The sequence below is a fragment of the Stenotrophomonas sp. STEN031 genome (genome assembly GCF_056759975.1).
Genome location: NZ_JBRREA010000002.1, coordinates 1 through 56950, shown reverse-complemented (window position 1 = coordinate 56950; position 56950 = coordinate 1). Strand labels below are relative to the sequence as shown.

53 protein-coding genes (1 of these 53 cut by a window edge) are annotated in these 56950 nt (G+C 63.5%); 8 read left to right on the top strand and 45 right to left on the bottom strand.

What is annotated here, in order from left to right; all coding sequences use genetic code 11:
* The 3 genes from ACVOLQ_RS01220 to ACVOLQ_RS01210 form a co-directional block, all read left to right on the top strand.
* Nucleotides 1–631, top strand: the 3' end of a protein-coding gene (locus tag ACVOLQ_RS01220) for a cryptochrome/photolyase family protein (protein ID WP_481526779.1). The gene continues 779 nt to the left of window position 1, outside the view; 631 of the gene's 1410 nt are visible here — the last part of the coding sequence; its start codon lies beyond the left edge, outside the window; it ends in the stop codon at nt 629–631.
* A gap of 137 nt (nt 632–768) precedes the next feature.
* Nucleotides 769–1467, top strand: coding sequence for a YiaD family glycine zipper/OmpA-like lipoprotein (locus ACVOLQ_RS01215; protein ID WP_313172166.1), 699 nt, complete (start codon nt 769–771; stop codon nt 1465–1467).
* A gap of 164 nt (nt 1468–1631) precedes the next feature.
* Nucleotides 1632–1838, top strand: coding sequence for a hypothetical protein (locus tag ACVOLQ_RS01210; RefSeq protein ID WP_481526778.1), 207 nt, complete (start codon nt 1632–1634; stop codon nt 1836–1838).
* A gap of 191 nt (nt 1839–2029) precedes the next feature.
* Here ACVOLQ_RS01210 and ACVOLQ_RS01205 read toward each other — a convergent pair whose 3' ends face one another.
* Entirely contained in the window at nt 2030–2974 is a 945-nt protein-coding gene (locus ACVOLQ_RS01205; RefSeq protein ID WP_481526777.1) for a GGDEF domain-containing protein, read from the bottom strand.
* Nucleotides 2975–3133: 159 nt separating this feature from the next.
* Between ACVOLQ_RS01205 and lexA the strand changes: the two genes are divergently transcribed.
* Genes lexA through ACVOLQ_RS01185 form a run of 4 tightly spaced genes read left to right on the top strand, consistent with a single transcriptional unit; the run spans nt 3134 to nt 8876 of the window.
* Complete coding sequence (gene lexA, locus ACVOLQ_RS01200) at nt 3134–3745, top strand: transcriptional repressor LexA (RefSeq protein ID WP_481526776.1); 612 nt, start codon at nt 3134–3136, stop codon at nt 3743–3745.
* Nucleotides 3745–4365 (top strand): translesion DNA synthesis-associated protein ImuA, encoded by a 621-nt coding sequence (gene imuA, locus ACVOLQ_RS01195; protein ID WP_313172158.1) that lies wholly within the window; start codon nt 3745–3747, stop codon nt 4363–4365. Before lexA ends, imuA begins: the two co-directional genes overlap by 1 nt.
* 3 nt (nt 4366–4368) lie before the next feature.
* A complete protein-coding gene (locus ACVOLQ_RS01190) occupies nt 4369–5790 on the top strand; it encodes a Y-family DNA polymerase (protein WP_313172156.1) in 1422 nt (473 codons plus the stop codon).
* Complete coding sequence (locus tag ACVOLQ_RS01185; protein WP_481526775.1) at nt 5787–8876, top strand: error-prone DNA polymerase; 3090 nt, start codon at nt 5787–5789, stop codon at nt 8874–8876. The genes ACVOLQ_RS01190 and ACVOLQ_RS01185 overlap by 4 nt, the downstream gene beginning before the upstream one ends.
* A 49-nt stretch (nt 8877–8925) precedes the next feature.
* On the opposite strand, the gene fliP is transcribed toward ACVOLQ_RS01185, so the two are convergent.
* From fliP to fliE, 13 genes are all read right to left on the bottom strand, one after another.
* On the bottom strand, nt 8926–9660 hold the full coding sequence (gene fliP / locus ACVOLQ_RS01180; RefSeq protein ID WP_481526838.1) for a flagellar type III secretion system pore protein FliP: 735 nt from the start codon (nt 9658–9660) through the stop codon (nt 8926–8928).
* Between the two features lie 62 nt (nt 9661–9722).
* The gene (gene fliO, locus ACVOLQ_RS01175) at nt 9723–10130 is read right to left on the bottom strand and encodes a flagellar biosynthetic protein FliO (protein WP_313172150.1); all 408 of its coding nucleotides are present in this window, start codon (nt 10128–10130) and stop codon (nt 9723–9725) included.
* Entirely contained in the window at nt 10127–10474 is a 348-nt protein-coding gene (gene fliN / locus ACVOLQ_RS01170; RefSeq protein ID WP_313172148.1) for a flagellar motor switch protein FliN, read from the bottom strand. Before fliN ends, fliO begins: the two co-directional genes overlap by 4 nt.
* Nucleotides 10467–11483: a flagellar motor switch protein FliM gene (gene fliM, locus ACVOLQ_RS01165; protein ID WP_313172146.1), complete on the bottom strand. Its 1017-nt coding sequence runs from the start codon at nt 11481–11483 to the stop codon at nt 10467–10469. Before fliM ends, fliN begins: the two co-directional genes overlap by 8 nt.
* A 9-nt stretch (nt 11484–11492) precedes the next feature.
* Nucleotides 11493–12008 (bottom strand): flagellar basal body-associated FliL family protein, encoded by a 516-nt coding sequence (locus tag ACVOLQ_RS01160; RefSeq protein WP_313172144.1) that lies wholly within the window; start codon nt 12006–12008, stop codon nt 11493–11495.
* A gap of 171 nt (nt 12009–12179) precedes the next feature.
* Complete coding sequence (locus tag ACVOLQ_RS01155; protein WP_481526837.1) at nt 12180–12650, bottom strand: REP-associated tyrosine transposase; 471 nt, start codon at nt 12648–12650, stop codon at nt 12180–12182.
* 200 nt (nt 12651–12850) lie between these two features.
* A complete protein-coding gene (locus ACVOLQ_RS01150; protein ID WP_481526774.1) occupies nt 12851–13939 on the bottom strand; it encodes a flagellar hook-length control protein FliK in 1089 nt (362 codons plus the stop codon).
* The gene (gene fliJ / locus ACVOLQ_RS01145; protein ID WP_481526773.1) at nt 13936–14388 is read right to left on the bottom strand and encodes a flagellar export protein FliJ; all 453 of its coding nucleotides are present in this window, start codon (nt 14386–14388) and stop codon (nt 13936–13938) included. The genes ACVOLQ_RS01150 and fliJ overlap by 4 nt, the downstream gene beginning before the upstream one ends.
* Nucleotides 14385–15770 (bottom strand): flagellar protein export ATPase FliI, encoded by a 1386-nt coding sequence (fliI, locus tag ACVOLQ_RS01140; RefSeq protein ID WP_313172138.1) that lies wholly within the window; start codon nt 15768–15770, stop codon nt 14385–14387. The genes fliJ and fliI overlap by 4 nt, the downstream gene beginning before the upstream one ends.
* Nucleotides 15767–16405: a FliH/SctL family protein gene (locus ACVOLQ_RS01135; RefSeq protein WP_481526772.1), complete on the bottom strand. Its 639-nt coding sequence runs from the start codon at nt 16403–16405 to the stop codon at nt 15767–15769. The genes fliI and ACVOLQ_RS01135 overlap by 4 nt, the downstream gene beginning before the upstream one ends.
* Nucleotides 16405–17391 (bottom strand): flagellar motor switch protein FliG, encoded by a 987-nt coding sequence (gene fliG / locus ACVOLQ_RS01130; protein WP_062171551.1) that lies wholly within the window; start codon nt 17389–17391, stop codon nt 16405–16407. The genes ACVOLQ_RS01135 and fliG overlap by 1 nt, the downstream gene beginning before the upstream one ends.
* A gap of 10 nt (nt 17392–17401) precedes the next feature.
* Nucleotides 17402–19045: a flagellar basal-body MS-ring/collar protein FliF gene (gene fliF / locus ACVOLQ_RS01125; RefSeq protein WP_481526771.1), complete on the bottom strand. Its 1644-nt coding sequence runs from the start codon at nt 19043–19045 to the stop codon at nt 17402–17404.
* 12 nt (nt 19046–19057) lie between these two features.
* Entirely contained in the window at nt 19058–19414 is a 357-nt protein-coding gene (gene fliE, locus ACVOLQ_RS01120) for a flagellar hook-basal body complex protein FliE (protein ID WP_313172133.1), read from the bottom strand.
* Here fliE and ACVOLQ_RS01115 point away from each other — a divergent pair.
* Nucleotides 19401–19577, top strand: coding sequence for a hypothetical protein (locus tag ACVOLQ_RS01115; RefSeq protein ID WP_481526770.1), 177 nt, complete (start codon nt 19401–19403; stop codon nt 19575–19577). The two genes, fliE and ACVOLQ_RS01115, sit on opposite strands and share 14 nt — an antisense overlap.
* 65 nt (nt 19578–19642) lie before the next feature.
* On the opposite strand, the gene ACVOLQ_RS01110 is transcribed toward ACVOLQ_RS01115, so the two are convergent.
* From ACVOLQ_RS01110 to flgB, 31 genes are all read right to left on the bottom strand, one after another.
* Nucleotides 19643–24514, bottom strand: a complete 4872-nt coding sequence (locus tag ACVOLQ_RS01110; RefSeq protein WP_481526769.1) for a glycosyltransferase — start codon at nt 24512–24514, stop codon at nt 19643–19645.
* Nucleotides 24507–25955 carry a glycosyltransferase family A protein gene (locus tag ACVOLQ_RS01105; protein WP_481526768.1) on the bottom strand — a complete coding sequence of 483 codons (1449 nt, stop codon included), beginning with the start codon at nt 25953–25955 and terminating at the stop codon, nt 24507–24509. Before ACVOLQ_RS01105 ends, ACVOLQ_RS01110 begins: the two co-directional genes overlap by 8 nt.
* Nucleotides 25952–27043 carry an NAD-dependent epimerase/dehydratase family protein gene (locus ACVOLQ_RS01100; RefSeq protein ID WP_481526767.1) on the bottom strand — a complete coding sequence of 364 codons (1092 nt, stop codon included), beginning with the start codon at nt 27041–27043 and terminating at the stop codon, nt 25952–25954. Before ACVOLQ_RS01100 ends, ACVOLQ_RS01105 begins: the two co-directional genes overlap by 4 nt.
* Nucleotides 27044–27114: 71 nt before the next feature.
* The gene (locus ACVOLQ_RS01095; protein ID WP_481526766.1) at nt 27115–28209 is read right to left on the bottom strand and encodes an N-acetylneuraminate synthase family protein; all 1095 of its coding nucleotides are present in this window, start codon (nt 28207–28209) and stop codon (nt 27115–27117) included.
* A gap of 37 nt (nt 28210–28246) precedes the next feature.
* The gene (locus ACVOLQ_RS01090) at nt 28247–29350 is read right to left on the bottom strand and encodes an FkbM family methyltransferase (protein WP_313172122.1); all 1104 of its coding nucleotides are present in this window, start codon (nt 29348–29350) and stop codon (nt 28247–28249) included.
* Nucleotides 29347–31167, bottom strand: coding sequence for a thiamine pyrophosphate-binding protein (locus ACVOLQ_RS01085; RefSeq protein ID WP_481526765.1), 1821 nt, complete (start codon nt 31165–31167; stop codon nt 29347–29349). The genes ACVOLQ_RS01090 and ACVOLQ_RS01085 overlap by 4 nt, the downstream gene beginning before the upstream one ends.
* Nucleotides 31164–32327, bottom strand: a complete 1164-nt coding sequence (locus tag ACVOLQ_RS01080; protein WP_481526764.1) for an acyltransferase — start codon at nt 32325–32327, stop codon at nt 31164–31166. Before ACVOLQ_RS01080 ends, ACVOLQ_RS01085 begins: the two co-directional genes overlap by 4 nt.
* A complete protein-coding gene (rfbH, locus tag ACVOLQ_RS01075; RefSeq protein ID WP_481526763.1) occupies nt 32324–33670 on the bottom strand; it encodes a lipopolysaccharide biosynthesis protein RfbH in 1347 nt (448 codons plus the stop codon). The genes ACVOLQ_RS01080 and rfbH overlap by 4 nt, the downstream gene beginning before the upstream one ends.
* Nucleotides 33667–34731, bottom strand: a complete 1065-nt coding sequence (gene rfbG, locus ACVOLQ_RS01070; RefSeq protein WP_481526762.1) for a CDP-glucose 4,6-dehydratase — start codon at nt 34729–34731, stop codon at nt 33667–33669. Before rfbG ends, rfbH begins: the two co-directional genes overlap by 4 nt.
* Nucleotides 34722–35492, bottom strand: a complete 771-nt coding sequence (gene rfbF / locus ACVOLQ_RS01065; RefSeq protein WP_313492820.1) for a glucose-1-phosphate cytidylyltransferase — start codon at nt 35490–35492, stop codon at nt 34722–34724. Before rfbF ends, rfbG begins: the two co-directional genes overlap by 10 nt.
* Before the next feature lie 166 nt (nt 35493–35658).
* Entirely contained in the window at nt 35659–37149 is a 1491-nt protein-coding gene (locus ACVOLQ_RS01060) for a sigma-54 dependent transcriptional regulator (RefSeq protein WP_481526761.1), read from the bottom strand.
* The gene (locus tag ACVOLQ_RS01055) at nt 37142–37522 is read right to left on the bottom strand and encodes a response regulator (protein WP_313172108.1); all 381 of its coding nucleotides are present in this window, start codon (nt 37520–37522) and stop codon (nt 37142–37144) included. Before ACVOLQ_RS01055 ends, ACVOLQ_RS01060 begins: the two co-directional genes overlap by 8 nt.
* Before the next feature lie 14 nt (nt 37523–37536).
* On the bottom strand, nt 37537–38946 hold the full coding sequence (rpoN, locus tag ACVOLQ_RS01050) for an RNA polymerase factor sigma-54 (RefSeq protein WP_313172107.1): 1410 nt from the start codon (nt 38944–38946) through the stop codon (nt 37537–37539).
* Between the two features lie 262 nt (nt 38947–39208).
* Nucleotides 39209–39841 (bottom strand): response regulator, encoded by a 633-nt coding sequence (locus ACVOLQ_RS01045; protein ID WP_313492855.1) that lies wholly within the window; start codon nt 39839–39841, stop codon nt 39209–39211.
* Nucleotides 39842–39919: 78 nt separating this feature from the next.
* On the bottom strand, nt 39920–40489 hold the full coding sequence (locus ACVOLQ_RS01040; RefSeq protein ID WP_313172105.1) for a PilZ domain-containing protein: 570 nt from the start codon (nt 40487–40489) through the stop codon (nt 39920–39922).
* Complete coding sequence (locus tag ACVOLQ_RS01035; protein ID WP_313172103.1) at nt 40486–40797, bottom strand: hypothetical protein; 312 nt, start codon at nt 40795–40797, stop codon at nt 40486–40488. The genes ACVOLQ_RS01040 and ACVOLQ_RS01035 overlap by 4 nt, the downstream gene beginning before the upstream one ends.
* Nucleotides 40797–41219, bottom strand: coding sequence for a flagellar export chaperone FliS (gene fliS / locus ACVOLQ_RS01030; protein ID WP_313172101.1), 423 nt, complete (start codon nt 41217–41219; stop codon nt 40797–40799). The genes ACVOLQ_RS01035 and fliS overlap by 1 nt, the downstream gene beginning before the upstream one ends.
* 79 nt (nt 41220–41298) lie before the next feature.
* The gene (fliD, locus tag ACVOLQ_RS01025) at nt 41299–42657 is read right to left on the bottom strand and encodes a flagellar filament capping protein FliD (RefSeq protein WP_481526760.1); all 1359 of its coding nucleotides are present in this window, start codon (nt 42655–42657) and stop codon (nt 41299–41301) included.
* Between the two features lie 229 nt (nt 42658–42886).
* Complete coding sequence (locus tag ACVOLQ_RS01020) at nt 42887–44104, bottom strand: flagellin (protein ID WP_481526759.1); 1218 nt, start codon at nt 44102–44104, stop codon at nt 42887–42889.
* A gap of 351 nt (nt 44105–44455) precedes the next feature.
* A complete protein-coding gene (locus ACVOLQ_RS01015; protein ID WP_481526758.1) occupies nt 44456–45682 on the bottom strand; it encodes a flagellin in 1227 nt (408 codons plus the stop codon).
* Nucleotides 45683–45749: 67 nt separating this feature from the next.
* On the bottom strand, nt 45750–46952 hold the full coding sequence (gene flgL, locus ACVOLQ_RS01010) for a flagellar hook-associated protein FlgL (protein ID WP_313492827.1): 1203 nt from the start codon (nt 46950–46952) through the stop codon (nt 45750–45752).
* Nucleotides 46952–48829 (bottom strand): flagellar hook-associated protein FlgK, encoded by a 1878-nt coding sequence (gene flgK / locus ACVOLQ_RS01005; RefSeq protein WP_313172091.1) that lies wholly within the window; start codon nt 48827–48829, stop codon nt 46952–46954. The genes flgL and flgK overlap by 1 nt, the downstream gene beginning before the upstream one ends.
* An 11-nt stretch (nt 48830–48840) precedes the next feature.
* Nucleotides 48841–50016, bottom strand: a complete 1176-nt coding sequence (gene flgJ / locus ACVOLQ_RS01000) for a flagellar assembly peptidoglycan hydrolase FlgJ (protein ID WP_313172089.1) — start codon at nt 50014–50016, stop codon at nt 48841–48843.
* 1 nt (nt 50017) lies between these two features.
* The gene (locus ACVOLQ_RS00995) at nt 50018–51133 is read right to left on the bottom strand and encodes a flagellar basal body P-ring protein FlgI (RefSeq protein ID WP_481526757.1); all 1116 of its coding nucleotides are present in this window, start codon (nt 51131–51133) and stop codon (nt 50018–50020) included.
* An 8-nt stretch (nt 51134–51141) separates the two neighbouring features.
* Entirely contained in the window at nt 51142–51831 is a 690-nt protein-coding gene (gene flgH, locus ACVOLQ_RS00990; protein WP_313172087.1) for a flagellar basal body L-ring protein FlgH, read from the bottom strand.
* A gap of 22 nt (nt 51832–51853) precedes the next feature.
* Complete coding sequence (flgG, locus tag ACVOLQ_RS00985) at nt 51854–52639, bottom strand: flagellar basal-body rod protein FlgG (RefSeq protein WP_481526756.1); 786 nt, start codon at nt 52637–52639, stop codon at nt 51854–51856.
* 283 nt (nt 52640–52922) lie between these two features.
* The gene (locus tag ACVOLQ_RS00980; protein ID WP_313172085.1) at nt 52923–53672 is read right to left on the bottom strand and encodes a flagellar basal body rod protein FlgF; all 750 of its coding nucleotides are present in this window, start codon (nt 53670–53672) and stop codon (nt 52923–52925) included.
* A 194-nt stretch (nt 53673–53866) separates the two neighbouring features.
* Nucleotides 53867–55087, bottom strand: a complete 1221-nt coding sequence (gene flgE / locus ACVOLQ_RS00975) for a flagellar hook protein FlgE (protein WP_313172083.1) — start codon at nt 55085–55087, stop codon at nt 53867–53869.
* A gap of 31 nt (nt 55088–55118) precedes the next feature.
* A complete protein-coding gene (locus ACVOLQ_RS00970; RefSeq protein WP_313172082.1) occupies nt 55119–55793 on the bottom strand; it encodes a flagellar hook capping FlgD N-terminal domain-containing protein in 675 nt (224 codons plus the stop codon).
* A gap of 26 nt (nt 55794–55819) precedes the next feature.
* Nucleotides 55820–56227: a flagellar basal body rod protein FlgC gene (gene flgC, locus ACVOLQ_RS00965; protein ID WP_481526755.1), complete on the bottom strand. Its 408-nt coding sequence runs from the start codon at nt 56225–56227 to the stop codon at nt 55820–55822.
* An 11-nt stretch (nt 56228–56238) separates the two neighbouring features.
* A complete protein-coding gene (flgB, locus tag ACVOLQ_RS00960; protein ID WP_313172079.1) occupies nt 56239–56643 on the bottom strand; it encodes a flagellar basal body rod protein FlgB in 405 nt (134 codons plus the stop codon).
* Nucleotides 56644–56950: the final 307 nt, after the last annotated feature.

Sequence of the window (56950 nt, the reverse complement as noted above, 5' to 3'; positions counted from 1 at the left end):
CGCCGGCCGCGATGGGGACATCGATGGCTACATCCGGCAGCTGGGGTGGCGTGAGTTTTCCTGGCATCTGCTGCATCACTTCCCGCAGACCAGCGACGTCAACCTCAATCCGCGCTTCGAGCGCTTCGCCTGGGCGCCGGCGCAGCCGGAAATGCTGGCAGCCTGGCAGCAGGGGCGTACCGGGATTCCCATCATCGATGCCGGCATGCGCGAACTGTGGGCGACCGGTTACATGCACAACCGGGTACGGATGCTGGTGGGCAGCTACCTGTGCAAGCACATGCGCATGCATTGGAAGGAGGGCGCACGCTGGTTCTGGGACACCTTGGTCGATGCCGACCTGGCCAACAACAGCATGGGGTGGCAGTGGATCGGCGGAACGGGGGCGGATGCAGCACCGTATTTCCGTATCTTCAATCCGGTGACGCAGGCGCAGAAATTCGATCCGCAGGCACGCTATATCAGCCGTTGGCTGCCCGAGCTGGCCGCGCTGCCACTCAAGGCACGGTTCGCGCCGTGGCAGTTCCCGCAACTGCTGGCCGAACACGCGCCGGGCTATCCGACGCAGCCGTTGGTGGATCTGGCGCAGGGCCGCGACGCGGCGTTGGCGGCCTACCAGCGCTGTCGCTGACACGGGCTTAACGCTGAAGACAGTTAGATGAATGGATACCCTTGAGCAAGGTATGGGCTCACGCAGGTAATGCTTCGCGGTGTTTATGCTTGCCCGGCAAATCCACGCTGGCCAGTCCGGCCTATCAGGAGACTCAGATGACCACCCTTACTGTTGTTCGCAATCTTTCCATTGGCTTGGTGGCGGCAGCCGTCCTCTCGGCCTGCGCTACCGGTGGCTCGTATGTGCAGCAGGACCAGTACGGTAATCAGACCCAGCAGCAGAACAAGACCGGCAAGGGCGCGCTGATCGGTACGGCCATTGGCGTGGCGGCAGGTCTGCTCAGCGGTGGTGATGCCACCGAGCGTCGCCAGCGTGCAATGGTCGGTGCCGGCATCGGCGCGCTTGGCGGTGCAGCGATCGGCAACTACCAGGACCGTCAGGAGCGCGCACTGCGTGAGCGTACTGCCAATACCGGTATCGACGTGCAGCGCGAGGGCGACAACATCACCTTGAACCTGCCGGACGGCATTACCTTCGATTTCAACAAGACCACGCTGAAGCCGCAGTTCTATGGTGCGCTCAACGGTGTTGCCAGCACCTTGAGCGAGTACAACCAGACCATGATCGAGGTGGTCGGCCACACCGACAGCATCGGTACCGATGCGGTGAACAACCGTATTTCCAAGGAGCGCGCCGATGCAGTGGCCGCTTATCTTGCCGCACAGGGTGTGCAGCGTGAGCGTATTGAAACCCTTGGTGCAGGCAAGGCTTACCCGATTGCCGACAACAGCACCGACGCTGGCCGCGCGCAGAATCGCCGCGTCGAGATCCGGGTGATCCCGCTGCGTTCGTGATCGCAGCAATCACTTGATGATGTAAACGAAGGGCCGCGCAAGCGGCCCTTTTTTACTCCCTCCCTTGCGCCGCAGGCGTAGGGGAGGGCGGGGGAAGGGTAGTTTTGGCTGTTGTTTTGGCTGTTGCTATTGCTCCGGCTGTTGCCTAGGCTTTGGCTGTCGCTTTGACTTTCATTTTGGCTGTTGCGGCTGTTGCGGCTGTTGCGGCTGTTGCGGCTGTTGCGGTTGCTGCGGTTGCTGCGACTGCTGTGGCTGTTGTTGCTTTGGCTTTGCTGTGGCTTTGGCTTTGCTGTGGCTTTGCGCTTGCTCTGGCTGCTGCTTTTATTCCCTTCTCCCGCTTGCGGGAGAAGGTGGTGCGCAGCACCGGATGAGGGGTCTTTTGCTTTTGCTTTTGCTGTGGCTTTGGCTCGCGGAAAGTCCAGTGCGCGCACTGCGGAAGCAAGGGCAAAAGCAAAGCGAAAGCTACCCCTCCCCAACCCTCCCCTACGCCTGCGGCGCAAGGGAGGGGGCTGAGCCAAAGCCAAAGCTCAAGCTAAAGCCAAAGCTAAAGCCAAAGCCAAAGCTACTCCGCCACTACCACGCTGTTGCGTCCCTTGCCCTTGGCCTCATACAGCGCGGCATCGGCGCGTGCGAACCAGTCTTGCCAACGCTGCTCGCCGGCATACATCGCTGCCCCTACCGAAATGGTGATGCGGCCGCCTGGTCCGCGCAGCGATTCATGGACCGCCTTGCGCAGGCGTTCGGTAAAACGGGCCAGCGCTTCGCGACTCCCGGTATCGGCAAGAACCACGAATTCCTCGCCACCAAAGCGAAATACCTGATCGTTCTCACGAAGTTCAAAGCGCAGGATTGCCGCCAGGTCGGACAGGGCGGTATCACCGGCACCGTGCCCATAGTGATCATTGACCTCTTTGAAATTGTCGATGTCGATCACCACCAGGCCCTGCCGGAAGCGCTCATTGCGTACGCCGTTGATATGCGCCTGCAATGACTTTTCCAACGCCCGCCGGTTTGGCACGCCGGTCAAAGCATCCAGTGATACCAGCATCTCCAGGCGGATACGGTCGCCCTGCAGGCGGCGGGAGAAGTGGTAGCCAAAGCCGAACACCAGCACAATCACGGTCAATGCCTGCAACCGGGCAGGTTGGCCCAGCAGCACGTCCGGCATCAGCAGCAGGCCCGCGACCAGCATCAGATTGAGCGGGGTTGCAATCTGGTTGCGGACGATGAAGAAATTGGACATCAGCGTCAGGTAGGTCCAAGGCAGCGCATCGCTGCCCAGTTGCCAGGCGGACAGCAGGCTGCCGCCGACCGTGGCCAGGCACAGCAGCACACCACCGATTTCCAGCCGTGGCCTGCGCTGATGGATCCAAATGCTTGCCAGCAAGGCCAGTGCCGACAGCAGGCCGCTCGCCGCCGCAGCAGGACGATGCCCGTCAAACCACAGCCAAACCCCGAAAAAGAGCAGTGCCAGGGTCGTCACCGGGGCGATGGTGCGCAGCGGCACACTGCGCAATGCCTGCGGTAAGGAGGGGGGCGGTTTCGCGGGGACGTTGCGGTCCATATGGCGCGAAAGATAGCAGCGGCAATGTGTTTTCCGCATTCACCTGAATAGCGGTGCTTAGCCGCTGGCGGGCTTTGTGCAGATGGAGTACAAATGTACTCCATGAACCCCCTGAGCCCCCGCCGCGCTGCCATCCTTCGCTATATCCGTGACCAGGTGAATGGGCGCGGGCAGGCGCCTTCATTGGCGGAAATTGCTGCTGCCTGCGGGCTGGCGTCACGCGGCGCGGCGCGTAAACACGTGTTGGCCTTGAGCGAGGCGGGCCTGATCGAGGTGGCTGCCGGGCAGGCGCGCGGCATCCGCCCGGTGGGGCAGCTGGGGCGGGCGTCGGAAGTGTTGCAGGTGCCCATCCTTGGACGGGTCGCCGCTGGCGCGCCGATCGGTGCCGATGCCGAACTGGTCGATACCCTGGTGCTGGATGAACGCCTGTTCTCGCTCAGCCCGGATTACCTGCTGCGGGTGCAGGGCGATTCGATGATCGACGACGGTATTCTCGATGGCGATCTGGTCGGGGTCAGGCGCAGCAGCGATGCGCGCAACGGACAGACGGTGGTGGCGCGACTGGACGGTGAGCTGACCATCAAGCGGCTCTCACGCAGCGGCACCCAACTGCGGCTGCTGCCGCGTAACCCGGCCTATGCACCGATTGAAGTGCGGCACGATCAGGACTTCGCCATCGAAGGCGTGTTCTGTGGTCTGGTCCGGCGTGGCTGATGGGCGCGGTTGTTGCCCTTGACAGCCTGCTGCACGAGCGCCGGGTCTGGCGTGGTCGGCCTGCGCCGCTGCCGGCCAGCCGCCAGCCGACGGGTTATGCGCAACTGGATGATGTGCTGCCTACTGGTGGCTGGCCGGAGTCCGCGTTGAGCGAGATTCTGTTGCCGGCCGAAGGCGTGGGTGAATTGCAGCTGCTATGGCCCTCGCTGGCCCGCTTGACCCAGGCCGGCGAGCGCGTGGTGCTGGTGGCACCGCCGCATATCCCGTATGCACCGGCCTGGCAGGCAGCGGGTATCGACCTGCGTCAGTTGCAGGTGGTGCAGGCCAATGATCCGCGTGATGCGCTGTGGGCGACTGAGCAATGCCTGCGTTCGGGTAGCTGCGGTGCCGTGTTGTGCTGGCCGCAGATGGCCGAAGACAAGGCGTTGCGACGCCTGCAGGTGGCGGCCGAATCAGGGCAGACGTTGGGTTTTGCCAGCCGGCCGTTGCAGGCGGCCAGGAATCCTTCGCCAGCGGCCTTGCGTATCGCCATCGATGCGCAGCCAGCGCAGCTGCGGGTGTTGAAGTGTCGCGGCGGCATGGTGCCGCCACGTCCGTTGCCCTTCGCCCGGGAGCGGTAAGCCATGCGTTGGGCCTGCATTCTATTGCCGCATCTGGCCATGGACGGTGTGCTGCGTGGCTGCGCCGAGCCGGAGGCTGCGCGTGTACTGATCAGCGGGCCCAGCCAGCGGCGGGTGTTGCATGCGGTCAATCCGGCGGCGGCTGCGCTGGGCCTGAAGCCAGGGCAGTCACTGGTGACGGCACAGGCACTGGCAACCGGATTTGAGATACACCCGTATGAGCCGGATGCACAGTCGGAATGGCATCGTTTCCTCGCGGCCTGGGCGTATCAATTCAGTTCGCAGGTAAGCCTGCAATATGCGCAATCGCTGATCATCGAAATCGAGCACAGCCTGGCGCTGTTCGGGCCGTGGCCGAAATTCGAGGCGCGCCTGCGGCAGGAGTTGGACGCCTTGGGCTTCCGTCACCGCATCGCATTGGCGCCCAATCCGGTAGCTGCACGCGCATTGGCCAATGCGCGCGATGGCCTGAGCGTGGATGAGGCCGGGCTGGCGGCACTGCTCGGGCAATTGCCGGTGGCGCGGGCTGGCTTTGGTGGCAGTGCCTCGGCGGCGTTCGCGCGCATGGGCATCCGCACTGTCAAGCAATTGCAGGGCTTGCCACGGGCCAGCATCAACCGTCGCTTTGCGCCGGATGTACTGCGGCAGCTGGATGCCTTGCTCGGCGAGCGGGCCTTTGTATTGCAGCCATATCAGCCGCCGGATGTGTTCGAACTGCGCATCGAGCTGGGCTATGAAGTGGAATCCTCGCAGGCCCTGCTGTTCCCGTTGCGACGCCTGACTTCGGACCTTGCCGCGTTTCTTGCCGGCCGTGACGGCAGCGTGCAGCGTTTTGCGCTGTTGCTGGAGCACGAGGACCGGCCGACCACCACACTGGAGATCGGCCTGCTCGCGGCCGAGCGTGATGCCAGCCTGTTGTTCGAGATCGCACGTAGCCGTTTGGAGCAGGCAAAGATACCGGCACCGGTGCGTCAGTTTGGCCTTCGTGCCGATCAGTTGCCGGCGTTTGTGCCGGAACACCGCGAGCTGTTCGATACCCGTCCGCAGCAGAGCATGCCGTGGGAACAGCTGCGCGAACGCCTGCGCGCGCGTCTGGGCGATCAATCCGTGCACGGGCTACGCGTGCATGCCGACCATCGCCCCGAATATGCCTGGCGTGGCGAGGCGGCTCCAGCTGCAGGTTCAACAAGCAACAGCCTGCCGTCACCCGTACGTCCCGGTTGGTTGCTGCGCACGCCACAGCCTTGGCCGGGGGCAAGCCCGGAATTGCTGTCGGCGCCAGAACGGATCGAGAGTGGCTGGTGGGACGGCGATGATGTGCGTCGTGATTACTACCGGGTCAGCACCCGTTTTGGCCAGCAGGCATGGGCCTGGCGTGAGGTGGGCAGCGAGGGCGGCTTCATGCTGCAGGGCTGGTTCGCATGAATGGCGCTTATGCCGAACTGCATTGCCTGTCTGCCTTCAGCTTCCAACGCGGTGCATCGACCGCGGATGAATTGTTCGCGCGGGCCAAGGCGCATGGCTACCAGGCCTTGGCCATCACCGACGAATGCACGCTGGCCGGCATCGTGCGCGCCTGGCGCGCGTCCAGGGAAACCGGCTTGCAGCTGATTGTCGGCAGCGAAATTCAACTGGAAAACGGCGCCAAGCTGGTGTTGCTGGTGGAAGACGCCGCAGGTTACCAAGCGCTGTGCTGGCTGATAACACAGGCAAGGCGGCGGGCGGAGAAGGGCGAATACCGGCTGTTGGCCGAGGACCTGGCGTCGATTGATCGCAGCGGCCTGCTGGCCTTGTGGCTGCCTGCGGCACAACCGGAATCTGCCGAGGGCATGCAGTTGCGCGAATGGTTTCCGCAGCGCTGCTGGATTGCAGTGGAACTGCACCACGGTGCCGATGATGAGGCGCGTCTGCAGCAGTTGCAGGCATTGGGTGCGCAGCTGCAGCTGCCCTTGGTGGCCGCCGGCGATGTGCATATGCATGCGCGTGGACGCCGGGCTTTGCAGGATGTGATGACGGCTATCCGCCACCGCGTCACCGTTGCCGAGGCCGGGCAGCGGCTGTTCGCCAATGGCGAGCGGCATCTGCGTCCGCTGCAGGCGTTGCAGGCGATCTATCCCGCCGAGTTGTTGCAGCAGACGCTGTGCATCGCCGAACGCTGCGCCGGGTTTGATCTGAAAGAAGCCGTCGACTATCTGTATCCCAGCGAGGTGGTACCCGCCGGTTACACCGCGCAGCGCTGGCTGGCGGAGCTGGTGACGCGTGGTGCGGGCAAGCGTTGGCCGGACGGTACTCCGCCGCAGGCACAGGCCCTGATCGAGAAAGAACTGGGCCTGATCGCCAAGAAGAAGTACGCCTCGTACTTCCTCACCGTGCATGATCTGGTGGCCTATGCACGCAGCATCGGCATCCTCTGCCAGGGCCGCGGCTCGGCGGCCAATTCGGTAGTGTGCTTCGTGTTGGGCATCACCGAACTTGATCCTTCGCACAGCCATCTGCTGTTCGAACGCTTCATCTCGGATGACCGCGATGAGCCACCCGATATCGACGTGGATTTCGAGCACGAACGACGCGAGGAAGTCATCCAGTACGTGTTCTCACGCTATGGCCGTGAACGCGCTGCCTTGGCTGCCGTGGCGACACAGTACGGTGGGCGCGGCGCCCTGCGTGATGTGGCGCGGGTACTCGGCATGCCCGGCGACGTGATCACCCAGCTGACCTCCTGCGTCGGCCATTGGTCGGACAGCATTCCCGATGCCGAACGCCTGCGCGAACACGGCTTCGACCCGGACAGCCCGTTGTTGCGACGCATCCTGATACTGGCCAACGAGCTGATCGATTTCCCGCATTACCTTTCACAGCATCCAGGCGGTTTCGTCATTTCCGAGCGTGCCCTACACAGCATGGTGCCGGTGGAAAACGCCGCGATGGAGGCGCGTACCGTCATCCAGTGGGACAAGGATGACCTGGAAGCGCTGGGACTGATGAAGGTCGATGTATTGGCCTTGGGCATGCTCACCGCGGTGCGCCGTTGCTTCGATCTGATTCAACGCTATCGTGGTCTGCATTTCACCCTGGCGACGATTCCGCAGGAGTGCGGTGACACCTACGAGATGATCAGTCGCGCCGATACCATCGGTGTGTTCCAGATCGAATCCCGAGCGCAGATGGCGATGCTGCGCAGGTTGCAACCTCGCACCTTCTACGATCTGGTGATCGAGGTCGCCATCGTACGTCCCGGGCCGATCCAGGGCGACATGGTGCATCCATACCTGCGTCGGCGTAGGAAGGAGGAGCTGATCAGCTATCCCTCCAGAGCATTGGAAGCGGTGCTTGAACGCACCTTGGGCGTGCCGCTTTTCCAGGAACAGGTAATGCAGATCGCGATGGTGGCGGCGGGCTACAACGCCAGCGAAGCCGATGGTCTGCGTCGTTCGATGGCAGCTTGGAAACGCCACGGTGGGCTGGAGCCGCATCGGCTTAAACTCACCGAAGGGATGCTGGAGCGCGGCTATCCGCTGGCGTTCGCCGAGCGCATCTTCGAGCAGATCAAGGGCTTCGGCAGCTATGGTTTTCCAGAAAGCCATGCGGCCAGCTTCGCGTTGATCGCCTATGCCAGCAGTTGGCTGAAATGCCACCATCCAGCCGAGTTCACCTGCGCACTGCTCAACAGCCAGCCGATGGGTTTCTACAGCCCGGACCAGCTGCTGCAGGACGTGCGCCGGCATGGCGTGGCAACGCGGCCGCTGGATGTGCGTTACAGCGGCTGGGAGTGCTCGCTGGAATGGGAACGCGACAGTGAGCGATTGGCGATCCGCCTGGGCTTTTGCCTGGTGCGCGGTTTCAATGCGGAAGACGCATTGCGGATCGAACAGGCGAGGGCGCAGGCGGTGTTTACCGATATCGCCGATCTGTGCCGGCGGGCCGACCTGGATGCGCGTGCACGGGCCTTGCTGGCCGATGCCGGCGCCTTGCGTGGCATGGTCGGTAACCGCCATCGGGCGCGCTGGGCGATTGCCGGTGTCGAGGCCCAGCGACCGCTGTTTGATGATCAGCCGGCGACCGCCGAGGCTGACGTCGCCTTGCCGATGCCCAGTGTCGGCGAGGATCTGAACGCGGATTACGCTCTGCTGGGAACCACGCTGGAGCTGCATCCGCTGGCCCGTCTGCGACGACAGCTGAGCGCGCGCCGTTGCCGCAGTTCCAGGGAGCTGGAAAGCATGCGCAGTACCGGCAATGTGCTGGTGGCCGGGTTGGTGCGCGGCCGGCAGCGGCCGGCAACTGCCAGCGGCGTCACCTTCATCACGTTGGAAGATGAGTTCGGCCAGATCAATGTGGTGGTCTGGCGGCAGCTGGCCGAGCGGCAGCGGCAGGTGTTCCTGGAATCACGGCTGCTGCAGGTCAGTGGACGGCTGGAAGCCGAAAACGGCGTGCGTCATCTGATCGCACGCCGTCTGGATGATCTGTCGCCGCTATTGGGCAGCCTGGACGTTCGCAGCCGTGATTTCCATTGAGCCAGCGCGGAAAACAGCGCTGGCAACATGCTCGGCATCCAGTGCCGGATCACACCGCGTTGAAGCTGGCTGCCAAGGTGCCAACCACCAGTACCCAGCCGTCCACCAGAACGAACAGCAAGATCTTGAATGGGGCCGAGACCAGCATCGGTGACAGCATCATCATGCCCATCGACATCAGTACGCTGGATACCACCAGATCGATGATGACGAACGGGATGAAGATCAGGAAGCCGATTTCGAAGGCGGTCTTCAGCTCGCTGGTGACGAAGGAAGCGACGAGTACCGGGAACGGGATCGCATCCGGGCTGGCGTAGGGGCCGTGTCCGGCGAGGCCGGCGAAGGTCATCAGATCGGTCTCGCGGACCTGCGCCAGCATGAAGGCGCGCAGTGGTGCGGTGGTCAGCTGCCAGGCGGTCTGGAAGTCGATCTGACCATCAAGATACGGTGCCATGCCGGTCGACCACGACTTGTCCCAGACCGGCATCATGATCATCGCGGTCAGGAACAAAGCCAGGCCCAACAGGATCTGGTTGGACGGCGTCTGCCCGGTGCCCAGCGCCTGCCGCAGCAGGCCGAGCACGATGATGATGCGGGTGAAGGCGGTAAGCACCAGCAGCATCGACGGCAGCAAGGTGATTGCCGTCATCAGCAGCAAGGTCTGCAGCGGCAGGCTGACCGGTGCGCCACCGATCTTGCCGACGTTGACGTCCGGCAGCGCCGGCACCTGCGGGCCAGGTGCAGCCCAGGCGAACAGCGGCAGTGCCAGCATCGCCAGCACCATCAGCAGCTGCCAGAAGTGGCGGGAATTGAAACCACGTGAACTGAAACCTTGGCCCGACATGTTCAGGAGTCCTTGCGCAGCTTCTGTGCCAGCAGCTGGGCGAAATTCGGTAGTTGTTTGAGATTGGGCAGGCTGGGAGCAGGCGCCTGCGGCAGCGGTTCGGGAAGCTGGTGCAAGGTGCTGATGCCGCCGGCGGTGATGCCGAGCAGCAGCTGCTGGCCGTTGACATCCACCACCACCACGCGCTCCTTGGCACCGACATTGATGCTGGCGACCACTTTCAGGCCCTCGGCTGGGCGAAACCCGCCGCCAGGCATGCGCTTGAGCAGCCAGCCCAGGCCGATGATCAGGCCCAGCACCAGCAGCAGGGTAAAGAACGCGCCGAACAGACCGGGCGCGCTGGCCGCGTGCTGGCCGACCGGCGTCGCCGCCTTGGCGGCCGGTGCGGCATAGGCGAGCAATGCGATCAACGCAGTCTCCGGATGCGCTCGCTGGGGCTGACCACGTCGGTCAGGCGCACGCCGAAGCGGTCATTGATGACGACGACTTCACCGTGCGCGATCAGCGTGCCATTGACGAATACGTCCAGCGATTCGCCGGCACCGCGCTCCAGTTCCACCACCGAGCCCTGGTTGAGCTGCAGCAGGTTGCGGATCGGCAGGCGCGCGCGACCGACTTCCAGCGACAAGGTCACCGGTACGTCGAGGATGACGTCCAGGTCCAGATCGGTGTTGATGCTGTTGTCGGCCTGCAGATTGCTGAACTGGGCCGGCGTTGCGCCGTTTTCAGTTTCGGGGGAGTGGTTGTCATTCATCGGTGTTTTCCTGAATCACGGGGACGCTGGGGCGCTTTCCCGGAGGATGGGTAGCAGTGATCTTGATGGCGTTGCGTTCGTTGGACACACCAAACTCGCCGGTGAAAACCGGGATGCCTTCAACGCACAGCGGCACCTGCTTGGGCATTTCGATCGGCAGCACGTCGCCGATCTTCAGCTTGGTCAGTTCGCGCAGGCTCATGCGGCGCTTGGCCAGCACGCTGGACAGCTCCACCTCGGCGGTATCCAGCTGCTCGCGCAGCATGATGGCCCAGCTTTCGTCGCGGTCGTTGCGGTCGCTCTGGATGCCGGCATCCAGCAGTTCGCGGATCGGTTCCAGCATCGAGTACGGCAAGGTGATGTGGATGTCGCCACCGCCACTGTCCAGTTCAACGTGGAAGCGGCTGACCACCACGTACTCGCGTGGGCTGACGATGTTGGCGAAGTGCGGGTTGATCTCGGAGTTGATGTAATCGAAATCGACGTTCATCACCGGGCCCCAGGCCTCGCGCAGATCAGTGAAGGTCTGCTTGAGCATCAGCTGGATCACGCGCATTTCGGTCGCGGTGAATTCGCGGCCCTCGATGCGGGTCGGATAGCGTCCGTCACCGCCGAAGAAGTTGTCGACAATGGCGAAAACCAGGGTCGGCTCGAACACGATCAGGCCGGTGCCACGCAAGGGCTTGAAGCGGATCAGGTTGAGGTTGGTCGGCACATACAGTGAATGCAGGTAGTCGCCGAACTTGACCAGTTCGATCCCGCGCACCGACAGCTCGGCCGAGCGCCGGATCAGGTTGAACAGGCCGATGCGCCACAAACGTGCAAAGCGCTCGTTGACCATTTCCAGGGTCGGCATGCGCCCACGGATGATGCGGTCCTGACTGGCGAAGTCGTACGAACGCGCTTCGCCCGGCGCCGCCTCCGGCTCTGCGGTATTGACCGAGCCGGAATCGACGCCATGCAGCAGGGCGTCGATCTCGTCTTGGGACAGCAGGTCGTTGATGCTCATCGTGGCGCCTTACTGGGTCACAAAGCTGGTGAACAACAATTCGTCGGCACTGTTCTGGCCGGTTTCGGCCTTCATCAGCTTCTGTACTTCGGCCAGCGCCGAGGCCTGCAGCTTTTCCTTGCCGGCGCGGTCGGCGATCTGGGTTGGCTCGACCTGCGAGAACAGCATCAGCAATTTGGCGCGGATCGCCGGTGCATGCGTCTGCAGGGCAGCCAGTGCCAGCGGGTCGCGGGTCATCAACTGCACTTCAACCTGCAGGTAGCGCGGGCCGTCGATCGGGCCGCTGAGGTTGACCACGAAGGCCGGGTCCAGGGCGAAGTACTGGGCCGGTGCCGGGGTCTTGGGTTTGGCCTCCTTGCTGGCTTCGGCCTGGGCCTTGCCCTGGGTGAAGTACCAGACGCCGCCGCCGGCTGCGGCAGCAGCAAACACGGCGATCAGGGCGGGCACCAACAACGAGCGCTTCGGTTTGCTTGCCGCTTCCTTGGTGGGTTCAGCTTTGCGGTTTTTATCTGCGGCAACGGCCACGTGGAGCTCCTCAGGATTGCTGCCCAGTCAGATGCAAGGGCTGTGCCGGAGGAGGGGGTGACGGTCTATTGACGCGTGGTTGGGTTCTTGTAGGAGCGGTGTAAACCGCGAAGCTGACCATCCGACAGATCGCCAGCTTCGCGGTTTACACCGCTCCCACAAAAGCTGGGCTTAGAGCCATATAGCATTCCAGTACGGGTAGAAGCGCGGAGAGCTCACAAGCCCGGCCCTGACCGGATTCATGATGATGTAGCGGGCTGTCGCCTTCAGGTCCCGATCCTTGCGAATGGCCCGGTCATGAAAACCCGGTGACCAAACGGGGCGGCTGATTGATTCTGGCAAGCCGCGTGCCGTATTGGATTTTATGCGCCGCACCAATGAGCTGAGAGTGGTACAGGCACCCAGCTGTACCAGGCCATGCCAATGGTCTGGCATCAGTATCCAAGTCAATAATCGTGCGTCACGCCAGAGCAGAGGGTGGTACAAGGCTTGAGCTATGCGCGAGGCCAGTTGGAAGTCCAGAAAAAGCGGCTGGCGAGCTAGCGTTGTGAAGGTGACCAGATATGCGTGGCCGGGTAGGGATATCCGGCCTGTGCGGAGGGTTTTGGATCCTGGCTTTGGGTTGATTGCTGGAAGCGCCATCAACGCAGGATGGCGCTGCGGCTTCCCAAGTGCTGTCAGCACAGTGATCGTTTGTAGATGGGCGGATGGATCATCAGCTTCGCGGTTTACACCGCTCCCACAAAAGTAGTCAGCCTTGTGGGAGCGGCGTCAGCCGCGAAGCAGCGAGCGTTTCAGATCATCAGCTCCGTCGTTTACACCACTCCCACAACGGAGTGACCTCAGGCATACGCATCCAGCAGGCCGCGCATACGCAGGTTGTGGCCGGTGGTGACTGGCACGTCGGTGCCTTCCCGTTGGTTGCCGGTTGCCAAGCCGCTGCCACTCTCGGCCTTGTCGCCCTGCTGTTGTGGCGTGGATTGCTGGCCTACATCGGCGTGGCTCAGTTGCAGGCCCTGTTCGCCCAGCATTTCGCGCAGGCGCGGCAGGCTGCTTTCCAGGGCGTGACGAACATCGGCATGGGCACTACTGAAGCTGGCATGGACACGGTCACCGTCCAGTTGCAGCTTCACGTCGATCTGACCCATGTTCTCCGGATTGATACGGATATGGGCGTGGCCGATCTTCTGCTCCGCCAACCAACCGACGCGGGCGCCGATGGCTTCGTCAAAGTCACCAGAATTCAGGTCGGGGGTAGGTGTGGGCGCGCTGATGCTGCTGGCCGGGGCGCTTGCACGGACCTCCTGTAGTGCCTGATTGCCGTGCAGCAGGGACGCGAACGCGGTCGGCGCCGGCGCATCGACGTCGAGATTGAGGGTGCTGGCATCGTCGTTGGTGGGCAAACTGGCCAAGGGCAAGCTCAACTCTGCGGCAGCATCGTCGGCGTTGAGGGTTGCCGGATTAGCGCCGTCAGCGGCGGGAGCAGCTGCCAGGGCAGGAGACAGCGACAAGGGTGGATTGGCCGAAGGCTGTGCTGACCCCTGCTGATTGGCCGCCGCGGCCAAGGCTGCCGATGCCTGCACTGGGGGCTCCGCAGCTTGGGTAACGATTGCCGACAGCCCAAATGGTGGCCACGGTGCATCCTCTGCCGCTGGCTGCTGATCCGGCTTGTCGCCGGTGCTGGCAGCGCTGTCGGTAGCGGGGCGCTGTGGCGCGGTCGCCTCGCTGGCGCCGTCCTCACCTTTCGGTTCATTGGCAGGCTTGGGGGCAGTGCTGGCTGGCTTGCTGGCGGCGGATTTCTGCGTCGCTGGCTTGCTGTTGAGCATTGCGTCAAAGCCGCTCTCCGCGGTCTTGTCGGTAGAACTGCCACGTGCATTGCTGCCGACATCGATGCTGCTGGCAGGGGGAGGTGCCGAAGAGAGGACGTTCACTGGCTTTCTCCTTCGCCTTCGGTCCGCTTCAGGCGCGCACGGCGGGCACCGATGTCGTCCATCTCGCGCTGGTCGCGGCGGTCGGCGACCTGCTTCTCCTGGGCGCGGTAGCTGGCAGCCAGCTGTTCCAACACGGCCTTGTCGCGACTGGCCAACAACAAGCGCGCGCGCTCGGCATCGACACGTTCCTGGTTGCTGTCCACGGTCTTGCTCTGCGCTTCGACCGCGTTGTCGAGGCGGTCGAGGAAGGCGCGGCGGTTGAGCAGCTGCGCGGCACTGGTGGTGGCCAGCTGCGCGTTGGCGTATTCCTCGGCGTACTGGCGCAACTCGGACAGCCGCGATTGGTGCACGTCCAAGGCCTGCTGGCGTTCGGCCAGGGCTTTGGCGACTTCATCTTCGCGGTCCTGCGCGCGGCGCAGCAGCGGATCCAGGCGGCGGCTAGGGCTCATGCGGGCGTCTCACTATCTACCAGTTGGTGCAATGCGTTCAGGCTGTGGCCCAGGTCGGCGGCGTTGTGCACGTCCTGGCCAAGGAATTCCATGATCTCCGGCCACCGATCCAGTGCTTCGTCGGTGAGCGGATCGTTGCCGCGTTGATAGGCGCCGATGGCGATCAGGTCGCGGTTGGCCGTATAGGCCGATACCAGTTGCTTGAGCTTGCGGATGCGCGCGCGCCAGACGTCGTCGGCGATGTCCTGGACCACGCGGCTGACCGAGGATTCGACATCGATGGCCGGGTACAGGCCGCTGTCGGCGACACGGCGTGACAGCAGGATGTGGCCGTCCAGAATCGCCCGGGCGGCGTCGGCAATCGGGTCCTGCGGATCGTCGCCTTCGGTCAGTACGGTATAGAACGCGGTGATCGAGCCGCGGCCTTTGGCACCATTGCCGGCACGTTCGACCAGGGCAGGCAGCTTGGCGAATACCGACGGTGGGTAGCCGCGGGTCGTGGGCGGTTCGCCGACCGACAGGCCGATCTCGCGCTGGGCCTGGGCGAAGCGGGTCAGCGAATCCATCAGCAGCAGCACGTTCAGCCCCTGGTCGCGGAACCATTCGGCGATGGCGGTGGCACGATAGGCACCATGCAGGCGTGCCAGCGGCGGTCGGTCGGCCGGGCTGGCGACGACCACGGCGCGGCGCAGGCCTTCCTCGCCCAGGGTGGATTCGACGAAATCGCGTACTTCGCGGCCACGTTCACCGATCAGGCCGACCACGATCACATCGGCGGCGGTGAAGCGGGTCATCATGCCGAGCAGTGTCGACTTGCCGACACCGGAGCCGGCAAACAGGCCCACACGCTGGCCGCGGCCAATCGGCAGCAGCGCGTTGATCGCGCGCACGCCGACGTCCAGTGGCTGGGTGATCGGCTCACGTGCCAGCGGGTTGATCGCGACACCAGCCATGCTGACATTGCCCTCGGCGCGGATTGGGCCCTTGCCGTCGAGCGGGATGCCATCGGAGTCGATGACCCGGCCCAGCAGGCCTTCGCCGACCTCAACGCCACCACGGCGGTAGGAGGGCACGACGCGCGCATTGGGCAGCAGGCCATGCAATTCGGCGCTGGGCATCAGATAGGTACGGTCGCCCGAGAAGCCGACCACCTCGGCATCCACCCAGCCGCCATCGATGATCTCGACCTTGCAGCTGGCGCCCATTGGTGCCTCGCACCCGACGGCTTCCAGGGTGAGGCCAACGGCACGACGCAGGATCCCTTCACGGACCAGACCGTGGCCGCCGCTTGCGTCCAGCGCGATGCCGTCCAGACGTGCCGCCAAGCGCAGGTTGCGTGCGGCTGCCCAGTCGGCGGGGGCGGGCGAAGGCGAGGTATTCATTGTGCAGCACCTGCGCGACGCAGCACGGTGGCCAATGCCGCGCGCAGGCGGGCATCCAGGGTGCCATCGACGCGTACCGCTTCGGCGTGCACGCGCAGGTCGCCACGGCTGAGGCTGTGGTCGGGCACCAGGCGCTGGCCGGGAGGCAGGCTCAGCAGGTTGCTGATCGCCGCGATGTCGTCCGGATGCAGCCGAACCTCGACATCGCGGTTGGTGCCGCTGACCGTATCCAATGCTTCGTCGATCAGATCCTTCAGCAGGGAAGGATCAGCCTCGTAGGCGCGGCTGATCAGGGCGCCGGCAATGCGTACCGACAGTTCCCCGAGCGCGCCGACCACTTCATTCTCCAAGCGCACCAGCGGCCGGCTGAAATTGTCGAGGATGCCTTCGATCTGTGCGGTCAGGCGCCGTACTTCGGCCTGGCCCTGTGCGTATCCGTCGGCGTGGCCTTGCTGGAAGCCTTCTTCCTGTGCGGCGTCACGGATCGTCTGGAGCTCCTCGAGGGTAGGCAGCTGCAACGGCGGCGGCGCCGGCTCGGCAACGATGGTTTCCAGGGCATCCAGATCGATGTCATCCGCCGACGGTGGAACCATCGGGGCGTTGAGATCCGGGGCGTGCCAGCGCACGGCGTTCATCACAGCATGGCCTCCGCGGCGCCGCCGAGGGTGATGGTGCCTTCATCGCCCATGCGCTTGACGATGGCGAGGATTTCGCGCTGCGCGCCTTCCACATCGGACAAGCGCACCGGGCCGCGTGCTTCCATGTCTTCGAGCAGGATCTCGGCGGCGCGCTGGGACATGTTGCGGGTGATCTTGTCGCGCACCTTGATGTCGGCACCACGCAGGGCAAGGCCCAGGCGTTCACCGCTGACCTCGCGTAGCACCAGCTGCATCTCGCGGTCGTCCAGATCCACCAGGTCGTCGAACACGAACATCAGGTCCTGGATCCGGCTGCCCAGCGGCGAATCGATGCGGGCGATCTCGGTGAGGATGGCCTGGTCCTGGCCGCCGTCCATGAAGTTGAGGATGTTGGCAGCGCACTGCACGCCGCCAATGTTCGACGACTTCAGGTTCTGGTTGCCGGCGAACTGGCGTTCCATGATCTCGTTGAGTTCGTTCAAGGCATTCGGCGGGATACCGTCGAGGGTGGCGATACGCAGCAGCACGTCGACGCGGGTGCGCTCGGGCAGCAGCTTCAGCGCTTCGGCGGCCTGGTCGGTTTCCAGGTGGGCCATGACGATGGCGATGATCTGCGGATGCTCGTTGCGTACCAGATCAGCGACCGCGCGCGGGTCCATCCACTTCAATGCATCCAGGCCGGTCGTGTTGCGACCGAGCAGGATGCGATCGATCAGGTTGCTGGCTTTCTCATTGCCCAGCGCCTGCACCAGCATGTTGCGGATGTAGTCGTCCGAGCCAACGCTCAGCGAGGTCTTGTTGCCCAGCTCGGCGCCGAAATCATCCATCACCTGCTGCACCTGCTCGCGGGTGACGTCGCTGAGCGTGGCCATGGCGATGCCGATCTTCTGCACTTCCTTCGGTTCCATGTGACGCAGTACTTCGGCCGCATCGGTCTCGCCGAGCGACAGCAGCAGTACGGCGGCACGTTGCACGCCGGTCATCGGCATTGCATCAGTCATTTGACACCCATCCCTTCACTACCTGGGCAACCCGCTTGGAGTCGGTCTTCACTGCTTCACGGGCCATGCGCAGGCGTTCCTCGTATGCATCCACTGGCAGGGCCAGCGCCGGCGTGCCATCCAGGTGCAGACGGTCGGCGGCGAGCGCCGGCATTTCGGTGCCATCGTCCAGTACCTGCACGTCGGCGCTCAGCGGATCTTCCGCGCCGGGCAGGGCCTTGGGCGTGCCGGTGATCTGGCGCAGGGCCGGGCGCAGTACGCCGAACAGCAAGGCCAGCACCACGATGGCGCCAAGGACCAGACGCAGTGCATCACGCACCTGTGGGTTCTCCCACCATTTCGGGGCTTCGACCGGTATGGATTCACGCACGAACGGTGCATTCATCACCGACACGGTGTCGCCGCGCTCGGCGTTGAAGCCCACGGCCTGCTTGACCAGTGCTTCGACGCGGGTCAATTCGGCGGCGCTCAGTGGCTGATCGCTGAGCTTGCCGTTGCTGCCGGCACGCGGCACGTGGTCAACCAGCACCGCGACCGAGACCCGATTGACCCGGCCCGGCGGCTGACGGGTGTGCTGCAGGGTGCGGTCCAGTTCGTAGTTGCGGGTTGCGTTCTTGGAGGTTTCGGTTGGCGTCGCTGCGGTTGCCGGTGGAGCGGCGGCCGGCCCGGGCGGGGTGTTGCTGGTGGCACCGGGGATGCCCTGCGGGCCCGCGCTGGTGGTGGTGTTCTCGCTGATCTGCTCGCTGCGGACCTTCTGCGGCTCGGCGTTGTACAGCTCGCGCGCCTCCTCGGTGACCGAGAAATCCATGTCGACGCTGACTTCCGGGTTGACGCGGCCAGCGCCGGTCATCGGCTCCAGCAGTTCCCGGATGCGCTGGTTGTACGAACCCTCCAGACGCCGCACCTGGTCGAACTGGGCAGCGTTGAGTGCGGCTTCGCTGTTCGGGTCGGCGATGGTAAGCATGCGACCGCTCTGGTCGACCACGGTCACGCGCTCCGGCGCCAGATCCGGGATGCTGGAGGCCACCATATGCACGATGGCGTCTACCTGGTTGCGTTCCAGCTGCTGGCCGCCTCGCAATTCCAGCACCACCGAGGCACTGGCGACGTCGCGTTGGCGGGTGAATGCGCTGGGTTTGGGGATGGCCAGGTGCACGCGCGCATCGCGGACCGGACGCAGGCTGCTGATGGTGCGTACCAGCTCGGTTTCCAATGCGTGCTGGTAGCGTGCGTTCTCGACGAACTGGCTGACGCCGAAGCCGGGATCGCGTTCCATCATCTCAAAGCCGAGGCGGCCGCTTTCGGTCAGGCCGGAGCCGGCCAGCTTCAGGCGTGCATCGTGCACGTTCTTCTCCGGCACGCTGATCGCGCCGGTGGCGGCGTCCAGCTCGAACGGAATCTGCGCCGAACGCAACAGATCGGTGGCCTCGGCTGTCGCCTTCTGGTCCAACCCGGTGTACAGCGGCATCATCTGCGGCTTCTGCGCCCAGAAGAACACGAACAAACCGGCTGCGACGGCAACCGTGATCATCGCCATCAGGCCCAGGCGGCGGGTGATCTGCAGGCTCTGCAGACGATCGAACCAGGCCCCAGCCCGTTCCGGATTCAGTGATTCTCTGGACAGCGCGAGTGCCATGCGTGCGGATCCTTACAGCGGCATGTTCATCACGTCCTGGTAAGCCTGGACGAGACGGTTACGGACTTCCACGGTGGCGCGGAACGCCAGCGAGGACTGTTGGGAGGCGACCATGACCTTGGCCAGATCGGCATTGGCATCGCCGCGCTCGAAGGCAGCGGCGAGCTGCCCGGACTTCTGCTGGGCCTCGTTGACGCCCTGGATGGCGCCCTGCAAGGTCTGACTGAACGAAGGAGCTGCAACGGCATTGCCTTCGGCCAACCCCTGGATCGCGTTGCTGCGCGGCAGGTCACCCTGGGGAGCGGCTTGCCCCACCTGGTTCTGCAGCGTGCGGATCTGGGAGAGAACAGAGGTGATGGAGTGGGACATCGTGCGGGTTTCCGGGCAACGTGTGGGAGAGCTGATGGGACAGCTGCAAGTTGCGTGCCGGAACCGTGAAGGCTTTGATGTTCGTGAATACGTCGTGCTGCACGTGTTGGGTGTCGGAAATCTGACGCTGCCGACGGGTTTTCAGGACGGGTGGGGGTTCTGAGCCCCAATTGGAACCGGCCGCCGGACAACCGGCGGCCGTCGAACAGGTTGGAGATGCGTTCCGGATCAAGGCAGCCAGGCTGCACGCCAATCATCCAGACCAGCGCCTTCCAGCATCCAGTTGCGGTGGACGATGGTCTTCAATGCATCACCGGCGTTGCGGCGGGCCGCGGCGTCGGCGAGGTGGTCGCGGATGGCGCCGACCCATTCGCGATGGCGGTTACGTACGCGGCTGACGGGCAGGGCAGGGTCCCGGTAGGGACCAACATCGCTGCAGATCACCGGCACCGCGCAGGCGCCATATTCCAACAGGCGCAGATTGCTCTTGCAGGCGTTGAAAGGATTGTCTTCCAGCGGTGCGATTGCCAGATCAAGCTGCAGTGACGCCAGGGCGCGTGGATAGAGCGCGATATCCACCCCTGGATGAAACTCGGCGACATAGGGACGCAGGCGATCCGGGCACATGCCGAAGAACACCCAATCCACCTCCTGCGCCAATTCACTGACGACATCAGCAATCATCTCCAGATCGCCGGTATGACCCAATCCGCCAGCCCAGCCCACGCGTGGTCGTGCACCGTTTTCGCGACGAACGATGGGCAGCTGCTTCCACCAACCCACCGGCAGCCGGTTGGGGGTGATGCGGATATCCGGATGCATGCCGGCAAACGCCTCGGCCATCGCCGGCGTAGACACCACGAAACGGTCCACCAGCCCAAGCGCCTTGCGCAGGCTGCGCAGCACATCGCGCGGCATGTGCTCGCGATGTGCACTTTTGGCAGGCAGGTTGGGCAGGTAGTCGTCCAGCTCGTAGATCTTCAATGCGGACGAATAGCGGCCCATGCGTTGGATACCGTGCAGGTCCTCATCGCTGACGCGCCGCTGCAGGATCACCACATCCGGATCGATGCGTGCCTGTTCGACTGGATCGAGCAGGGTTGAGTACAGGGCACCTTCAATGCGCCCTTCGGACTTGAGGGCCTCGAATGGCTGGATGACGCGGTAGTGGCCGCTGCCCCAGGGATCTGCCGGTTGCGCCAGGACGCGGGGGATTGGCCGCCAGGGCAAGGGTTTCCACGAGAAGTCGGATTCGCCAAGCCGGAAACCACCAACCACGTCCAATCGCAGGCTGGGGTTGTACGCGGGATCGTTTGCGATCTGCGGCAACCAGCGTTCCAGCAAAGCGTCGTTCGCGGTCTCGGTCAACGGAACCGGTTCGTTCGAATGCAGCAACAGTGCATACGGTGTCCATACGGTGAGATAGCCCTGCATGCGCGCTCGCAGGCACAGATCGACGTCTGCGCCTTCGTCGATGAATGCTGCGTGGTCGAAACCGCCCAGTTCGTTGAACAGCGCCTTGCTGATCAACAGGCAGCTGTCGGCAACCGCGGTGTACTGCTGGGCCACCTGCAGCCGGCCCATATAGCCGGGTGCGTCCATTGCTTCGCCGGCGAAGGCACGCCCGCCGCTGGCGCGAAGACCGGGCACCAGTCCCGCATGCGTGACCTTGCCTTCGCCGGAGACGGTCTTTGCCCCGACCACGCCAACCTCCGTGCGCAGTCCGTGATTCAGTAGTTCCTCCAGCCACTGCGGTTGTAGCGCCGCGACCTCGGGGCGCAGGAACAGGAGGAACTCTGCACTGGCCTGCGCTGCGGCAAGGTTGCAGGCAGCGGTGTGTGGCAATGGCGGATCGAAGGTGAAGGCTTGCACGCGGTCGGCGGCCAATGACTCCACCTGTTGCATCCACCGCCGCAGTTCATCGTTGGCGCCGTTGTCTGCCATCAGCAGTTGATAGTTGGCGTAGTGGGTCTTCTCAAGCACTGAAACAACGCAGCGCTCCAGTGCACTGAGCGTCGTGTCCCTTGACACGATCACTACCAGCGAAACAGAAGGCTGCCGGCCATGACCGTAGTCGATCCTGTGCAAGCCGCCTTCGATGGCTTGCACGCTGGCATTGGCGTAGCCGCGTGCCTGCAGATGGGCCAGGATGGTCCGCTGCTGGGCGCGGCTGTCAAAGCGGCCCGCTGTGCTGGTCAACAAAGGTTCCGGTAGATGTTCGATTCCACCGAAGCCGCCTGCATGGACAAGGCGCAGGATCAGGCCCAGCTCTGCAGCATCGCCTGCAGCGGGGTCGAAGCCGCCGACGTCGCGTGCTGCCTGGCACTTGAACACCCAATGCGAGGCCAGGACCGACGGGTTTGCCAGCAACAGGTCCAGATTGAGATCAGGTCGCAACATCGGCACCAAGCTGCCGTCATTGGTGCGTTGCCAACCATCGGCAAAGACCGCGCGTGATTGCGGCTGCGCGGCGAGATGCAGGCGCAGTTGCAGTAGCCCCCCTGGCGTGAACTCATCACCGGCGTTGGCGATCAGCAGCCAGTCCAGGGTATGGTCATTGAGCAGGCTGTTGCGGAAGGCATCCCAAGTCACTGCCGTTGAATCAATCACCTGAACCTGGTCACAGGCCACGCTGGGGCATATCGACGCCACTGTACTTTCGTTGACAACGATCACCCGCAAGGCTTCAGGCATGCCCTCGTTGCCGTGCAGGCTGGCAATACTGCGCTGAATGCTTGCAGTATTTCCGTCCACACTCCGCAATAGCACGCATAGCCTTGGGCGCGCCACGGACTGCTCGATACGCTGCACGCACAGCTGGCGCTGGGCAGGCGAGGGCACCCGCGTGACGCGCCAGTTGTCAATCACGCTCTCAGGGGTCTGCGCAATCAAGACACCAAGCTGCTTCAGTCGTTCGGCTCGGCCGGTGCGCACGGTTTCCGCGTCAAGATCCGAATGGCGGGCATAGATCTTCCGGTACAAGGCCGGGTAGTGCCCGAAGGCCTGTACCGAACGACGTTCATCGGTATCCGCACGCATCCGTACCTGCGCGGTCTGCTGGCGCACGTGGTTGAAGGGTACCCGTGCTGCCAGACGCAGCAGGAAATCCCAGTCTTCCAGTCCTTGCAGGTGCTCGTCAAAGCCGCCGATGCCTGCAGCAAGCGCGCGCGGCCATGCGAAGGTATTGACCGGGATATAGTTTTCTATCGAAAGCCGCTCGTGCGAGTAGCTTCCGTGCGGGTAGCGGTGCTCTTCGGCCAGGACGAGACGATGCGCTCCCTCGATCCGCTCGGTAATGAAGCATGCATCGCTGTAAACCACTTCACCGGGGTGCCGCTGGATCGCATCGGCGAGTGTCTGCAGGTGCTGGGGCTGATACAGATCGTCATCGTCGAGATAGACCAGATATTGCCCGCGTGCCAGTCGATGTGCCGCGTTTCGCGCTGCAGCTGGCCCGCCGTTGCGGCCCAGTTGCAGATAGCTGAGCGGGAAGTCACGCTCGCCAAGCAGGTGCTCGACGGGCTCGCCACAGTCGTTCACCAGGATCACCTCGAAGTCGCGAAGGCTTTGCGCACTGATGCTGTTCAAGGCATCAACAAGCAGGGCAGGGCGGTTCCAGGTAGTGAGGACGATGCTGAAGAGTGGCGCCGCGTTGGCTTCAGCCAGCTGCTCCAACTGGCCGATCAGTGCCCGTGCACGGGCCCCGAGTTCGGTGGCACGTTGATCAGGATACAGGGTAAGCCGGCGCTCAATATGCTCGGCCACCGCCCGTTCGTGCCCACGCAACACCTGCTGGGCTTGGCGCTTGAAGACGCCTTCGACAATGGTCAAGTGGTCTTCGAGCGGATTGGTGGATGCATAGAACCGGCTCGAATGCTGCGAGGTATGCAAGCGATAGCTGACGCCAGGAACATCGATGTAGGCGAAGTCGGGGAATCTCTCCGCGATCTGGATCGACATTTCCCAGTCGCCGGCGCCATGGGTGCTGGAAGGACGCCAGGTGTCACGGAGCTGACGGGTACGGTAGACCACTGCTGAAGGTGCGATGTAGCAGTCATGGATCAGCAGGTCAGCGACCTCGTTGCGGCCGCCGACATAGTCCGCAGCCCGGTAGCCGGGATGGCGGGGCTGGTTTACGGTAGCGCCGCTTTCATCGACCCAGCGGATCCCTGTATAGCCGGCAACTACCTGCTTGTTCGCGCACAGCACCGGCATCAGTCGTTGCAGGTGGCCGGGATTGAAGAAGTCGTCGGCCGAGAGGAACGTGCAGTAGGTTCCCCGGGCAAGATTCAAGCCATTGAGCCAGTTGAATCCGGCGCCATAATTGTGTGGATTGCGCATGTAGCGAACGCGCGCATCTGCCGAAAAATCCAGCATGACTGTCGCGGTGTCATCACTGGATGCGTTGTCGAGCACCAGGACTTCCATGTCTTCCAGTCCCTGGTCCAGGACAGACTGCACGCATTGGCGAAGGAACCGGCCGTAGTTGTAGGCAGGGATGATGATGCTCAGCAACGGGCCTTCGCCGCGCCGTTCTGCTGCATCTGCGGCGATCGCCGTGGTGACCCAATTGATCCACGATGGCGCCGAGTGATAGTAGGCATGTACCCCGACGTTGACCTTGGGTATCGCTGCCAGGGCCATGTTCTGGCTATCGCTGTCACCATGAAGACGGAAATCGATATGGTGCGTGGTGGTGACGACGTTTCCCGCGCGGCCAGGATGGTCGCCAGGCACGAAAATGATCGCAAACAGCTGCTCCTGCGTAAGCTGTACGCGCTCATGTGCCGTCGCCAGAACGAGGTACTTGCTGCTTGAGGCCTGAAGCTGGAACGAAGCCCGACCCGGGCGGGACTGGGCGAACAACAGCGCGGTGCTGATTTCCTGGGCCGGCGTTTCGGTCGTTGGCCGACTGAAGTACAAGCCGTTCGCCACCCCGTATTCGCACAGGGCATCGAGCGGTATTGCCTGATTCAGTGCGCGCAGGTCCTCGTCTGACAGTGCATGACACGTTCCGCTGTGGATGCAGTAGCCCAGCAGGGTGACCTGCAATGGGGCGCCACTGACGCGTCCTCCGGGTAGGGTTGTCCAATCAATCAAGAGTCATCTCCAACACTGCAGCGACGCTGCCTTGCACGTACTGTTCCACCAGCTGCTTCCATGACACGATCAGCGTCTCGGCATCGTGGCGACGCAACATGTGGATGAGTTCATCCTCGTGGTCGCGTTCGGAGCTCAGCACGATTGCCGCGAGCGGCACGTCGTTCTCGGCCAGCCAGCTGGGTGGGACGATGGTGGTGCCCAGCCAACTGCAGCCCTGTCGTGTAAGACTGGAATCGAGGCAGCAGACGACGTGGACACCGGCCTGGCGTGCCTCCTGTACCAGCAAGGCTGACAACAGGACGCTGCCAAGAATGACGATGCACGAGCCCGGCGCGAAGTTCCGGAACAGGTTTCCACCTTGATGGCGTATACCCGCCCAGCGGTAGAGCCGGTGGATGGATGTCTGCAATGCAGGCTCGGCAGCGGGCATGACCCGAAGCAGCTGCTCAAGCTCACTCTCCGTTCCAGCCGCGGCATGCTGGTGCAGCAGAAGGGCAAGCGGCAGCAACTGGAAACCGGCGCGTGGATTGGCGGCCAGGTCTGCGCTGCCTTGCCGGAACATCCGCTGCAACTGGCGAAGGGCTGACATGGGCAGCGTGCTGCCGGTGATCTCGGTTACCCGCTTCTGTGCCTTGTAGCGGGCGATCAATGCGTCATACACGGGCACATACTGTTGCTTGTAGTCGGTACGTACGACAAAGCGGCGCAGTGAGACGTAGCCATGCAACACGGCGCCGGTCAGATCGGCGTGATTGGTTTCCTGGCCCCCGTGCTGGCGATAACGCAGCAGCGGGGCGTTGAGGAACGCTACTGGCGCCTTGAGGTTCATCTGCGCTGGAATGATGTAATCGCCACTGCCTTCGGTGGGCGCACGCTTGCCTGTGCCGAGGGGCAGCCCACGATATACCTTGTGCAGTGATGCCAGCGGTAGCAGCCCGGGGGTGAATATCAGACTGCTGGGCGGGTGCCAATGGCGCTCTTCGGCGGCTTTGGCGATGTACTCGCCACGCGCATAGATCCGGTCCGGACCGGGTGGGGCGAGGTGATCCAGTAGACGCTGGCCGTTCTCGTCCATCGTGCTCTGGTTGGTCCAGATGGCGGCAAGTTCAGGATTGCGATCGAACATGGCCATCTGCCGTTGCAGCATGTCCGCTTCCATGATGTCGTCGTCATGCGTGATCAGCAAGCGCTTGCCACGGGCAATGAGCACGGCACTGGTGCCATTGAAGCTCGCAGGGTGTCCGGGCGCATTGCGCACATAACGCAATCGATCATCCTTGAACCCGAGTACGACCTCGGGCGTGTTGTCCGTGCTGCCATTGTCCATGACCAGCAGTTCGAAGTCCGTGTAGGTCTGTTCGATGATCGAGCGCAGCGCCAACTGCAGGTAGTGCGGACGGTTGTAGGTAAGCAGGGCGACGGTAAGGGGAATTGTCATCGATGTGCGATCGAGGGCATCTGCGGAGCGGAACTGAAGCGATGGTCCTCCGCCCTGGCCCAGGCCGCCATTGCGTCGATCGAGTCTTGCAGGCGGGTCCACGGCGCAAGCCCAAGCGCACGTGCCGCATCGATGGCGGGGACATAGTAGGAGCGGGGGCCATCGCTGCGGCCGAGAATATGCAGTGGCGTGCCGGGAGCCAGCCGACGGCGTACCAGCTCGGCGAGCTCGGCAATACTCAGGGAAAGGTCGGATCCAACGTTGTAGACCTGCCCGGCATGACCTTCGCCGAGCAGTACCAGCAACCAGACGGCAAGATCAGCACCGTGCAGATAGCTGCGCACCGCGTGTCCGGATGAATTGAGGGTAATGCCGTTACCGTGCAGGGCGTCGCGGACGAAGTTCCCGATCGCGAAATGGCCGTCGAGCGCAATGCCGGGACCGGAAAAGGCGAAGCAGCGCGTCATGACAACGTCAATCGCACTCTGTTGCATGTAGACAGCCGCCAGCGCTTCCTGCATGCGCTTTGATTCGCCGTAGATGTTCCGTGCAAGATGGCTGTCGCATGCCAACGGTGAGGATTCCGAGGCCGGTTGCCCCTCCGGGATTACGCCGTACTGCGCACCGGAGCCGGTAAGCAGCAGTCGCCGGGCGCGGTTCCTTTCCGCGTATTCCAGGACCCGCCGCGTGCCATCGACGATGCTGGTGAATATCTCCAGCGGCTTTTCGTGGGCCTGGCTGGATGTGTCCGTTGCGGCATGCAGAACCATGTCCACGTGGCGGTCGTGTTGGCCGTCCAGCTCGCGGATGTCGCTGGCAATCCAGTGCAGCCAGGGCTGATCAAGATGCTCAGGGTGTGCGGCCAGGAATCGTCCCGGGTCGCGCGATACCACGCTGACGTGTACCTGGGTGCCGGAAGCATTGAGACGGTGCAGAAGAGCGAGCAGCCATTTCCCGAAGAAACCGGTTCCGCCGGTAAGCAGAAGATGCTGGCCGTCCAGCACTGCATGCAGGCGTGGCCACAGCGCGACCGGGAGGCGGTCGAAACTGTCGGTTGCACAAGCAGCCATTGGCGAAGCAGCTGTCATCTGAACGTCTGGATGGTTGGTGATTGCGTCGATGCGGGGAGGGGTGAGCGCGGCTCGGCACTCGGATGCGCTTACAGCCCGCGGTCGAGAATCAGGCTGTGTTGCTCGCGGCTGAACGCGCTTGTCGCTACGGTTGCCAGGGTCAATGCCGCATCGCCATCCAGTGGTTGTGCCAGGGTCAGGCCGGACAGTATTTCTCTGCACGAAAGCTGGCCTTTCAATAGCGGCACCGCCATGTAGAAGTCATTGTCGAACGTCGAAGGTTCCACCACGTAGCCTGCAGGAAGCTCGCGCTTGGCATAGACGCCGCGGACCAGATTGTCGAGATAGCTGATCTCGCGGTTTGGCAGCTTGCGTCGCTGTGCGGTGGAGCCACCGCACATCTCACGCGCCTTGTGGTAAGCCGCGAACCACTCGGCGGCTTGATGGGGCAGCGTGCAGTAGGAGGAAACTGGAATGCCATCGGCTTCGATGTCGATATGACGTTCCCAGATGCGTGCGCCCTTGGCATAGGACATGAGCATCGAGCTGCTCCAGTCATGGTACTCATGGGTGGACAGGCCAATCACATGGGCCGGGTAGCGGTTGCGGAGGTAGTCGATCTGGTTAAGCTCCAGTTCGCTATCCTCGGACGGATACAGCGATACGCAATGATTGATGGCCAGCGGAATTCCGCGCTCGCTGAACTGGCGCACCACCCGATCAATCGTCTGCTCGTTGGCGCCCCCGGTGGAGATGATGGTCGGGCGGCCGGTCTTGACGATGCGTTCGATCAGCGAATGGTCGCCAAGATCTGAACTGGCGACCTTGATGATCGGAAAATCGAGTGCTTCACACAATTCAACCGAACGCTCGTCAAACGGGGTGGCCATTGCGATGCAACCGCTGGCCTTGATGGCTTCCACCAAGATCTCGAACTCCGGTATGGAGAGCTTGGTGTCCATGGTCTTTTTCACGTAGCGGATGTCGCTGCGTGTTTTGTAGTCCTTGTGCACAAAGGCATCGACGTCGCGGAACTGCAGTTTGATTGCCGCGCGCACATTGCCTGCACGGACTACCTCGGAAAACTGCCTGACAATCTCAAGTCCACGCGCAAGATTGCCCCAATGGTTGTTTGCCAGTTCCAGGACAAACAGATCTTCGAAGAATTTATTGGTGGTTTGCATGATGCAGGTTCTGATAGGGGAGAGGTGGTTGCCGGGCTCAGGCGTTGTAGGCGTAGAAAACCGCATCGAAGCTGTTGGCGCAATGCAGTCTGAGCTTGATCGTATAGTCGGGATTGATTGCGTGAATCAGCGTTGGGATGCGCCACAGATCGTCCCAGCGGTGGTAGCCGGCGATTGCGAGAAAGGGTTTGCAGGTGGCGACAAGCTCGCGGGCACCGTGCAAGGCTTCTATCTCGCATCCTTCGATATCCAGCTTGATGAAATCCACCTGCTGCCTGGAAAGGATGCTGTCGATAGCCACTACCTGTATCTGGCTGTCACCGCTGCCATCCACTGCGCAGCCCGCGCCGTTGTCGGAACGGAAACGCAGGAAGCGAACCGCATCGGAGATTCCCAGAGGAAACAGTGTTGCGGCGACGTCGATGGCAGCAACACGCGCGGCGAGCTTCTGGAAGTTTTCAGGGTCCGGCTCGAACGCAAGAACCTGCCGCGGCGAAAGATGCTGCACCGCCAGGCTGACGGTATCGCCATCAAACGCGCCGCCGTCGAGATAGATGCCGGTATTCTGCGGCAGCACGAGCTGCAGGTCGGCAGGGAAGTATTGCGGGCCGGCGGAACGTGGAAGCGCCTGATCCAGCTCATTGGCGCGCCTGAAATCCAGGATGGCATCGAATACCATGGTGCTTTCGGTATCGGCCAACAGTTTGCGTCCGTGCGCAATGGCGTCTTGCTGCGCCGCATAGGCGTGCAACGGCGCAAGCCAGTAGCGCCAACCCATCTGCGCTTCTACCAGGGCGTAGTACTGCTGCGGAACCAGGACGCGACTGAAGCCGGCGGACATGCATTGACGACGCAACTTGACGAGATCCGAATCGTCGCCGTGGTTGAAAATGCCAATCCAGACCTCGTGAGCCAGCAACGCTTGCGGGAGTTGCGCAAGTACATGCACGGGCAGTCCGCGGTGCTGGCTCGCTGCAACGTTGCTGCTGATGAACGCATGTACGCTTACACCCAGTTGCTGGCACGCCTCATGGAGCTGGCTGGCCATGCCGCCGGTGCCCATGATGACGATGCCGTCGCGCTGCGCGTGTGCGAGCGCGGCCTGGTCCGCGGGCGGGAGCGTTGAAGCCTGCGGGTTCATGGTTGCGCTGCCTGACGGATTGCGGCGGCTTGTGCACGGATCTCCTGCAGTTGCTCCACGTCCAGGAACGGGAACATGTCGTCAAGCTCCGGTGTGTGGAAAGCGCCGCTGGCGTCACGACGCGATTTGATCCGCGGTTCGAACTCCTGCCGTGGGTCAACATGCACGTGCAGCAGCATGGGACCATCGTCGACGAGCGCGGAATCCAGTAACGGCAGTTGCTCGGGTCCATGCACTGCCATCGTGCGGATGCCGTAGGCGGCAGCGAGGCGTGTGTAGTCGGGAAACTCGACGCCGCTCTGCGCGGTGGCGCCAACCACGGTGCCGAAGAAGTTCTCGTGGGTCTGACGGATCGACAGATAGCCCTGGTTGTCGAGCACGACGATCACCACATTCAGGCCCAGCGTGCGCAGGGTCTGCAGTTCCTGCACGTTCATCTGCAGGCTGCCGTCGCCAGCGAAGCAGATCACCCGGCGCTCGGGTGCCGCCAGTGCGGCGCCGATTGCGGCCGGTAGGTCATAGCCCATCGAAGCCGAGCCGGAATTGCTGAACATGCGTTGCTGCGCCTGCAGCTTGCCTACCTGGAAGGGCAGGATGCAGGCCGAGGCGTTGCCACAGACCACGATGTCGTCGGCACGTAGCTGCTGGAAGATGCGCTCGACCAAGGCGTAGGGATTGATCGAAGGCGACTGCTGCTGGGCAGGGGTGATTGCAGGGAAGCGCGAGCGCAGGCCGCGCAGCCAGCTGGCCCACGGTGCATAGTCCGGCAATACGGTGCCTTCAAGTTCGGCCTGCAGGGTGGACAGGAAGGTGCCTGCGTCGGTGTTGACGCGCAGGTCCGTGCGCAGGCTGGGCTTGTCCAGTTCGGCCTGGTCGATGTCGACATGCACGGTATAGGCGCGAGCAGCGAACGCCTCCCAGTTGTAGCTGGTCTGGCGGATGTTCAAACGTGAGCCGATGGTGATCACCAGGTCTGCGTTCTGCACCGCGAAGTTGCCGGGACGGGTGCCGATGGTGCCGGGCCGTCCGGCGAACAAGGGGTGGTCGCTGGCAATCAGGTCGTGGGTCCATGCGGTGGCCACGGGGATGCCATGGCGTTCGGCGAAGGCAAGCAACGCGGCTTCGGCGGCACCGAGCCTTACGCCGGTGCCCGCCAGAATGAGCGGGCGGTGCGCGGCGAGCAGGCGTTCGGCAATGTGCCTGCAGTCGTCGCGTAGCTGGGCGGACGGCAGTGCTGCGCCGTCATTGGCGATTGCCGGGAAGGTCAGGTCAGCGACCGTACCTTGCAGGTCCAGCGGGATGTCCAGCCAGACCGGGCCAGGCCGACCCTGGCTGGCGAGCGCGAATGCATGCGGCAGTTCCGTCTCGAGCTCGGCGAGGTCGCCGATGGCCACGGCGCGTTTGCAGACAGGCGAGGCCATCGCCACGATCGGCGCCTCCTGGTCGCCCAGCTGGCGCAGGCCTGCGATCGGCCGGTGATCCAAGGCCGTTTCGCGCTTTACCTGGCCAGACAGGACCAGCATGGGAATGGAATCGGTGAACGCGCCAAACACGCCATTCAGTGCATTGATGCCGCCAGGCCCGGTGGTCACGTTGACCACGGCGGGCTTGCCCGCAACGCGTGCATAGCCCTCGGCTGCCATCGCACAGGCCTGTTCATGGTGCATGTATGCGCAGCGCAGCCGCGGATTTGTTCCCAGTGCCTGGTTCAGGAACATGGCACCACCGCCGGTGACAGCGAACACCTGCTCCACGCCCTGATCTGCCAACCAGTCGGCAACCTGCATGGACACCGTGGGCTTCTGCGCACCGTTCATGGTTGCACGTCCAGCTGGGCGTGCGCGTTGACCAGCGTGTTGCTGATGTCGACGTGAAGTGAGGTGGGGGCTGCTCCAACGATGTCCATGGATATTCCTGCGGATGACTGGTTCTCGGGTGTCGGGCCTGGTCTGCAGTCCGACAGGTGGTGCAGGGCCGGAGAGCAGGTCAACTCGTCTTTGCGCCAGGTGACGTTGTCACGGATCACCCTTGCGGGATTGCCAGCAAGAACCGTGCCCCGGCTGAACTTGCCCGCGCTCACCGCGCGTGCGCCAACGATGCAGTCGTCGCCGATCTGGCAGCCGCCGAGCAGGAAGGCCTGGTAGCCAATCCAGACGTGATTGCCGATCCGGATGTGCTTGCCTCGATTGATGCGTTCGCCGTTGCGGGCGTCAAAGATCGGGTGCGAGTCAGTCTGCTGGAGGTGCACCTGTACCGAGACCATGCAGTCGTCGCCCAGCGTGATTTCGCCTTCATGGACATCGGCGTTCAGGGCTTCGAAGGTGCAGCGCGCACCGCTCTGGAAGCGCGCGTTGTTGCTGGCGGTCAAGCTGAAGCCGCCGGCCATCCAGGTTCCCGCCCCCAAGGCAACGCGGGAGCCATCACCCAGGAAGGTGATCTTGTTGCTGCCGTTGAAATGGCAGCCTGCGCCGATTCGCAGGCTGTTGTCGCGTGCCATCAATGGCTGCCGTCCATCCTTGCCATCGCGTCCGAAGCGGACGCTCAGCCTGGGCGGAATCTCGCCGTCCCAGGTGATGCTGTTGCCATACGCGTCCGAGTAGGGCGCTGCCAACGAGGCCACATCGATGACCGGGTAGATATCCGCGTGCACGCCACGGATGTCGTCCAGCAGGCAATGCGCAACGCCAAGTGCGGTCAGTTGCGCGCTTATCTCCGGATAGAAGGTACGAGAGGTGGTGACAATGACGAAGGGGCGATCCAGCGTGCGCAGCAGATGCGGCGCCACGTACTGGTAGCGGGGGTATCGCTGCGCGGCTTCGGGACGGTTGTCGGTGATATGGGCAGGCGCGAAATTGGCAACAAGCCAGGGCTCGACCATCTGCAGCATGTTGCCTGCACCCATGACCACGACGGTGCCCGCTTGGCGGATCTGTTCGCGCGGAATGCTGCTCGCGGGGATAGGGGCGACGTAGCTCACGCCGATACCCTGGCACGCGTCGGGATGGCCGCGCCGGCCAGACCGCTCTCGATGCAGCTGGCGGCGTGCTCAAGCTGGTCTTCGCTCAGCCCCGGCCACAGGCCGATCCAGAAGGTGTCCTTCATCACCTTGTCGGTCACCGGCAAGTCGCCGCTGACCCGGTAGTTCTGGCCCTGCATGTAAGGCTGGCGGGTCAGGTTGCCGGCAAACAGCAGGCGTGTGCCGATCTTGTGGCTGTCCAGGTGACGCAACAGGTCTTCGCGCACTACGCCGCTGCCATCACGCAGGGTGATCGGGAAGCCGAACCACGATGGGTCGCTGCCGGACGTAGCGTGCGGAAGAATCAGCTGATCGGTGCTGCCGGACAGGCGCTGATGCAGCCAGCCGAAGTTGCGCCTGCGCGCGGCGATGAAGCCTTCCAGGCGGTCCATCTGTGCCAACGCACAGGCGGCCTGCATATCGGTGATCTTCAGGTTGTAGCCGAGGTGTGAGTAGGTGTACTTGTGGTCGTAGCCTTCAGGCAGCCCGCCTAGCTGCCAGTCAAAGCGCTGCCCGCAGGTGTTGTCGGTGCCCGGCGCGCAGTAGCAGTCGCGGCCCCAGTCGCGGAATGATTCGATGATGCGCTTCAGCCGCGGCGAGCTGGTGAACACTGCGCCACCCTCGCCCATGGTGATGTGGTGGGCCGGGTAGAAGCTCAGCGTGCCGATGTCGCCAAAGCTGCCAACCAGTTTGCCGTTGTAGGTGGAGCCGAGCGCGTCGCAGCAGTCTTCGATCAACCACAGACCATGGCGGTCGCACAGCTCGCGCACCACGCCCAGGTTGAACGGATTGCCCAGGGTGTGGGCAAGCATGATCGCGCGGGTACGCGGGGTGATCGCCGCTTCGATCAGCTCGGCATTGACGTTGTAGGTGCCCAGCTCGACGTCCACGAACACCGGCACCGCGCCGCACTGGAGGATCGGGTTTACCGTGGTCGGGAAGCCGGCGGCAACGCCGATGACTTCATCGCCCTTGCCAATGGCGCGCTCGCCCAGGCGCGGTGATGTCAATGTCGAGAATGCCAGCAGGTTGGCCGAGGAACCCGAGTTGGTGGTCAGCACATTGCGCATGCCGAGGTAGCGCGCCAGCTTCTTCTCGAAAGCGTCGTTGAAGCGGCCGGTGGTCAACCAGCCATCCAGCACCGCCTCCATCATCGACTTCAGCTCGGTGCCACCGATCACCTTGCCCGACGGTGCAACCGTGCTGCTGCCGGGGACAAACGGCGAAGGCGCAAGGTAGCGGTCGGCGTATTGCCCGACCAGTTCGGCAATCTGATGGCGTAGCTGGAGTTCGTCGTGGTTCATCGCGTGCTGTTCTGGAAATCTTCGATCTGGGTGAGGGTATGGCGCTGCATGTCTTCGCCGGCCTGCCATGCCTGATGCCAGCGCACGGTCTGCGCCAGGGCCTGCGACAACGACCAGGTTGGCTTCCATGCAAGCAAGTGCCGTGCCTTGGCCGAATCCAGCGCCAGCAAGCCGGCTTCGTGCGGTTGTTCCGCGGCCTCAAGCTGCCAGCGCGCTTCGCCGGGCCAGAGCTGGGCCAGTTGCTCCACGACCGTGCCGACACTGGCGACATCCGCCGCATCCGGGCCGAAGTTCCACGCCGAATCCGCACCTTCCCGGTGCTGCAGCAAGGCCTGGGCCAACAACAGATAGCCGTGCAGGGGTTCAAGCACGTGCTGCCAGGGACGGGTTGCACCGGGGTAGCGCAGGGTGACAGGTTGCTGTTGCTGCCATTGGCGCAGGACATCGGGCAACAGGCGTTCTGGCGACCAGTCGCCGCCGCCGATGACGTTTCCAGCGCGGGCGGTGGCCAACGCGACCCCTTGGGCCTTCAGATAGGACGCGCGCCAGGAAGCACACAGCAGCTCGACGGCCGCCTTGCTGCTGCTGTAGGGGTCGTGGCCGCCCAGCGGATCCTGCTCACGGTAAGGCCAGACCCATTCGCGGTTGTCATAGCACTTGTCGGTGGTGACCACCACGACGGCGCGGACGCTGTCGCATTGACGCACGGCTTCCAGCAGATTGAGCGTGCCGGTGACATTGGTCGACCAGGTATCCACCGGCGCGCGGTAGGATTCGCGCACCAGCGGCTGCGCGGCAAGGTGCAGGATCAGCTCCGGCTGCTGTGCGTGCAGTGCTGCAGCCAGGCGCTGCGGATCACGGATGTCAGCCAGCTCGCCAGCGATCAGTTGGTCAAGGCGGGCTGCTTGCCACAATGAATCACCGCGCGGCGCGGGCAGGGCATAGCCCTGCACCTGCGCCCCCATATGCTGCAGCCACAGTGCCAGCCAGCCACCCTTGAAGCCGGTGTGACCGGTGAGCAGTACGCGGCGGCCGCGCCAGAACTCCGGGGTTACTGCCACAGCTTCCACTCCGCCTTGCCCTGCGACCAGCGCTCCTCCAGCAGGGTCTTGTCACGCAAGGTATCCATCGGCTGCCAGAAACCATGATGCAGGAAAGACATCAGCTGGCTGTCCTCGGCCAACTGCCGCATCGGCTCCTGTTCCCATGTGGTCGCATCGCCCTGGATGTAGTCGAACACACCCGGCTCCAGCACGAAGAAGCCCCCATTGATCCAGGCGCCATCGCCCAATGGCTTTTCCTTGAAGCCGCCGACCTGCGTACCGCTGATGGCCAAGGCACCAAAGCGACCGGGAGGCTGTACCGCGGTCACCGTTGCCAGGCGGCCGTGACCGCGATGGAAATCGACCAGAGCGGCAAGATCGATGTCGGCGACGCCGTCGCCATAGGTAAGGCAGAACGTGTCGTCGCCAAGGTAGTCGCGTGCGCGCTTCAAACGTCCGCCGGTAGCGGTACTGTCACCGGTATCGACCAGCGTCACCCGCCAGGGCTCGGCGTGGCGGTTGTGGATCTGCATGCGGTTCTCGGCCATGTCGAAGGTGACATCGGACATGTGCAGGAAGTAGTTGGCGAAGTACTCCTTGATCACATAGCCCTTGTAGCCAAGGCACACCACGAAATCGGTTATGCCGAAGTGGGTGTAGAGCTTCATGATGTGCCAGATGATCGGCTTGCCACCGATCTCGATCATCGGCTTGGGACGCAGGTGGGATTCCTCGCTGATGCGGGTACCCAGGCCTCCGGCAAGGATGACGGCTTTCATTCCAGTAACGGCAGGCTTCATGTGCGGGCGCGGCGATGAGTGACAGGGCGGAAGGTGCAAGATTCGTGCCGTGGAAGAGGCAGCCAGCATCACCGACGCACGTAAGAGTGCATCGCTTTGCACGGCGGAGTGGTGGGCCGGCGAGGGCTTCGCCGGCTGCGTTTACCTAGTGGCCGGTGGCTTCGACCGAATCACGCTCGATACCGTACTTGCGCAGCTTTTCCACCAGCGTGGTCCGGCGCAGGCCAAGCAGTTGGGCTGCATGGGCAACCACGCCCTGGGTGCGCTCAAGCGCTTCATTGATCAGGGTCAGCTCGATGCTGGCCATATGGTCGCGCAGGTCCAGGCCTTCGCTGGGCAACTGGTTGCCGTTGTCGGCCGCGGCGATCTTGTTGATGAGGCCGGTGGCCGCAATGGCCGGTTGTGCGGGGGCTGCCGCTGCCTTTCCAAGCAGCATCGGACGTTCGTCATCATGGTTCGCAGCCGCTGCAAGATTGGCCTGGTCGCCGCGATAGCGACTGGGCAGGTCCTGCACGCGAACGGTTCCACCGGGGTGCAGCACAGCCAGGCGTTCAACCAGGTTGGTCAGCTCACGCACGTTGCCCGGCCAGTTGTAGCTGGCAAGTGCCTGCAAGGCCTCCTGAGCGAAGCGAACCTCGCCACGGCCGGTGCGGGCGAGCTGGGTGGCGATGGTTTCCACCAGCATCGGCAGATCGCTGGCGCGCTCCCGCAGCGCGGGGACTTCGATCGGGAACACGTTGAGGCGGTAGAACAGATCCTCGCGGAACTTGCCATCGGTGATACGGGACTCCAGATCACGATGGGTCGCGGCAATGACGCGGACGTTGCAGCGGATGGTCTGGTTGCCGCCGACGCGCTCGAAGCTGCGTTCCTGCAGCACGCGCAGCAGCTTTACCTGCATAGGCAGGCTCATGTCGCCTATTTCGTCCAGCAGCAGCGTGCCGCCTTCGGCCATTTCAAAGCGCCCCTTGCGTGCGCTCAGCGCACCGGTGAAGGCACCCTTCTCATGGCCGAACAATTCGCTCTCGAGCAGATCCGGTGGAATCGCACCACAGTTGATGGCAATGAACGGACCGTCGCGGCGCGGCGAGCGCTGGTGGATGGCACGTGACACGACTTCCTTGCCGGTACCGGATTCGCCCAGCACCAATACGGTGGTATCGAAATTGGAGACCTGCTCGATCAGCTGGCGCAGCTCGGTGACCGCTGGGCTGTGCCCGGTGGGGCCGCTGTCACCGGCGTTGTCGGCCTGGTGTTCGGCATCCAGTCGCTTGAGGCTGGCACGGCGCAGCAGCGCTTCCATCTGCGCATGGCGCATCGGCTGCTCCAAGGGCCAGACGTTGGCTTCGTGCAGGCCATAGTGGCGGGAGAACGCCAACGGATCGCCTTCGGCCAGCAGGATCGGCGGTGGCAGCGATGTGCCGGCCAGCCAGGTGAAGAAGCCGGCGGCGCGGTCGGCATCTTCAAGCGTGCCAACCACCACGGCCATCCAGTCATTGCTGCGGTGCCGGCTGACGTCGATGTCCTGTGCCTCGCTGACCCAGCGCGGGTTGAAGTCCATGAACTCCAGCAGGGCCAAGGTGCGCTCGGCGCGCATGCCGTCGGCATCGATCACCAGGATGCGGGACTCACTCATCTTCTTGTACCTTCAGCCCTTCCAGGATCGGCATGACTTCCTGGATGTAGGACAGTTTGCTGACAAAGTTATCGGCACCGGCGCGCAGTGCATGTTCACGGTGTTCGGCGTCGTCGAAGTGACTGGCGATCACGATGTAGGGCGGCTGGTCCTGGGTCTTGATCAGTCGCGTGGCCTGCAGGCCGCCCATTTCCGGCATCGCCAGATCCATCAGCACCACTTGTGGGCGCAGTGTCTCGGAACGTTCAATGGCTTCCAGGCCGTTGGCGGCGCTGCCTACCACTTCCAGCCAGTCGATCTTGCGGAAGTGACGCATGGCGGCGTTGATGAAGCCTTCGTGGTCGTCGACCAGCACTACGGTGAGCTTGTTCATGGGGATCCTTGGTCTCAGCCCACACGGGCCAGCTGGGGCTTGCTGCTCTGCCGGCGACGTTCGCGGGCGGGGGCGATATCAAGCTGTTCGCGGTATTTTGCGACGGTCCGGCGTGCGATGTTCACTCCTTGTCGCGACAACAGGCCGGCAATGGCCTCGTCGGCAAGCGGGCGGGCGGCCGGTTCGGCGTCGATCAGGCGCTTGACCATGGCCTTGACCGCCTGGCCGGAGACGCTGGCGCCTTCCAGGCGCACCGCGAAGAAATGCTTCAGTTCAAACGTGCCGCGCGGTGTCTGCAGGTACTTGCCCGAGGTGATACGCGAAACGGTGGATTCGTGCATGCCGATCAGGTCGGCCACTTCCTTCAGGGTCAGTGGCGCCATCGACTCGTCGCCGTTGACCAGGAACGCGGCCTGGCGCTCGATGATGACCCGTGCGGTGCGCAGCAGGGTGTCATAGCGCATCGACAGGCCGCGGGTCAGCCAGCGTGCTTCCTGCAGCATTTCGCGCAGCGGCTGGGCTGCCTCGCCATTGCTGTCGGCGACCACGCGTTCGTAGCTGCTGTTGATCGCCAACCGCGGCGTGGTTGCAGGGTTCAACGCGACGCGCCATTGGCCATCGGCGTGCCAGGCGACCACATCCGGGATCACCGCCAGCTCCTGCTGCGGCAGCAGGCAGTCGCCGGGACGGGGCTGCAGCGACAACACCAGGCGGAACGCTTCATGGACGTCGGCAACATCGACATCCAGGGCGCGGGCCAGGGCAGGGTAGTCGTGACTTGCCAGCAGCTGCATATCGGCGTCGAGCAGGCGCTGCGCCAGATGGCGGGCCGCAACCCGGCCGGGCAGGGCGGAGAGCTGGGCCTGCAGGCATTCGCGCAGGTCCACCGCTGCCATGCCGGCCGGTTCGCCCTGCAGCAAGCGCTGGCGCAGGCGTTCAACATCGGTGCTGGTACGGTCCAGGCGGGCACTGGCCAGCTGCGTCAACTGGGCCAGTGGTGCCTGCAGGTAGCCGGCTTCATCGCAATGCTCCAGCCAGAAGCTGACAACGGCCAGATCGGCATCGTTCAACTCGTAGGCGAGGGCATTGAGGATACGCAGCTGCGGATCGCTGGACTCGCCGGCGGCAACGCGGGCCATGCGGTCTTCGTCATCGGCATTCCAGCTGGCGCCCGGCACATCCCAAAGCGTACTTTCGGGGAGTTCGTCAAACGCCGCGATCTCGGTCTGCGCAGCGTCGGTGTCGGTCGCTACCGGCGCGTCTTCCGCCTGCTCCTGCAGCTCCAGCAGTGGGTTGCTCTCCAGGGCCTGGCGGACTTCTTGTTCCAACTGCATGCCGTTGAGCTGCAGCAGTCGAATCGATTGCAGCAGTGCGGGCGTGAGATGGAGTTGCTGGCCCAGCTGGGCAGACAGTGCGGCTTTCATGCGTTTCCCCGGTGCGCCCCGGTCGATGGGCGCGTTGTGGAACGCATCTTGCGTGCTTCATGTCGGGGCGGTAATAGGTGCTGACCCTATAGCTGTCGATGGCCGCCCTACGTGCTGTAGGTGATACCCCTACATTGTGCCGATTTATTGACGCGCCTTTTGCACGAGAATTATGTAAGCCATTGATTTTAATTGAATCCGTGCGCGAGGCGACGGATTTCCGATTTCGTGACGCAGTCAGGCTTTTAGCGAGGCTGTGGCGTCAGGCAAGGTCATTTTCGTGGCGCAATGCGAGCAGGAGCAGGTCGTTGGCGCGCCGACAGCCCAGCGATTCCATCATTCGTGCCCGATGGGTTTCCACCGTCTTGATGCTGATGCCAAGATCGGCCGCGATTTCCTTGGTGGTCTGGCCGGTGCCAAGACGGCGCAGGATCTGCTTCTGCCGTGGCGACAAGCTGCCGATGCCGGTCGCGCGCTCCTTGCCCATCAAGGGCGCAAGCATCTTCGCCGAAATCTGCGGGCTCAGGAAAACCTGGCCGGCGTGGGCCGCGCGCAGCGCCAGTTCCAGTTCAGCCGGCGCAGCATCCTTGACCAGAAAGCCAACCGCACCACGGTCCAGCGCATCGCGCACATGTGCCGCATCGTCGTGCATGGACATCATCACCGCGCGCGCGTGCGGCAGCCGCTGGCGGATATCGCTCAGCGCTTCGAGACCCGAACGACCGGGCAGGGACAGGTCCAGCAGGATCAGGTCCGGAACGTGGAACAATGCCATTTCCAGCGCCTGCTCGGCATTGCTGGCCTCGGCCACCACCTGGATCCCGTCAAATGTCTGCAGCAGGCGGGTGAGCCCGGCACGGACCAGGGTGTGGTCGTCGACGATAAGAAGGCGCACAGGACCCCGGGTCATATCAGAAGGCTGCACCTTAGCGGAGCGGCGACCCAGGCGCCAGAGCACAAAGTCGCAACGAGGTCATCGGTTGCGGCGACTATCTGCAATCTGCTTGCGATGCAGGCGGAACAGGTGACGTTCAACCGCTGCCAGCAACGCATCATTCTGCGTATGCAGGCGCAGCCACAACTGCACACCTTGCGCCGTCTGTGCCTCGGCCACGACAAGAACCGGCAGTTCGATGGTGTCGGGCAGCCATTCAGCAGGCTGCAGGCTGACCACGCCCTCGGTACCCGGGGCGAAGCCGCCCAGTTGGTCACGCTGCAGCCGCAGGCCCAGGCGTGACCAGCGCAGCTGGCTGGCGGTCACGGACGGCAGTTCGCGTTGCAGCAGGCGCCCCAACAGAACCAGGGTCAGGTCCAGGCGTGCCTCCAGCCGCTGCAGTTGCTGGCTGTTGTCGCCACGCTCGTCGCTGTCATCCAGATTTCGCGCATCTTCCACCAGCGCGACGCTGCGCAGGAGCATCTCGGCGCTGCCCGGGCGGGTGATCCGGGCATTGGCTTCAAACATCACTGGCAGCGACAGCTCACAACTGAGCGTGTCGTCGAACAGCTCGGTTTCTGCAGGATGAGTGATGCCGGGGGTGTTCATGCCAGCGTTCCGGCCTGGAGATACGCGCTGGCGGCACGCGTGGATTGACGTTCGGCGCGCAGGTGCAGGGCAGCCTCGTCACGCAGCTCGCGCATCCTGTCAGCCACTGCATGCTGTTGTGCCAGCAGCGCCTGCAGCGCATCGGCACTGCCGGCTGCACCGTTGTCCTGGATGTAACTGCGCAGGCGCTGATCGTGGGTGGCGACGATCTGTTCGGCGGCAGCATGATCCTCGGCGTTGATGGCATTCTTCAGTGCGTCCAGATCCGCATGCAGGGCCTGAAGCATCTGGCTGGCGGTATCGGTCATCAGCGCGCTCCCGTGGCCGCCGGCATGGCGCGTTGTTCGGACGGGATCGCGTTCCAGGCGGATTCGATCTCACTCATGAGTGCCAAGGACTCCTGCAGGGCGTTGGCGTCATTGTTCAGATTGCCTTCGGTCAAGCGGTGCAATACGTACTCGTACAGTGCCGACAGATTGCTGGCGACATCGCCACCGGCCTCATGGTCCAGGGAGCCGTTGAGGTGACCAATGATGGCACAGGCTTCGCCGATGGCCTTGCCCTTCAAGGCCTGGTCACCGCTGGCCAGGCAGGCCTCCGCGCGGCGGATGCGCTCACCGGCGCCCTCGAGCAGCAGGGCGACCAGGCGATGGGGGTCCGCATCGACGACACGGCTGGAAACGCCGACCTTGCGGTATTGCTCGGCATAGTGGCGGTTGGCACCGTACATGTGGATGGGACTCCTTGTTGTCGGTCGCCATGTGCGTTGGGCATGGCGGCCGGGGTGGGTGATTGTCGCGGTATCGCGATTACTTGGACTTGGCTGCCAGCTGCTGCGCAAGGTAGTTGCTGGTGCTCTGCATCTGCGCAACCAGCGTGTCCATTGCAGTGAACTGCTTGGTGTAACGCTCAGCTACCTTCTCCATGCGCGCATCGAGCGCATCCAGGTCCGATTCAAGCTTCTTGATCTGCTTGTTCAGCGAGTCGGTACGCAGGGTAAGGGTGCCCTGGCTGTCCAGATTGCTCTTGAGCATGCTGGTCACGCCGCTGGACAGGCTGCCCTTGCTGCCCAGCAGGGCCTGCGCGGCGCCCGGATTCTCCGCCACGGTCTTGTCGAAGGTGGTGCTGCTGAAGCTGAGCGTGCCGTCCTTGTTGATCGCCACCCCAAGCGCTTTCAGATCAACGACATTTGCGCTGAGTTGGCTGCGCATCTGCTGCTGCAGGCCGCGGATCATGGAATCGCCGGTCAGCGTGGACGCCTTGTTGTTGGTGGCGTCGTAACTGGTCGAGCTTTTCAGCAGGCTGGTGGTCGCGTTGTAGGCGCTGATGAACGCCTGCAGGTTGATCTTCAGCGGCGAGTTGTCCTGCGCCACAGTCAGCGTGCGGGTGGTGCCGACCTCAGCCTTGCTCAGGTTGAGGGTGACGCCGGGAATGATGTCGGTAATGGAATTGCTGCTGGATTCACGCTCGAAGCCATCCACGCGGACCTTGGCATTGGTGGCGGCGGTGGTCTGGGCCATGCCACCGGCACTGCCATCCCAGGTCAACGCCGACAGACCGCCATTGCCGCCGCTGGCGCTGACCTTCAGCGCACCCTCGGTGCCGGCATTGACCGCATTCATCACCAGATGCTGGCCATCGCTTGCGGTAATGATGGTGGCGTTGACGCCCTTGCCGTTTGCGGCCGAGTTGATGGCGGCGGCAATCTCGGTCAGCGTCGCCCCCTCGGCAATATCCACGTCGAGGGTCTGGTCGTCCCACGCAAACGTCAGCTTTCCGTCGCCCACCGGCGCATCGGCAGCAAACGCGCCGGAGCTCAGCTTCTGGGTGGTTGCCAGGCTGAGCACTTCGACATTGTAGGTGCCCGCTGTTGCCAGGGTCTTGCCGGTGCTTGGATCGGTGATGATGTTGGTACTGAAGCCTGCACCTTCCGGCACCGTGGCCTTGAAGGCGCGGATATCAGCACTCTTGACCATGGCCTCCAGCGAGGACTGCAAGCCGCTCAACGAGCTCTTGATGTTGCCCAACGCCGACAGCTTGGCGGTGGCCGCCGTACCCTGGGAGTTGATGCGGTTGTCGGCAGGTTTGCGCTCGGCAGCCACCAGCTTGGCGACGATGGTGGGGATGTCGAGGCCGGAGCCAACAGCAGCGAGAGAGGAGGTGGCCATGTGTTTCCTTGGTCTAGGCTGTGGGACGCCTGCGCAGCTATCCCTTGTATCGGCACGCCTGCCCAACAACTTTAGGCAGTCGGCGACGGTTGCCGTGCTGACCATGCAAACGTTGTGCCGAAACTGCCCGGTCGCGGCCGGCAATTACAGCAAACGCAGAACCCCCGCCTGAGAGCGGGGGTTCTGGAAACGTCACCTCTGGAGCCGGCCCACCGGCCCTGCAGGTTGCTTAGCCCAGCAGGCTCAGCACGTTCTGGGTGGAGCTGTTGGCCTGCGACAGCATGGCGGTACCGGCCTGCTGCAGGATCTGGTTGCGGGTCAGCTCGGCGGTTTCCTTGGCGTAGTCGGCATCACGGATGCGGCTGCGCGAGGCGGACAGGTTTTCCGAGGTGGTCGACAGGTTGGAGATGGTGGAGCTGAATCGGTTCTGGATCGCACCCATGTCGGCACGCGAGCTGTTGACCGCGGTCAGTGCCTTGTCGACGATTTCCAGGGCCTTCTGCGAACCGGCGAAGCTCGAGATATCCAGCTTGCTGGCGTTCTTGGCGTCATTGACGTTGGCTGCGGTTTGGGCAGTGAACGCCGTGCCAGCAGCCAGGCCGCCACCGCTGATGGTGCCCAGGCTCATGGCCGAGGTGAACTGGTTGCCCTTGACCGACTGCAGCGTGATCGCACCGTTGGTGTCGTCGATCTTGGCGTAAACACCGGTCTGGTCCATCTTGTCGTTGATGGCCGAGGCGATCTTCTTGTTGATCGACAGGGTCGAATCACCGGATTCGTACTTGACGGTGTCAATGTTGACGGTCTTGGCAGAGGCGCCTGCGCCGGTGCCGGTCACCGAGATGGTGATACCGCTGACATTGCCGGCAGCGGTCGCGGCGGCGCCGGAAGCAACAACGTTGACGGCCGTGGTGTCGACAGCAAAGTTCATCGTGCCCAGGCTGGTGGTCTTGGCATCGACGATGCTGTTGATGCCGATGGTCTGGCCCGAATCGGCGCCAACCTGGAACAGGGCGCCGGAGAAGCTGCCGTCCAGCAGCTTGGTGCCGTTGAAGTTGGTCTGGTTGGAAACGCGGTCGATTTCCTTCAGCAGCTGGTTGACTTCCGAGTTCAGCGCTTCACGGTCGGTCGGGGAGTTGGTGGCGTTGGACGACTGCACAGCCAGCTCGCGGATACGCTGCAGGTTGTTGCCGATTTCGACCATCGCGCCTTCGGCGGTCTGGGCCAGCGAGATACCGTCGTTGGCGTTGCGGGTGGCAACGTCCAGGCCGCGGATCTGGGTGGTGAAGCGCTCGGAAATGGCCAGACCTGCGGCATCGTCCTTGGCGCTGTTGATGCGCAGGCCCGAAGACAGGCGCTGGATCGAGGTGGCCAGGCTGCTGCCGCTCGTGTTCAGGTTGCGCTGAGCATTGAGCGACATGATGTTGGTGTTGATGACTTGTGCCATGATTTCGGATTCCTTTTTGTCGTTTGATCCGGCAGCTCAACCTGACCGGTACTGGGTGCAGTGGGAAGTGCCGTAGGGGCCGCAGTACCGCTGCTGATATCAATAACGGCAGCACCCTCCTGCGCTTTAGGGCTTCCGTAAGATCTGATTGACAAATATCGCTCTCCAACGCTGGAGGCAGTCAGAACCCGTTTATGGGAACGGCGGGAGTAGCGGAGCAGGTGGTATCGAAGGCCGGCGGGATTTGCGAGCCGATGATGTTCGGGAATCGTGGCTTACGCCGCTCCCGCAAAAATCAGGAATAAAAAACCCCGGCAAGCCGGGGTTTTTGTTTGACCACGTGGCGCTGGCTTACTTCAGCAGGCTGAGCACGTTCTGCGGCACCTGGTTGGCCTGGGCCAGCATGGCCGTACCGGCCTGCTGCAGGATCTGGGTACGGGTCATCTCGGCGGTTTCCTTGGCGTAGTCCGCATCACGGATACGGCTGCGGGAAGCCGACAGGTTTTCCGAGGTGGTGGCCAGGTTGGCGATGGTGGAGGTGAAGCGGTTCTGGATGGCACCCATCTCCGCACGCGAGCTGCTGACGGCCGTCAGTGCCTTGTCGACGATTTCAATGGCCCGCTGCGAACCAGCGAAATCGGAGATGTCCAGGTCTTCCATGTGGCGGGTGCCGCCGCCGTTGGCTGCCACGCCTGCCGCGGCCGTGGTCGCGCCCAGATCCGCTGCCAGCGAGACGGTGATGCCGGTGCCGCCCGTCAGGGTGCCGTTGGTGACGCCGCCGAAGTCCTGGCCAGCCTTCACCGAGGTGAGCTTCAGTTCACCGGCTTCGATGGTGGCGTACACGCCGGTCTGGTCCAGCTTGTTGTTGAATGCCTGGGCAACCTTCTTCTGCACGGCGGCAGCGTCGTCGCCGACTTCGATCTTGATGTCATCCAGCTTGATCTGGCTTGCGGCGGCGGCACCGGCCGGGGTGACACTGACGGTGATGCCGCTGATCGAGCCGGAGGCGGTCGCCGCGGTGCCGCCAATGCCGGAGCCGCTCACGTTGTCGGCGAAGCCTGCCTTGCCCAGGGTGTCGATGTTGGCATCGACGATGGCATTGATGCCGATGGTCTGGCCCGAGTTGGCACCGACCTGGAACAGGGCGCCGGTGAAGCTGCCGTCCAGCAGCTTGGTGCCGTTGAAGCCGGTCTGGTTGGCGACGCGGTCGATCTCCGACAGCAGCTGGTCGACTTCGGCGTTCAGCGCTTCACGGTCGCTGGGCGAGTTGGTGGCGTTGGACGATTGCACGGCCAGTTCGCGGATGCGCTGCAGGTTGTTGCCGATCTCGACCATTGCGCCTTCGGCGGTCTGGGCCAGCGAGATGCCGTCGTTGGCGTTGCGGACGGCGACGTCCAGGCCACGGATCTGGGTGCTGAAACGCTCGGAAATGGCCAGGCCGGCGGCATCGTCCTTGGCGCTGTTGATGCGCAGGCCCGAAGACAGGCGCTGGATGGATGTCGCCAGGCTGCTGCCGCTGGTGTTCAAGTTGCGCTGAGCGTTCAGCGACATGATGTTGGTGTTGATGACTTGTGCCATGGGACTTCTCCGTTGTGTTCGGTGACGTACTGCGTGTGAGGAGGCGGAAGCGGTGCGGGTTGCGGAATCAGCGGATCATGTTGAACAACGACATGGACTGCATCTGGGTGAAGATGGTCTGTGCCGCCTGCAAAGCCGCGCCTTCGAGCTGGTACTGCCCGATGGCTTCGGCGTAGTTGAGGTCGCGTAACTGCGACAGTGAGCTTTCCAGGGTGATGCTGCTGGCCTCGCGCAGCGAGGCCGCATCATCGATGGATTTCAGTTGTGCACCACCGGCTGCACGCGCGTCGATCAGGCTGCCCGATGCGCGTGCAACATCACGCATGCTGGCCTGCAGGGCGTTCTGTTGCGCGGTGCGACCGGCTTCGGTGGAGGTGTCCATCTGCAGCGTCTGTACCAGTTGGTCGATGGTGCTGAAGACATCGCGGGTGCCGGCCTGCCCGGCGCTGAACGCGTCACCGGCGGCGGGGGTGCCCTCAATGCGCACCCGCAGCCCCTGGAAGACGATGTCCTCGCCGGTCTTGTAGGTGCCGGTGCCGACCACGGTGTTGCTGGCATCCACTACTTCATAGGTGTCTGCGGCGGTGAAGCGCAACGTGTAGCTGTCCCCGTTCCAGCTGCCGGAACCATCGCGGCTGATGTCGGTCAGGACTGCCTTGCCGGTATTGCCGGCGACCGCCGCCGCATCGACCGTGCCATCACCGGTGCGGATGCGCAGGAACACCTCGCTGCCAGGCAGGGCGTCCTTGACGAACATGCCTGGCGCAACCTCGACCTGGCGCTGGATCTGATCGCCGTTATAGGTGACCGTGCCATTGGCCAGGGTGAACGGGGCGGCACCGTCGGCAGCGCCGCCAAACAGATAGCGACCGTTGCCGTCGGTGGTATTGGCCAAGGCCAGCATCTGGTCCTTGATCGATTGCAGTTCGGCCGAAACCGTCTTGCGGTCCTCCGCCGACAGCGCGGCATTGTTGGCCTGCACGGTCAATTCAGATACCCGTGCCAGCAGCTCGTTGGCCTGGGCCAAGGTATTTTCCTGCAGGCCCAGCCGGTTCTGTGCGCCGTTGGCGTTCTTGCCGAGCTGTTCGAGCTCGGCAAGCACGCGATCCAGGCCCACGGCCGTACCGGAAGCAACGGGATCATCCTTGGCGGTGACGATCTTCTTGCCGGTGGCCAGCTGCTGCTCAAGATGATTCATCTTGCTCTGCTTGGACAGCATCAGCGCGACCGATTGGTCGTACATCATGTTGCTGGAAATACGGTTACTCATCAGCCCACCGCCTTCAAAATCGTCTGGAACATGGTGTCGGCGGTGGATATCAGCTGCGATGCGGCCTGATAGGCCTGCTGCAGCCGGAGCATGTCCGCCGCTTCCTCATCAAGGTTCACGCCCGAGATCGAGTCGCGTGAGGCCTTTGCGTTGTCGTTGATCACCTGCTGTGCTTGCAGCGAGTAGTCGGCGGCACGGGCTGCGGAGCCGATCTGCGTGGTCAGCCCACCCAGCGCGCCGTTCAAGGTGACGGTGCCACCGTTGAACGCCTTGGCTTCTTCGACATTGGCGAGCCGCGAGGCGTTGCCGTTGTCACTGGAGCCGGCAGCGGTCTTGCCGATATCGAAGCGGTCGCCGGCGGCCGGCTTGCCATCGAGCACGACACTCCAGCCGTTGGCGCTGATGGTCTGGCCGGGCGTATAGGCAAACGGGCCGGCGCCATCGATGGTGTAGTTGTTGGCGTCGATGAACTCGATCGCCGCCGGATTGAGCAGGGCAGGGTTGCCTGCATCCAGGACATCCAATTTGCCAAGCACGCCGGTACCGGTGTTGGCGAGCACGGCGGTGCCCTTGACCGGGTTGGCAGCGGCAATGCGCGAAGGATCGGTGATCGCCACCGACAGGTCATTGGTGGCACCTGCGGTGGGTTGCAGCAGGAAGCGGTCATTGGTCGCGGGTGTGCCGCCCACGACGAACTGAACGCCATTGACCACGAACGGGTCGGCGGCGGTGCCGGTACCGGTCATGGGCACGGATACGCCGGTATCGGCGCGGCTGGCCTGCCAGTTGGTACCGTCGAACTTCAGCAGCAGGTTCTGTCCGTCCAGCGCCGCCAGGTCACCATAACTTGCAGTGAGGGTGGCGCCGCCGGTATTGCCGCTGTGCGCGGAAATCTTCGGAGCTCCGAGATTGAAGAAGTTGCCCCCCATGTCGCCATACAGATCCATGCCTTCGGCATGGGCCTGGTTGAAGGACTGCGCCATGCCGACCGCGATGCGGCCGAGTTCGGCTTGTGCCGGGGTCAGCACGGTCTCACGGAACTCCAGCAGGCCCCCGATCTGGCCGCCAAGCGCCTTGCTGTCCAGGCTGACGGTCATGCCCTGGGTCTTGATGGCGAGGCGCAGACGTTCGGGCTGATACGGGTCGGCGGCGGTGGTGATCTGAGAGGCTGTGGTGCCGACGACCAAGGCCTGGCCGCCCGCCGAATAGACGTTCATCACCCCGCCGTCCTGGATCACCGCGGTACCGCCGGTGTAGGCAACCAGCTTGGAGATCAGCTGGTCACGGCGATCCAGCAGGTCCGGCGCGGCCGCAGCGGCGTTGCTGCCGATGGCGCCATTGATCTGCGCGATCTCCGACGCGAGCCGGTTTACTTCGGTGGCGGCGGAGATCAAGCCATTGTTGACCTCGCTGTTCAAGCCATCGAGGTTGGCATTGAGTTGCTTGAAGCGGTTTACCAGGGTGCTGGCGTTATCGAGCACGTCGCGGCGGTCCGCGGTACCGGACGCATTGGACGCAAGCCCATTGACCGCGTCGAAGAAGTTGGACCACACGCCGGTGACGTTGGTGGCGGCGTCCGAGAACAGGGCATCTACACGGTCGGCCATGCCGGACAGCTGCTGCAGCCGTGCCAGCTCGCCGTTGCTGTCGAGCAGCCGTGAGATGGCCAACTGGTCGGCAACGCGGCGGATGTCGGTGATCTTGGTGCCGTTGCCAACATCGCCGTAACCCACGTCGCTGGGTTCACGCGTGGCGAAGTCCACCTTCTGCCGGCTATAACCGTCAGTCTTGATGTTGGCGACGTTGTGGCTGACAGTCGCCAGCGCCCGTTGGAAGGCGATCAGCGCGCTGGTGCCGGTGGAAAGAACATTAGACATGGACGGCTATCTCAACGTCGGGTGATGCCGGTGGTACCGGCGTTGCTGGCAAAGGTCTGGCTCAGACCGGCGCTGGCGCTGCCGATGGCGGCGACAGCGCGTTGAATGGTCGGGCCGGCGGCGATAGCGGCGATCTTGGCCGCATACGAGGGATCGGTGGCATAACCGGCACGCTGCAGGCCTTGGGCGAAACTGCGCACATCGCTGCCGGCGCTGAGCGCGGCCTGGTAGCGAGGGCTGGTCTTCAACATGCGCACGTAGTCGCCAAAGCTCTCCGCCATCGACCCGTAGGCACGGAAGCTGGCGACCTCGTTGCGACGCTGGCCATTGACGTACTCGTGGGTGCCGGTGGTGGCGCGCTCGCCACTCCAGCCATTGGCCTTGATGCCGAACAGGTTGTGGCTGCTGTCACCGTTGTCGCGCTTGATGTGACGCTTGCCCCAGCCGGTCTCCAGCGCCGCCTGGGCGACCAATGCACGCGGATCCACGCCCAGTTCGCGCGCGGCGCGCTCGGCGTGGGGCCAGATGCTTGCGACGAAACCTTCCGGCGTGTGCTTGCCCAGCTTGTCGGCAGCGACATTGGCACTGGCGGTGTTGATCGCATCGCCGCGTTCCGCCGCCGACACCTTGCTCCAACGGTCATTGGCCATTGCCCAATCCGCGGACGGTTCGACGGATGCGGCATCCTGATAGGGGTTGGCGCTGTTCAAGGAGGCGTGGAAGCTGCTGCTGTCGCGCCCGGCGATCAGATCCAGTGCCTGCGTCTGTGGCGCCATATAGGTGGACTGATCACGCAGATCCAGCGATGACAACGGATCCTCGCCAAGCGGCAGGCCGCTGGCAGCAGGAGTGGCCAACTGGTAGGCGCGCACGGCCGCCGCTGGTTTGATGCTGGGATCAACCGTTGGCGCTGTCGTACCCTCGGTGCCTCCCAGTTGCCGCGCGATCATTGCCGACAAACCCAGTCCGCGGCCACGCGTCATCGCTTCGGCAATGCGCTGGTCGTACATTTCGCGGAACATCTGGTTCTCGCCGGGAAACAGCGAGTCGCCAAAGCTGGCATCGCGCATGCTCTTGACCAGCATCTGCGCGAACTGGCCTTCCAGCTGGCGTGCAACCTTGTCGATCTTCGCCGGGTCATTGGCGATGACGGGATTGAGTTCCAGCGCGGGCGCGGCGATACGCATGTCAGATCACCTCGAGGTCGGCGGTCAATGCGCCGGCCTGCTTGAGGGCCTCGAGGATGGCGATCAGATCACCAGGCGCGGCGCCAACTTCGTTCACCGCGCGCACGATCTCATCCAGGGTGGCACCGCCGTCGAAGCGGAACATGCGGCTGCCTTCATTGCTGGCCGTGATGGTGGACTGTGGGGTAGCGACGGTCTGTCCGCCGCCGAAGGCATTGGGTTGGCTGACCTGGGTCGATTCGCTGACGGTCACCGTCAAGGAACCGTGCGAGATCGCCGCCGGGCTGACCCGCACCTGCGCGCCGATGACGACGGTGCCGGTACGCGAGTTGACCACGATGCGCGCCGGTGCCGTGCCTGGCGACAACTCGACGTTCTCGATGCGTGCCAGCATGCCGATGCGTGCGCCCGGATCGGTGGGTGTCTGCACCGATACGGTACCGCCATCAACGGCACGTGCTGCGCCTTCGCCAAACGCGGCATTGAGTGCATTGACCATCCGCGAGACCGTGGTGAAGTCGTTCTGATGCAGGTTCAAGGTGATGTCGCCACCACCGGAGAAAACGTCGGGAAGGGCGCGCTCCACCGTGGCGCCATTGGGAATGCGGCCGGCACTGGGGATGTTCACCGAGACGCGTGAGCCGTCCTTGCCTTGGGCGCCGAAGCCGCCAACGATCAGATTGCCCTGGGCGATGGCATAGACCTGGCCATCGGCACCTTTCAGCGGCGCCATCAGCAAGGAGCCACCGCGCAAGGAGACGGCGTTGCCGATCGAGGATACGGTGATGTCGATGGTCTGGCCCGGCTTGGCGAACGGCGGCAGCTCGGCGTGGATCGCCACTGCCGCAACGTTCTTCAACTGCGGATTGACGTTGGCCGGAACATTGACGCCCAACTCGCCCAGCAGGTTCTTCAGGCTCTGCACGGTGAACGGGGCTTGGCTGGTACGGTCACCGCTGCCATCCAGACCGACAACCAGGCCATAACCCACCAGCGCGTTGCCGCGGACACCACCCACCTGCGCCAGGTCCTTGATGCGCTCGGCTTGAGCGGGCAGGGCGGCAGCAAGCAGCAGTGCTGCCAGCACAACAGGACGCATGAAAGAGAAAGTCTTCATCACGGTGCTCAGAACAGCGCGAATGCTGAATTGAAGAAGCGGCCCAGCCAGCCCATCGCGTTGGACTGCGCCACCGCGCCACGACCGCCATAGGCGATACGCGCATCGGCGACCTTGCTGGAGGCGATGGTGTTGTCCGGCGCGATATCCGCTGCGCGCACCACACCCTGGATCTGTACCAGCTCATCGCCCTGGTTCAGGCGCAGATTCTTCTGTCCCTGCACCACCAGGTTGCCATTGGGCAGGCGCTGGATGACGGTGACCGTGACGCTGCCCTGCAGGCGGTTGCTCTGCGCGCTGTTGCCCTTGCCGCCGAAATCACGGTCAGCCGATGCGGAGGCGCCAAGAATGTCTTTCCCGCCCAGGGTGACCGGTGCGCCAAACAGGGTTGGCGTTCCGACATCAACGCTGGATTTCTTGCTGATCGCAGTACTGGCGGTGGTGGTGGCCATGGTGTTCTCGACCAGGGTGATGGTCAGCAGGTCACCGACGTCGCGTGCGCGCCTGTCGCCATACAGGTTCAAGCCCGGGCCGGCGGCGTAGATCGCACCAGCGGTTGGCGCGGCGGCCTGCACGACGATGGGCTGGATTGGCGCCATCGGTGCATAGGGGCGCACGTCGCCGGCCAGCGTGCAGCCGCCGATGAGGGCAGCGCACAAGGCGATGGAAAGTTGGCGCAGGAGTAGGGTGCTGCTCATGACGGTATCCCTTGGCGACCAATCAGACGTTGTTGTTGAGGTAGCCGAGCATCGAGTCGGTGGTGGAGATGGCCTTGGCGTTCATTTCGTAGGCGCGCTGTGTTTCGATCATCGACACCAGCTCTTCGACCACGTTGACGTTGCTGCCTTCCAATGCGCCCTGCACGACCGTGCCCAGACCGTTGAGGCCGGGCGTGCCGTTCTGTGCGGGACCCGAAGCGGTGGTTTCCAGGTACAGGTTCTCGCCCTTGGCCTGCAGGCCGGCCGGGTTGATGAAATCGGTGAGCGTCAACGAACCGATTTCCACCGAGGCGGCTTCACCGGCCATCTTCACGCTGATGGTACCGTCGGTGCCGATGGTCAACGATTGCGCACCTTCCGGAATCTGGATGCCGGGCTGCACCGGGTAGCCGCTGTTGGTTACCAGTTCACCCTGGGCGTTGATCTGGAAGCTGCCGTCGCGGGTATAGGCCGAGGTGCCATCGGGCATCATCACTTCGAAGAAGCCACGGCCATTGGCCATCACGTCCAACGCGCGACCGGTCTGCTGCTGACTACCTTGTTCGAATTGTTTCGAGGTGGCGACAACGCGTACGCCGGTACCCAGCTGCAGGCCGGTAGGAAGCTGCGTCTGTGCCGAGGAGGAGCCGCCGGGCTGACGGACCTGTTGGTACAACAGGTCCTCGAAGCTGGCGCGATCACGTTTGAATCCGGTGGTATTGGTGTTGGCCAGGTTGTTGGAGACAACCGACATGCGTGTCTGTTGCGCATCCAAACCGGTCTTGGCGACCCACAATGCCTGATTCATGGTGCGATTCCTTGGTGACTGTTACCGGCCGATTGGCCCTTGCCTGTGTCAATGCATGGGCTGTGCCAAAAAGCGACGACGGAATGTCGGCGCGGTGCGGTTGGTGGCGGCGATGTAGCCGCGACTGCAATTGCGAAAAGGGGCGTGCGCCGGGACCCGCTCTGCGGACACCGACAGGAAGATGCAAGGGTTGGATCCTGCGTCGGGGAGGGGGCGGGCAACTCACCGCCGCACGTCGATGCAGGCGAGGGCGCGTACCTTGCGTACGCGCGGGTGCCTGCTATCAGCCGTTCAGACGCAACAGGCTGTTGGCACTGCGGGCGTTCTCATCGCCGTGCTTGATGACCTTCACCTGCATCTCGAACTGCCGCTGCAATTGGATCATCTGCACCAGCGCACCGGCAGCATCCACATTGCTCGATTCCAGCATGCCGCTATCCAGTGCCTTGCCCTGGCGCTGCACGAAGGGTTGCTGGGGGTCGGTATTGCGCATCAAGCCATCGAGGCGTCGTTCCAGGCGTTCGTTGGGTGCATCGACGACGCGCAACCTGCCAATCATCGCCATCGTCTGCGGGCCTTCGCCCAGCGGAATGATGGACAAGGTGCCGTCGTGGCCGATCTCCATGGCCTGATGGGGTGGCACGGCAATCGGATTGCCGTTGTCATCGAGAACCGCGTTGCCTTCGGCCGTCACCAACTGTCCGTTCGGGGTCAATGACAGGGCACCGCTGCGGGTATAGGCCTCAGTGCCGTCGCTGGATTGCACCGCCAGCCAGCTGCCTGGCTGCAAGGACAGATCCAGTGAATTGCCAGTGATCTGTTGCGCGCCAACGCGACGGTTGAAACCGGCATCCACGTGCACGGCATCCACCCGCGACGGAAACCCGGGCCCCTGGATGCGGAATGCCTCGGTATTGGCCAGTGCTTCCTTGAAGCCCGGTGTATCCGAGTTGGCCAGGTTGTGCGACACGGTGGCCTGTGCCTGCAGCGAGGCGCGGGCACCGGTCATGGCAACGTAGAGGGCTTTGTCCATAAGGCGGGGATTCGGCAGTTGGGATCGGGGAGAGGAACGCGGGAGCGAAAGCAGCGGCGGTGCGGGAACGGGTGACGTGCAGCGCCTCTGCCGCTCGCATCAAACAGCAGGACAATTGAAGTGCGACAACGGAATCGGGTCAGGCGTCGACCAGGTGCTGGTGCATGTCCTTTCCCGATTCCCCAGTACCGGTGTCAGCGGATATTGATGATGGTCTGGGTGATCTGGTCCTGGGTGGACACCATCTGCGCATTGGCCTGGAAGTTGCGCTGGGCGACGATCATGTTGACCAGCTGCTCGGTGAGATCCACCGTCGAGGCTTCCAGCGACCCGGCCTGGATCTGGCCCAGGTCGGAGGTGTCAGGTGCGCCGGTACGCGGGTTGCCCGAGGCGAAGGTCTCCACCCACAGGTTGTTGCCCTGGTTCTGCAGACCCTGCGGATTGTTGAAGGTGGTCAGCGCGACCTGGCCCAGGGCCTTGTCGTCACCGTTGGAATAACGTGCATACACCACGCCTTCCTCAGAGATGCTGATCTCATTGAGCTTGCCTGCCGCGTAACCGTCCTGGCGCGTGTCGCGCATGGCGAACTTTTCGCCGTACTGGGTGGCGCCGGAAACGTTCAGGGTCAGGTTGACCACGCCTGCGCCGGTGGCAGGCGTAAACGGCGCCAGGGTGATGTCGCCATTGGCAGGGTTGGTCAGGGCACCGGCATTGGAGAACTGCAGCAGCGATGGTGCACCGGCGGGCTGGCCGTCGATATAGTTGTGCACCTGCCACTCGTTGGCATTGCCCGTCTTCACGAAGTACGAGGTCTGGGTATGGCTGACACCCAGCGAGTCGTAGACGGTGATGCCGCCGGTGGAGTGGTTGTAGGTATTGGAGTCGGCCGGATCAAATGTGGCCACGGTCGGCTGCGGGGCATTGCCGGGCAGGGTGAAGGCCATGTTGACCAAGGTGCTCTGCTTGGGCGGACTATCGGTGGTGAGCAGCTGCAGGTCGGTCAGCTGGCCATCGAAGCGCGTGCCGTCGGCACTGGGAGCAAACACCTGCAGGCGCGCACCTTGCGGGTTCACCACATAGCCATTGTTGTCGGTCTGGAAATTGCCGGCGCGCGAATACACACGTGCGCCGTTCATGTTCATGGTGAAGAAACCTTCGCCGGCCACGGCCAGGTCCAGGCTGCGCCCGGTCTGGTTGATATTGCCCTGGGAGAACTGCTGCGCCACGTTGCTCAGTCGCACGCCGGAACCGATGGCGTTGCGCGACAGCCCATAACTGGTGGCATTGAACAGATCGGCAAACTCGGCGCGTGACTCCTTGAAGCCGGTGGTGTTGACGTTGGCGATATTGTTGGCGGTGACATTCAGGTCCGCGTTGGCCGCGTTGATGCCCGACAGGGAAACGTTGAAACCCATGGCGATACTCCTGGGAAATCGAAGAGGGGGCTCAGCTGACGCGGAGCACGTAGTCGAGCGGGGCAGTGCCCAGCCCCTTGAGGTTCAGGTACAGGCCGTCGGAACCGACCGTCACGCTTTCCACTGCTGCCTGCACATAGGTGTTGAGCTTGCTCTGCGCGCCTGCGCTGTCGGTATGGCTTGCGGTGATCGTGTAGCTGCCGGCCGGCATGCGCTTGCCATCGGCGTTGGTGCCATCCCACTGGAAGGCGACCTCGCCGGCGGCGTTGGCGGGCACGGTCAATTGATTGACCTTCAGGCCATTGGCATCGGTGATATCGACGGTTACCGAACCGGCCGACGGCGCGGCTACCGTGCCACTGGCGCCGCCCTCGGCCTCGAGTGCGACCTTGGTTGAAGGCACCATCACCTCATGGCCCACCAACGCTGCGCCGCGCAGCACCTGGTCACTGGCCATCGATTGCTGGAAGCCCTTCACCGAGGTGTTCAGGTCGGTGATGCCCTGCACGGTGGACAGCTGCGCCATCTGCGCAACCATCTGGCTGTTGTCCATCGGCTTGGTGGGGTCCTGGTGCTGCAGCTGGGTAGTCATCAGCTTCAGGAAATCCGCCTGGTCGAGCGTGCTTTTGTTCTTGGTGGTGGCTGTTTTGTTTGGTGCGGTAAGCCCGAGCGAGCTGTAAAGATCGGAGTTGACGCTGGTGCTCATGTCGGCAGGTTCCTGGGGGAGGGGGCTCAGCGGCCCATCGTCAGTGTGGCCAAGGCAAGTTCCTTGGCGGTGCTGAGCATTTCCACGCCGGCCTGGTAGTTGCGCGAGGTGGAGATGAGGTTGACCATCTGCGCGACCGGATCGACGTCGGGCGAGTACACGTAGCCCTCGCCATCGGCCAGTGGATGATTGGGTTGGTAGCGCTTGATCGGCGCCGCGTCGCTCTGTGCGATTTCCTTGACCTGCACGCCGGTGAGGTTGGGATCGTTGCGGCTGGTGACTGCCTGGAAAACAGGCTCCAGCGGCTTGTACACCGCCTGTGGCGAGCCGGCGATCGAGTCGGCATTGGACAGGTTGGAGGCGATGGTGCTCATGCGCACCGACTGCGCCTGCAAGGCGGAGCCGGCAATATCAAAGATGGGCAGGTTGCTCATGGCGCGCTTCCTTATTGGCCAGTGATGGCGGTAAGCATGGTCTTCACCTTGGACTCGACGAAGCTCAGCGAGGCGCGATATTCCAGCGCGGCGCGGCCGTAGGCGGCACGCTCGGTATCCGGATCAACGGTGTTGCCGTCCAGGCTGGGCTGCACGCCTTCGCGCAGGATCTGGAACGGGTTGAGTCCACCGGTGCCGCCAATGGCGTAGTGCTGCTCGGCGGTGGTGTTCAACAAGCCGTTGCCGCTGCTTGCGCCCTGGGCATTGCGCAGGGCAGCGTCGAAATCGAGATCGCGGGCCTTGTAGCCGGGCGTGTCGGCATTGCTCAGGTTGCTGGCGATCAGCTTCATGCGCTGTTCGCGCAAAGGCATCGCCTGGGCGTGGATGCCGAGATAGTTGGAAATCAGGTTGGCCATGTGGAACCTCCCACGGAACGTTGCCGGGGAAGCTGCAAAACCTGTGCCAAAGGACATGCGATGCCGCGCCATGCCTGGCGGGGGCGTTACCGGCAAAGCCGCAGGAGCGGCGCAAGCCGCGAAGTCGTTGCTGCGGCAGCGCGCAAAGAGCTACCCCTCCCCAGCCCTCCTTTTGGCTATGCCAAAGAGAGGGGGGGCGGTAGTGGGGGGCGCCGGGGGGGCGGGGGGGGGGCGGGGGGGCGGGGGGGGCGGGGGGGGGGGGGGGCGGCCCGGGGGCGCCGGGGGGGGGGGGGGGGGGCGGGGGGCG

What these genes read in the sequence shown, in the direction of transcription:
- fliI (WP_313172138.1), bottom strand. Translation starts at nt 15,770, where the DNA reads ATGAATACCTCGCCTTCGCCCGCCCCCGCCGACTGGGCAGCCGCACGC.
- ACVOLQ_RS01155 (WP_481526837.1), bottom strand. Translation starts at nt 12,650, where the DNA reads ATGGCGCTTCCAGCAATCAACCCAAAGCCAGGATCCAAAACCCTCCGC.
- fliE (WP_313172133.1), bottom strand. Translation starts at nt 19,414, where the DNA reads ATGTCCCACTCCATCACCTCTGTTCTCTCCCAGATCCGCACGCTGCAG.
- fliS (WP_313172101.1), bottom strand. Translation starts at nt 41,219, where the DNA reads ATGTACGGTGCCAACCGCCACTATGCCGAGCAATACCGCAAGGTCGGC.
- rfbH (WP_481526763.1), bottom strand. Translation starts at nt 33,670, where the DNA reads ATGAACCACGACGAACTCCAGCTACGCCATCAGATTGCCGAACTGGTC.
- ACVOLQ_RS01090 (WP_313172122.1), bottom strand. Translation starts at nt 29,350, where the DNA reads ATGAACCCGCAGGCTTCAACGCTCCCGCCCGCGGACCAGGCCGCGCTC.
- lexA (WP_481526776.1), top strand. Translation starts at nt 3,134, where the DNA reads ATGAACCCCCTGAGCCCCCGCCGCGCTGCCATCCTTCGCTATATCCGT.
- ACVOLQ_RS00980 (WP_313172085.1), bottom strand. Translation starts at nt 53,672, where the DNA reads ATGGACAAAGCCCTCTACGTTGCCATGACCGGTGCCCGCGCCTCGCTG.
- fliN (WP_313172148.1), bottom strand. Translation starts at nt 10,474, where the DNA reads ATGAATGACAACCACTCCCCCGAAACTGAAAACGGCGCAACGCCGGCC.
- flgJ (WP_313172089.1), bottom strand. Translation starts at nt 50,016, where the DNA reads ATGCGTATCGCCGCGCCCGCGCTGGAACTCAATCCCGTCATCGCCAAT.
- ACVOLQ_RS01100 (WP_481526767.1), bottom strand. Translation starts at nt 27,043, where the DNA reads ATGACAGCTGCTTCGCCAATGGCTGCTTGTGCAACCGACAGTTTCGAC.
- fliP (WP_481526838.1), bottom strand. Translation starts at nt 9,660, where the DNA reads ATGGTGCTGGCGATGCTGGCACTGCCGCTGTTCGCCTGGGCTGCACCT.
- ACVOLQ_RS01105 (WP_481526768.1), bottom strand. Translation starts at nt 25,955, where the DNA reads ATGACAATTCCCCTTACCGTCGCCCTGCTTACCTACAACCGTCCGCAC.
- flgK (WP_313172091.1), bottom strand. Translation starts at nt 48,829, where the DNA reads ATGTCTAATGTTCTTTCCACCGGCACCAGCGCGCTGATCGCCTTCCAA.
- fliF (WP_481526771.1), bottom strand. Translation starts at nt 19,045, where the DNA reads ATGGCACTCGCGCTGTCCAGAGAATCACTGAATCCGGAACGGGCTGGG.
- ACVOLQ_RS00995 (WP_481526757.1), bottom strand. Translation starts at nt 51,133, where the DNA reads ATGAAGACTTTCTCTTTCATGCGTCCTGTTGTGCTGGCAGCACTGCTG.
- ACVOLQ_RS01060 (WP_481526761.1), bottom strand. Translation starts at nt 37,149, where the DNA reads ATGAGTGAGTCCCGCATCCTGGTGATCGATGCCGACGGCATGCGCGCC.
- rpoN (WP_313172107.1), bottom strand. Translation starts at nt 38,946, where the DNA reads ATGAAAGCCGCACTGTCTGCCCAGCTGGGCCAGCAACTCCATCTCACG.
- ACVOLQ_RS01085 (WP_481526765.1), bottom strand. Translation starts at nt 31,167, where the DNA reads ATGAACGGTGCGCAGAAGCCCACGGTGTCCATGCAGGTTGCCGACTGG.
- flgB (WP_313172079.1), bottom strand. Translation starts at nt 56,643, where the DNA reads ATGGCCAACCTGATTTCCAACTATCTCGGCATCCACGCCCAGGCGATG.
- ACVOLQ_RS01185 (WP_481526775.1), top strand. Translation starts at nt 5,787, where the DNA reads ATGAATGGCGCTTATGCCGAACTGCATTGCCTGTCTGCCTTCAGCTTC.
- imuA (WP_313172158.1), top strand. Translation starts at nt 3,745, where the DNA reads ATGGGCGCGGTTGTTGCCCTTGACAGCCTGCTGCACGAGCGCCGGGTC.
- flgH (WP_313172087.1), bottom strand. Translation starts at nt 51,831, where the DNA reads ATGAGCAGCACCCTACTCCTGCGCCAACTTTCCATCGCCTTGTGCGCT.
- fliJ (WP_481526773.1), bottom strand. Translation starts at nt 14,388, where the DNA reads ATGAGCCCTAGCCGCCGCCTGGATCCGCTGCTGCGCCGCGCGCAGGAC.
- flgL (WP_313492827.1), bottom strand. Translation starts at nt 46,952, where the DNA reads ATGAGTAACCGTATTTCCAGCAACATGATGTACGACCAATCGGTCGCG.
- ACVOLQ_RS01040 (WP_313172105.1), bottom strand. Translation starts at nt 40,489, where the DNA reads ATGAACACCCCCGGCATCACTCATCCTGCAGAAACCGAGCTGTTCGAC.
- fliD (WP_481526760.1), bottom strand. Translation starts at nt 42,657, where the DNA reads ATGGCCACCTCCTCTCTCGCTGCTGTTGGCTCCGGCCTCGACATCCCC.
- ACVOLQ_RS01190 (WP_313172156.1), top strand. Translation starts at nt 4,369, where the DNA reads ATGCGTTGGGCCTGCATTCTATTGCCGCATCTGGCCATGGACGGTGTG.
- fliM (WP_313172146.1), bottom strand. Translation starts at nt 11,483, where the DNA reads ATGAGCATCAACGACCTGCTGTCCCAAGACGAGATCGACGCCCTGCTG.
- flgC (WP_481526755.1), bottom strand. Translation starts at nt 56,227, where the DNA reads ATGAGCAACCTGCCCATCTTTGATATTGCCGGCTCCGCCTTGCAGGCG.
- ACVOLQ_RS01020 (WP_481526759.1), bottom strand. Translation starts at nt 44,104, where the DNA reads ATGGCACAAGTCATCAACACCAACATCATGTCGCTCAATGCTCAGCGC.
- ACVOLQ_RS01135 (WP_481526772.1), bottom strand. Translation starts at nt 16,405, where the DNA reads ATGAACGCCGTGCGCTGGCACGCCCCGGATCTCAACGCCCCGATGGTT.
- flgE (WP_313172083.1), bottom strand. Translation starts at nt 55,087, where the DNA reads ATGGGTTTCAACGTTTCCCTGTCGGGCATCAACGCGGCCAACGCGGAC.
- rfbF (WP_313492820.1), bottom strand. Translation starts at nt 35,492, where the DNA reads ATGAAAGCCGTCATCCTTGCCGGAGGCCTGGGTACCCGCATCAGCGAG.
- ACVOLQ_RS00970 (WP_313172082.1), bottom strand. Translation starts at nt 55,793, where the DNA reads ATGAGCACCAGCGTCAACTCCGATCTTTACAGCTCGCTCGGGCTTACC.
- ACVOLQ_RS01035 (WP_313172103.1), bottom strand. Translation starts at nt 40,797, where the DNA reads ATGACCGATACCGCCAGCCAGATGCTTCAGGCCCTGCATGCGGATCTG.
- ACVOLQ_RS01215 (WP_313172166.1), top strand. Translation starts at nt 769, where the DNA reads ATGACCACCCTTACTGTTGTTCGCAATCTTTCCATTGGCTTGGTGGCG.
- flgG (WP_481526756.1), bottom strand. Translation starts at nt 52,639, where the DNA reads ATGAATCAGGCATTGTGGGTCGCCAAGACCGGTTTGGATGCGCAACAG.
- ACVOLQ_RS01095 (WP_481526766.1), bottom strand. Translation starts at nt 28,209, where the DNA reads ATGCAAACCACCAATAAATTCTTCGAAGATCTGTTTGTCCTGGAACTG.
- ACVOLQ_RS01115 (WP_481526770.1), top strand. Translation starts at nt 19,401, where the DNA reads ATGGAGTGGGACATCGTGCGGGTTTCCGGGCAACGTGTGGGAGAGCTG.
- ACVOLQ_RS01055 (WP_313172108.1), bottom strand. Translation starts at nt 37,522, where the DNA reads ATGAACAAGCTCACCGTAGTGCTGGTCGACGACCACGAAGGCTTCATC.
- fliG (WP_062171551.1), bottom strand. Translation starts at nt 17,391, where the DNA reads ATGACCGGCGTGCAACGTGCCGCCGTACTGCTGCTGTCGCTCGGCGAG.
- ACVOLQ_RS01015 (WP_481526758.1), bottom strand. Translation starts at nt 45,682, where the DNA reads ATGGCACAAGTCATCAACACCAACATCATGTCGCTGAACGCTCAGCGC.